55 protein-coding genes and 1 pseudogene (2 of these 56 only partly in view) are annotated in these 56445 nt (G+C 69.0%); 22 read left to right on the top strand and 34 right to left on the bottom strand.

Annotation, left to right across the window (positions count from 1 at the left end; genetic code table 11):
* Both EAS64_RS26465 and EAS64_RS26460 read left to right on the top strand, forming a co-directional pair.
* Window positions 1–1032: the 3' portion of a cytochrome P450 gene (locus tag EAS64_RS26465; RefSeq protein ID WP_145857273.1), read on the top strand. The gene continues 234 nt to the left of window position 1, outside the view; only the last 1032 of its 1266 coding nucleotides appear in the window; the start codon falls outside the window, past its left edge; its stop codon occupies window positions 1030–1032.
* Between the two features lie 135 nt (window positions 1033–1167).
* Window positions 1168–2469, top strand: coding sequence for an amidohydrolase family protein (locus tag EAS64_RS26460; RefSeq protein WP_145857271.1), 1302 nt, complete (start codon window positions 1168–1170; stop codon window positions 2467–2469).
* A 5-nt stretch (window positions 2470–2474) separates the two neighbouring features.
* Here EAS64_RS26460 and EAS64_RS26455 read toward each other — a convergent pair whose 3' ends face one another.
* The 6 genes from EAS64_RS26455 to EAS64_RS26430 all read right to left on the bottom strand — a co-directional run bounded on the left by EAS64_RS26455 (window position 2475) and on the right by EAS64_RS26430 (window position 8960).
* A complete protein-coding gene (locus EAS64_RS26455) occupies window positions 2475–3095 on the bottom strand; it encodes a TetR/AcrR family transcriptional regulator (protein WP_145857269.1) in 621 nt (206 codons plus the stop codon).
* A gap of 106 nt (window positions 3096–3201) precedes the next feature.
* On the bottom strand, window positions 3202–4038 hold the full coding sequence (locus tag EAS64_RS26450) for a mycofactocin-coupled SDR family oxidoreductase (protein ID WP_145857267.1): 837 nt from the start codon (window positions 4036–4038) through the stop codon (window positions 3202–3204).
* A 6-nt stretch (window positions 4039–4044) separates the two neighbouring features.
* Window positions 4045–4530, bottom strand: a complete 486-nt coding sequence (locus EAS64_RS26445; protein WP_145857265.1) for a (2Fe-2S)-binding protein — start codon at window positions 4528–4530, stop codon at window positions 4045–4047.
* Window positions 4523–5398 carry an FAD binding domain-containing protein gene (locus tag EAS64_RS26440; RefSeq protein WP_145857263.1) on the bottom strand — a complete coding sequence of 292 codons (876 nt, stop codon included), beginning with the start codon at window positions 5396–5398 and terminating at the stop codon, window positions 4523–4525. Before EAS64_RS26440 ends, EAS64_RS26445 begins: the two co-directional genes overlap by 8 nt.
* The gene (locus EAS64_RS26435) at window positions 5395–7773 is read right to left on the bottom strand and encodes a xanthine dehydrogenase family protein molybdopterin-binding subunit (RefSeq protein WP_145857261.1); all 2379 of its coding nucleotides are present in this window, start codon (window positions 7771–7773) and stop codon (window positions 5395–5397) included. The genes EAS64_RS26440 and EAS64_RS26435 overlap by 4 nt, the downstream gene beginning before the upstream one ends.
* Entirely contained in the window at window positions 7770–8960 is a 1191-nt protein-coding gene (locus EAS64_RS26430) for a cytochrome P450 (protein WP_222849621.1), read from the bottom strand. Before EAS64_RS26430 ends, EAS64_RS26435 begins: the two co-directional genes overlap by 4 nt.
* Before the next feature lie 139 nt (window positions 8961–9099).
* On the opposite strand from EAS64_RS26430, the gene EAS64_RS26425 reads away from it, so the two are divergent.
* A complete protein-coding gene (locus tag EAS64_RS26425; RefSeq protein WP_145857259.1) occupies window positions 9100–9741 on the top strand; it encodes a TetR family transcriptional regulator in 642 nt (213 codons plus the stop codon).
* Between the two features lie 36 nt (window positions 9742–9777).
* On the opposite strand, the gene EAS64_RS26420 is transcribed toward EAS64_RS26425, so the two are convergent.
* From EAS64_RS26420 to EAS64_RS26385, 7 genes are all read right to left on the bottom strand, one after another.
* Window positions 9778–10662, bottom strand: coding sequence for an aldehyde dehydrogenase family protein (locus EAS64_RS26420; protein WP_145857257.1), 885 nt, complete (start codon window positions 10660–10662; stop codon window positions 9778–9780).
* Window positions 10655–12085 carry an aldehyde dehydrogenase family protein gene (locus EAS64_RS26415; RefSeq protein WP_145858018.1) on the bottom strand — a complete coding sequence of 477 codons (1431 nt, stop codon included), beginning with the start codon at window positions 12083–12085 and terminating at the stop codon, window positions 10655–10657. Before EAS64_RS26415 ends, EAS64_RS26420 begins: the two co-directional genes overlap by 8 nt.
* Window positions 12085–13017: a deoxyribose-phosphate aldolase gene (gene deoC / locus EAS64_RS26410; protein ID WP_145857255.1), complete on the bottom strand. Its 933-nt coding sequence runs from the start codon at window positions 13015–13017 to the stop codon at window positions 12085–12087. The genes EAS64_RS26415 and deoC overlap by 1 nt, the downstream gene beginning before the upstream one ends.
* Window positions 13018–13263: 246 nt before the next feature.
* A complete protein-coding gene (locus EAS64_RS26405) occupies window positions 13264–14127 on the bottom strand; it encodes an SAM-dependent methyltransferase (protein WP_145857254.1) in 864 nt (287 codons plus the stop codon).
* 113 nt (window positions 14128–14240) lie between these two features.
* Window positions 14241–14882: an HAD family hydrolase gene (locus EAS64_RS26400; protein ID WP_145857252.1), complete on the bottom strand. Its 642-nt coding sequence runs from the start codon at window positions 14880–14882 to the stop codon at window positions 14241–14243.
* Between the two features lie 71 nt (window positions 14883–14953).
* The gene (locus EAS64_RS26395) at window positions 14954–16045 is read right to left on the bottom strand and encodes a glycoside hydrolase family 3 C-terminal domain-containing protein (RefSeq protein ID WP_246115896.1); all 1092 of its coding nucleotides are present in this window, start codon (window positions 16043–16045) and stop codon (window positions 14954–14956) included.
* A 297-nt stretch (window positions 16046–16342) separates the two neighbouring features.
* Window positions 16343–17221, bottom strand: coding sequence for a glycoside hydrolase family 3 N-terminal domain-containing protein (locus tag EAS64_RS26385; protein WP_222849619.1), 879 nt, complete (start codon window positions 17219–17221; stop codon window positions 16343–16345).
* Between the two features lie 289 nt (window positions 17222–17510).
* Between EAS64_RS26385 and EAS64_RS26380 the strand changes: the two genes are divergently transcribed.
* The 6 genes from EAS64_RS26380 (at window position 17511) to EAS64_RS26355 (ending at window position 27370) form a co-directional block, all read left to right on the top strand.
* Window positions 17511–18578 carry a helix-turn-helix transcriptional regulator gene (locus tag EAS64_RS26380; RefSeq protein ID WP_145857243.1) on the top strand — a complete coding sequence of 356 codons (1068 nt, stop codon included), beginning with the start codon at window positions 17511–17513 and terminating at the stop codon, window positions 18576–18578.
* 125 nt (window positions 18579–18703) lie between these two features.
* Window positions 18704–20107 carry an ABC transporter substrate-binding protein gene (locus EAS64_RS26375; RefSeq protein ID WP_145857241.1) on the top strand — a complete coding sequence of 468 codons (1404 nt, stop codon included), beginning with the start codon at window positions 18704–18706 and terminating at the stop codon, window positions 20105–20107.
* A 92-nt stretch (window positions 20108–20199) separates the two neighbouring features.
* Window positions 20200–21087 carry a carbohydrate ABC transporter permease gene (locus EAS64_RS26370; protein WP_145857239.1) on the top strand — a complete coding sequence of 296 codons (888 nt, stop codon included), beginning with the start codon at window positions 20200–20202 and terminating at the stop codon, window positions 21085–21087.
* 2 nt (window positions 21088–21089) lie between these two features.
* A complete protein-coding gene (locus EAS64_RS26365) occupies window positions 21090–21992 on the top strand; it encodes a carbohydrate ABC transporter permease (protein ID WP_145858016.1) in 903 nt (300 codons plus the stop codon).
* A gap of 47 nt (window positions 21993–22039) precedes the next feature.
* The gene (locus EAS64_RS26360; protein WP_145857237.1) at window positions 22040–24649 is read left to right on the top strand and encodes an alpha-L-rhamnosidase; all 2610 of its coding nucleotides are present in this window, start codon (window positions 22040–22042) and stop codon (window positions 24647–24649) included.
* Between the two features lie 66 nt (window positions 24650–24715).
* Window positions 24716–27370, top strand: coding sequence for a winged helix-turn-helix domain-containing protein (locus tag EAS64_RS26355; RefSeq protein WP_222849617.1), 2655 nt, complete (start codon window positions 24716–24718; stop codon window positions 27368–27370).
* Window positions 27371–27825: 455 nt separating this feature from the next.
* Here the strand turns inward: EAS64_RS26355 and EAS64_RS26345 are convergent, their stop codons facing one another.
* A complete protein-coding gene (locus EAS64_RS26345; RefSeq protein ID WP_145857233.1) occupies window positions 27826–28713 on the bottom strand; it encodes a S1C family serine protease in 888 nt (295 codons plus the stop codon).
* Window positions 28714–28789: 76 nt separating this feature from the next.
* On the opposite strand from EAS64_RS26345, the gene EAS64_RS26340 reads away from it, so the two are divergent.
* Window positions 28790–29224, top strand: a complete 435-nt coding sequence (locus EAS64_RS26340; RefSeq protein WP_145857231.1) for a winged helix-turn-helix transcriptional regulator — start codon at window positions 28790–28792, stop codon at window positions 29222–29224.
* Window positions 29225–29381: 157 nt separating this feature from the next.
* On the opposite strand, the gene EAS64_RS26335 is transcribed toward EAS64_RS26340, so the two are convergent.
* From EAS64_RS26335 to EAS64_RS26285, 11 genes are all read right to left on the bottom strand, one after another.
* Window positions 29382–30014 (bottom strand): Clp protease N-terminal domain-containing protein, encoded by a 633-nt coding sequence (locus tag EAS64_RS26335; protein ID WP_145857229.1) that lies wholly within the window; start codon window positions 30012–30014, stop codon window positions 29382–29384.
* On the bottom strand, window positions 30014–30235 hold the full coding sequence (locus EAS64_RS26330; RefSeq protein WP_145857227.1) for a helix-turn-helix domain-containing protein: 222 nt from the start codon (window positions 30233–30235) through the stop codon (window positions 30014–30016). Before EAS64_RS26330 ends, EAS64_RS26335 begins: the two co-directional genes overlap by 1 nt.
* 78 nt (window positions 30236–30313) lie before the next feature.
* Complete coding sequence (locus EAS64_RS26325; RefSeq protein ID WP_145857224.1) at window positions 30314–31147, bottom strand: enoyl-CoA hydratase; 834 nt, start codon at window positions 31145–31147, stop codon at window positions 30314–30316.
* Entirely contained in the window at window positions 31138–31326 is a 189-nt protein-coding gene (locus tag EAS64_RS26320) for a hypothetical protein (RefSeq protein WP_145857222.1), read from the bottom strand. Before EAS64_RS26320 ends, EAS64_RS26325 begins: the two co-directional genes overlap by 10 nt.
* 274 nt (window positions 31327–31600) lie before the next feature.
* A complete protein-coding gene (locus EAS64_RS26315; RefSeq protein WP_145857220.1) occupies window positions 31601–32383 on the bottom strand; it encodes a hypothetical protein in 783 nt (260 codons plus the stop codon).
* Window positions 32384–32461: 78 nt separating this feature from the next.
* Window positions 32462–33184: a hypothetical protein gene (locus tag EAS64_RS26310; RefSeq protein WP_145857218.1), complete on the bottom strand. Its 723-nt coding sequence runs from the start codon at window positions 33182–33184 to the stop codon at window positions 32462–32464.
* Window positions 33185–33242: 58 nt separating this feature from the next.
* A complete protein-coding gene (locus tag EAS64_RS26305) occupies window positions 33243–33746 on the bottom strand; it encodes an RNA polymerase sigma factor (RefSeq protein WP_246115869.1) in 504 nt (167 codons plus the stop codon).
* 160 nt (window positions 33747–33906) lie between these two features.
* Complete coding sequence (gene pepE / locus EAS64_RS26300; protein ID WP_145857214.1) at window positions 33907–34623, bottom strand: dipeptidase PepE; 717 nt, start codon at window positions 34621–34623, stop codon at window positions 33907–33909.
* Between the two features lie 113 nt (window positions 34624–34736).
* Window positions 34737–34898 carry a hypothetical protein gene (locus tag EAS64_RS45050; protein WP_222849615.1) on the bottom strand — a complete coding sequence of 54 codons (162 nt, stop codon included), beginning with the start codon at window positions 34896–34898 and terminating at the stop codon, window positions 34737–34739.
* Window positions 34899–35430: 532 nt separating this feature from the next.
* On the bottom strand, window positions 35431–36003 hold the full coding sequence (locus tag EAS64_RS26290; RefSeq protein ID WP_145857212.1) for an NADPH-dependent F420 reductase: 573 nt from the start codon (window positions 36001–36003) through the stop codon (window positions 35431–35433).
* A gap of 474 nt (window positions 36004–36477) precedes the next feature.
* Window positions 36478–37395, bottom strand: a complete 918-nt coding sequence (locus EAS64_RS26285; protein WP_145857210.1) for an NmrA family NAD(P)-binding protein — start codon at window positions 37393–37395, stop codon at window positions 36478–36480.
* 584 nt (window positions 37396–37979) lie between these two features.
* Between EAS64_RS26285 and EAS64_RS26280 the strand changes: the two genes are divergently transcribed.
* From EAS64_RS26280 to EAS64_RS26265, 5 genes are all read left to right on the top strand, one after another.
* The gene (locus EAS64_RS26280; protein WP_145857208.1) at window positions 37980–38270 is read left to right on the top strand and encodes a PspC domain-containing protein; all 291 of its coding nucleotides are present in this window, start codon (window positions 37980–37982) and stop codon (window positions 38268–38270) included.
* A gap of 40 nt (window positions 38271–38310) precedes the next feature.
* On the top strand, window positions 38311–38460 hold the full coding sequence (locus tag EAS64_RS43850; protein ID WP_187366194.1) for a hypothetical protein: 150 nt from the start codon (window positions 38311–38313) through the stop codon (window positions 38458–38460).
* Window positions 38461–39463: 1003 nt separating this feature from the next.
* On the top strand, window positions 39464–39796 hold the full coding sequence (locus EAS64_RS26275) for a YciI family protein (protein WP_187366193.1): 333 nt from the start codon (window positions 39464–39466) through the stop codon (window positions 39794–39796).
* A gap of 258 nt (window positions 39797–40054) precedes the next feature.
* Entirely contained in the window at window positions 40055–40579 is a 525-nt protein-coding gene (locus tag EAS64_RS26270; protein ID WP_145857204.1) for a pyridoxamine 5'-phosphate oxidase family protein, read from the top strand.
* 85 nt (window positions 40580–40664) lie between these two features.
* Window positions 40665–41219 (top strand): GNAT family N-acetyltransferase, encoded by a 555-nt coding sequence (locus EAS64_RS26265; protein ID WP_145857202.1) that lies wholly within the window; start codon window positions 40665–40667, stop codon window positions 41217–41219.
* A gap of 72 nt (window positions 41220–41291) precedes the next feature.
* Here EAS64_RS26265 and EAS64_RS26260 read toward each other — a convergent pair whose 3' ends face one another.
* From EAS64_RS26260 to EAS64_RS26250, 3 genes are all read right to left on the bottom strand, one after another.
* Window positions 41292–41810 (bottom strand): hypothetical protein, encoded by a 519-nt coding sequence (locus EAS64_RS26260; RefSeq protein WP_145857200.1) that lies wholly within the window; start codon window positions 41808–41810, stop codon window positions 41292–41294.
* A gap of 69 nt (window positions 41811–41879) precedes the next feature.
* Complete coding sequence (locus EAS64_RS26255; RefSeq protein WP_145857198.1) at window positions 41880–42113, bottom strand: hypothetical protein; 234 nt, start codon at window positions 42111–42113, stop codon at window positions 41880–41882.
* Window positions 42107–42355 (bottom strand): hypothetical protein, encoded by a 249-nt coding sequence (locus tag EAS64_RS26250; protein ID WP_145857195.1) that lies wholly within the window; start codon window positions 42353–42355, stop codon window positions 42107–42109. The genes EAS64_RS26255 and EAS64_RS26250 overlap by 7 nt, the downstream gene beginning before the upstream one ends.
* Window positions 42356–42662: 307 nt before the next feature.
* On the opposite strand from EAS64_RS26250, the gene EAS64_RS26245 reads away from it, so the two are divergent.
* Window positions 42663–43676 (top strand): RNA polymerase subunit sigma-70, encoded by a 1014-nt coding sequence (locus EAS64_RS26245; RefSeq protein ID WP_145857193.1) that lies wholly within the window; start codon window positions 42663–42665, stop codon window positions 43674–43676.
* A 321-nt stretch (window positions 43677–43997) separates the two neighbouring features.
* Here the strand turns inward: EAS64_RS26245 and EAS64_RS26240 are convergent, their stop codons facing one another.
* Together EAS64_RS26240 and EAS64_RS26230 are read right to left on the bottom strand one after the other, a co-directional pair.
* Complete coding sequence (locus EAS64_RS26240; RefSeq protein ID WP_145857191.1) at window positions 43998–44966, bottom strand: epimerase; 969 nt, start codon at window positions 44964–44966, stop codon at window positions 43998–44000.
* 103 nt (window positions 44967–45069) lie between these two features.
* Window positions 45070–46755 carry an ISAzo13 family transposase gene (locus tag EAS64_RS26230; protein ID WP_145857189.1) on the bottom strand — a complete coding sequence of 562 codons (1686 nt, stop codon included), beginning with the start codon at window positions 46753–46755 and terminating at the stop codon, window positions 45070–45072.
* Between the two features lie 291 nt (window positions 46756–47046).
* Here EAS64_RS26230 and EAS64_RS26225 point away from each other — a divergent pair, with 291 nt between their 5' ends.
* Complete coding sequence (locus EAS64_RS26225) at window positions 47047–47379, top strand: histone-like nucleoid-structuring protein Lsr2 (protein WP_145857187.1); 333 nt, start codon at window positions 47047–47049, stop codon at window positions 47377–47379.
* 457 nt (window positions 47380–47836) lie between these two features.
* Here EAS64_RS26225 and EAS64_RS26220 read toward each other — a convergent pair whose 3' ends face one another.
* On the bottom strand, window positions 47837–48661 hold the full coding sequence (locus EAS64_RS26220; protein ID WP_145857186.1) for an alpha/beta fold hydrolase: 825 nt from the start codon (window positions 48659–48661) through the stop codon (window positions 47837–47839).
* A 112-nt stretch (window positions 48662–48773) separates the two neighbouring features.
* Between EAS64_RS26220 and EAS64_RS26215 the strand changes: the two genes are divergently transcribed.
* The 3 genes from EAS64_RS26215 (at window position 48774) to EAS64_RS43845 (ending at window position 50538) form a co-directional block, all read left to right on the top strand.
* Window positions 48774–49421 (top strand): TetR/AcrR family transcriptional regulator, encoded by a 648-nt coding sequence (locus EAS64_RS26215; protein ID WP_145857184.1) that lies wholly within the window; start codon window positions 48774–48776, stop codon window positions 49419–49421.
* 473 nt (window positions 49422–49894) lie between these two features.
* Entirely contained in the window at window positions 49895–50230 is a 336-nt protein-coding gene (locus EAS64_RS26210; RefSeq protein WP_145857182.1) for an AbrB/MazE/SpoVT family DNA-binding domain-containing protein, read from the top strand.
* On the top strand, window positions 50230–50538 hold the full coding sequence (locus tag EAS64_RS43845; RefSeq protein ID WP_187366192.1) for a hypothetical protein: 309 nt from the start codon (window positions 50230–50232) through the stop codon (window positions 50536–50538). Before EAS64_RS26210 ends, EAS64_RS43845 begins: the two co-directional genes overlap by 1 nt.
* Window positions 50539–50763: 225 nt before the next feature.
* Here EAS64_RS43845 and EAS64_RS26200 read toward each other — a convergent pair.
* Together EAS64_RS26200 and EAS64_RS26195 are read right to left on the bottom strand one after the other, a co-directional pair.
* Window positions 50764–51728, bottom strand: a pseudogene (locus tag EAS64_RS26200) (DNA glycosylase AlkZ-like family protein).
* 107 nt (window positions 51729–51835) lie between these two features.
* Window positions 51836–52960 carry an epoxide hydrolase family protein gene (locus tag EAS64_RS26195; RefSeq protein WP_187366191.1) on the bottom strand — a complete coding sequence of 375 codons (1125 nt, stop codon included), beginning with the start codon at window positions 52958–52960 and terminating at the stop codon, window positions 51836–51838.
* Window positions 52961–53083: 123 nt separating this feature from the next.
* Here EAS64_RS26195 and EAS64_RS26190 point away from each other — a divergent pair, with 123 nt between their 5' ends.
* Entirely contained in the window at window positions 53084–54058 is a 975-nt protein-coding gene (locus EAS64_RS26190) for a helix-turn-helix transcriptional regulator (RefSeq protein ID WP_145857180.1), read from the top strand.
* 729 nt (window positions 54059–54787) lie between these two features.
* The gene (locus EAS64_RS46880; protein WP_281283324.1) at window positions 54788–54916 is read left to right on the top strand and encodes a hypothetical protein; all 129 of its coding nucleotides are present in this window, start codon (window positions 54788–54790) and stop codon (window positions 54914–54916) included.
* 330 nt (window positions 54917–55246) lie between these two features.
* On the opposite strand, the gene EAS64_RS26185 is transcribed toward EAS64_RS46880, so the two are convergent.
* Window positions 55247–56445 carry the 3' portion of a hypothetical protein gene (locus EAS64_RS26185; protein ID WP_145857178.1) on the bottom strand. The gene runs 298 nt beyond the window's last position, so only the last 1199 of its 1497 coding nucleotides appear in the window; its start codon lies off the right edge, out of view — the gene reads right to left on this strand; it ends in the stop codon at window positions 55247–55249.

The raw sequence follows: 56445 nt of genomic DNA, 5'->3' as shown, positions 1-56445 counted from the left end.
GACGACGTCACCGAGCAGGTCGAGCAGTGCCGCGACGCGGTGCCGATGGGCGACCAGATCATCAGCTTCGACCCGCCGAAGCACACCGCGCACCGCGGGCTGCTGATGGGGCTGATCACCCCCAAGCGCCTGAAGGAGAACGAGGAGTTCATGTGGCGGCTGGCCGACCGCCAGCTCGACGTCGTGCTCCCCGGCGGCCAGTGCGAGTTCATCGACGACTTCGCGCAGCCCTACACCCTGCTGGTCATCGCCGACCTGCTCGGCGTGCCCGAGTCGGATCACCCGTCGCTGCTGCGCCAGGCCGGCGTCGGCCGGCGGCTGCTCGGCGACACCGGCGAGGACGAGGGCCGGCCGCACCATCCGCTCGACTTCCTCTACGGCTACTTCACCGAGCGCATCGAGGAACTGCGGCGTGAACCGCGGGGCGACGTGCTGACCGGCATGGCGCGGGCGACGTTCCCTGACGGCTCGACGCCGGAACCGGTGGACGTGGCAAGGATCGCGGCCAACCTGTTCTCCGCCGGGCAGGAGACCACCGTCCGGCTGCTCAGCACGGCCCTACGGCTGATCTGCGACGAGCCGGGGCTGCAGCAGCGGCTGCGAGAGCACCGCGAGCTCATCCCCCGGTTCATCGAGGAGACGCTGCGGCTGGAGAGCCCGATCAAGGGCGCGTTCCGCCTGGCGCTGAAGACCACCACGCTGGCCGGGGTGGAGATCCCCGCGGGTAGCACCATCATGCTGCTGCACGGCGCGACCGGCCGTGACCCGCGCCAGTTCGAATGCCCGCACGAGATGCGCATCGACCGGCCCAACGTCCGGCAGCACATCTCGTTCGGCGCCGGTATCCACACCTGCCCGGGCGCGCCGCTGGCACGGGCGGAGGGACGCGTCGTCATCGAGCGCCTGTTCGACAGGACGAACGAGATCCGTGTTTCCGAGGCCGCGCACGGCCCTGCGGGCGCCCGCCGGTACGAATACCTGCCGACCTACATGATCCACGGGCTGCGGGCGCTCACCCTTGAGTTCAGCTGAGGGGCGTCCTGCCTAGCGGAACGTGTCGTTGACGTGCCCTGGGATGCGCCGTAGCGTCCGAACCCACAGGGTCATAAATGACATTGAAGTTTCAGAGCTATCAGCGCGGATGCCGAGCGTCTGGAGACCCCCGCCATGGCCAAGGAATTCATCGTTTCCGGCGACAGTCACGTCGTCGAGCCAGTCGACCTCTACAAGACCCGCCTGCCCAAGAACATGCGCGACCAGGCGCTGTGGGAAGAAGACACGATCCTCGAGGACCCGCTGGTGCCTGGGGGTCACACGCAGTTCCGCACCGTGCACACGGCCGGGTATGAGGGCTGGACCGTGTCCCGCTACCGCCAGTTCCCCGGGCCGACGCCCGACGGGCTGCCGTCCAGCATCCTGCGCGACATGGACCGCGACGGCGTCGACGCGACCATGCTGTTCCCCAACCTGTCGTTCTTCGCGCTGTACACCGATATCCACGAGCGGTCCATCGCGCACGCCCGGGTCTACAACGACTGGCTGGCCGAGACCTACCTGCCGTACGCCAACCGGATCCGGCCCGCCGCCGCCATCCCGACCACCGACGCGGCCGACGCGGTCAAGGAGATCGAGCGCGCGGTCAGGCTCGGCCTGACGGCCCTGATCCTGCCCGAGATCCCGCAGCCCTTCCCGTACTGGGCGCCGGAGTACGAGCCGATCTGGGAGGCCGCCGAGGCGAACGGCCTGCCCATCTTCATTCACGTGGCATCGGGCGGCGTCGACTCCAAGGCCGGCACCTCGGCCACTGGCAGCCAGGTCAAGGGCATCCTGACCGCGATGACCATGGGCACGCAGGAGCTCAGCGGCGCCCTGCTCGCCGGGCGCACCATGGGCGGCGGCAGCACCGCGGCCGCCAGCCCGATGCGGATCATCGCCGACCTGGTCAGCGCGGGCGTGTGCGAGCGGCACCCCAACCTGATGTTCAACGTGATCGAGTTCAACGCGGGCTGGCTGGCGAACTACATGGGCTCGATGGACAAGGCCTGGCGCACCGGCACCGGGCAGGACCCGCACTGGTGGCTTGGTTTCTGGGACGAGGGGGTCGACCCGCACGACCAGAAGCTCATGGGCCGTCTGTTCAAGATCAACGACCGCTGGCCGCTGCCGCTCAAGCCGAGCGAGTACGTCAAGCGCAACTTCCGCGTTCAGTTCGCCGACGATAAGATCGCCGTGCTGTCCCGGCACATCACCGGGGTCGACACCATCTACTGGGGCAGCGACTACCCGCACGCGGAGGGCACCTTCCTCGGCAGCCAGGCGGTGATCGAGGAGCAGTTCGCTGACGTCCCCGACGTCGACCGCGCCAAGATCCTCGGCGGCAACCTGGCCAAGATCGTCGGCTTCGACGACTCGAAGAAGCTGGCTCCGGTGACCCCGCCGCCTTCGCCGGTCGTTCCGCCGCCGGCGTAAGCCGCTCAGTCGTGCGCGGCGCGCATGCCGTCCAGGGCGGCGAAGGCCTCACGGAGCAGATCTACCAGGTCCGCCGCTCCATCGACGGCGACCCAGTGCGCCACGGCGAGAGACATGCAGTCGAGCGCCGCGGCCACCTTGACCGACAGGCCGATCGGAACCGGCCCGGCGATGCTGTGGCGCTCGGCCAGCGCGGCCGTCAGCGGCGTGCGCCAGTCCGCCCGCTCCAGGTGAGTGCCCGACAGCGTCCGGGTGAACATCGCGAGCCGGCTGATCGCTTGCGCGCCCGCTGGGTTCCTCGTGTAGATCGGCACGACGAACGACTCGATCGCGCTGCGCAGGGCCACCCAGTCGTCTTCCTCGCGGGGCCGGGACCGCAACGCGTCCGCCATGCGCTCGACGTAGGCCTTGAGCGCCACCAGGATCGCCTGGTCCTTGGTGCGGAAGTAGCGCAGGAAAGTGCTGCGGGAAACGCCGCCCGCCGCGGCCATGTCGTCGAGGGTGACGTTGTCGTACCCCTTCTCCACCGCGAGGTCGTAGGCGGCCAGGCTCAGCTCGGCCTGCACGGCCGCCCGGGCGATCTCCCGTGAGGCGGGGCGCACTACGGCGGCTCCATGTGACGACATGCACCAATCTTAGGGCGGTGCGATCCGCGTGGGATCCCGGGCGACCTCTCGCAGCGCCTGGAAGCCCCACGCGGAGCCACAACCCGTTCGGGATAAGGACAGACTGTTATTTGAGCAGCGCGCCGAGGTCGACGGCGAGCGGTACCCCGGTGATGTACCTGGATTCGTCGCTGACCAGGAAGAGTATCGCGTTGCTGATGTCCTCAGGCTCGACCCAGCCGTGCGGCAGCACGTGCATGAACTGCGCGATGATCGGCTCGGCGTCGGCCGCGGTCGGGCGCTCCAGGTCGGGACGGAACATCTTGAACGCGCCCTCGTTCATGAACATCGGAGTGTTCACGTTGGTCGGCAGGACCGAGTTGACCCGGATGTGGTGCTGGCCGAGTTCCACCGCGAGCGTCCGCATCAGACCGATGACGCCGTGCTTGGCCGAGATGTAGTGGCTCATTCCCGGCATCGCCTTCGCGCCGCCGACGGAGCTGGTGAGCACGATCGCGCCGCCGCGGCCGCCCGCGATCAAGTGCGGGATGGCCGCCCGGGCGGTGTTCCACGGGCCGGTCAGGTTGATGTCGATGGTGTTGTGCCAGTTGTCCACGCTCATGTCCTGCACCGTGCCGCCGATGCTGGCGATGCCCGCGTTGGCCACCACGATGTCCAGCCGGCCGAGCTCGGCGACGCCGGCATCCACCGCGGCCTTGACCGCGTCGAGGTCGCGCACGTCCGCCTGGGTCGCGACAATCCGGCGGTCCTGCGCCTCTACCAGCTTGACCGTCTCGGCGAGGTCGTCGGCCGTCGCCATCTCCAGGGCGCCCTCGACGTCATGGCAGATGTCGATCGCGATGATGTCGGCACCCTCGGCGGCCAGCTTCACCGCGTGGCTGCGGCCCTGGCCGCGGCCGGCGCCGGTGATGAAGGCGACCTTGCCCTCGACTCTTCCTGGCATGCTCTGTTACCTCGCTTCTTCGTTGATGGTGTCGGCCGCGGCGCGGACGGCGGCCAGAATGCCCTGGTAGCCGGTGCAGCGGCACAGGTTGCCGGACAGCCCCTCGCGAATCTCCTCGTCCGTGGGGCTGGGATTGTCGCGCAGGAAGGCGGTCACCGAGGTGACGAAGCCGGGGGTGCAGAAGCCGCACTGCAGCCCGTGGTGCTCACGGAACGCCTGCTGGACGGTTGACAGGGTGCCGTCAGGCGCGGCGATGCCCTCGACGGTGGTGATCTCGCCGCCGTCGGCCTGCACCGCGAAGACGAGGCAGCCGCGCACCGCCTGCCCGTCGAGCAGGACGGTGCACGCGCCGCAGACGCCGTGCTCGCAGCCCAGGTGCGTGCCAGTGAGGTGGCAGCGCTCGCGAAGGAAGTCGGCCAGGGTCAGCCGGGGCTCGACGGTCGCCCGCCTGAGCCGGCCGTTGACGGTGACCTCGATGCTGATGTCAGCCACTGACTGCCTCCTTGACGGCCTGTTCCCAGGCGCGGGCGACCATGGCCGCGCCCACCTTCTTCCGGTAGCTGGCGCTGCCGTGCAGGTCGGACGGGACCGCGTCCAGGTCCGCCACGGCGGCCCGCCCGACCTCCGCCGGATCGATATCGCTGACGGCGATGCCGGCGACCGCCGTCTCGGCGGCTGCGGCGCGCAGCGCGGTCGGGCCGAGCCCGAACAGGCCGATGCCGCTCGCGCTGACCCGGCCGCCAGGGTCAAGCCCCACCGCGACGGCCGCGCCCGCCACCGCGAAGTCGCCCGAGCGGCGAGCGAACTCCTCGATCGCGAAGCCCCGCCTCCCGGCTGCCACCGGGAAGCTAACCCCGGTGAGCAACTCGTCGGGCTCAAGCTCGGTGGTCCAGATGCCGGTGAAGAACTCGGCCGCCGGGATCTCCCGCTGGCCGCGGGGCGAGAGGGCCTCGACGGTCGCGTCCAGCGCCAGGGCCACCGCCGGGTACTCGGCCGCCGCGTCCGCGTGGGCCAGCGATCCGCCGATCGTGCCCCGGTTGCGGATCTGGAAGTGGCCGATCAGCGGCGTGGCGCGGGACAGCAGCGGCACGCGCCTGGTGGCAAGCGCCGAGCGGCCGATCTCCGCCTCGGTGGTGGCCGCCCCGATCCACACGGAGTCGCCACGCTCCTCGATACCGCGCAGCACCCTGATCCGGCGGATGTCGATGAGGTGATCGAACACCGCGAGCCGCAAGGCGAGCACCGGGACCAGGCTCTGCCCGCCGGCGATCAGCTTCGCGCCGTCGCCGAGCTCGGCCAGCAGGTCGACGGCCTCCTTGGTGCTCTCCGGCGCGTGGTACTCGAACGGGGCCGGCTTCACTGGCTGCCTCCTGTTTCCGGCTCCCGGCCCTGGTCGATCAGGCTGGCGTCGATCAGGCTGGCGATGGCCGCCGGGGTGAGCGGGAGCCTGGTGATCGTCACGCCGAACGGCGCCAGGGCGTCCGCCACCGCGTTGACGACGGCGGGCGGCGCGCCGATCGCGCCGCCCTCGCCGACGCCCTTGTAGCCGCCGGGGCCTGGCCCGGGTGCCGTCTCCACGTGCGCGTACTCGATCACCGGCACCTCAGCCGCGGTCGGCAGCAGGTAGTCCATGAAGGTGGTGGCGACCGGGTTGCCGTCGGCGTCGTAGGCGAGCTCCTCGAGCAGCGCGCCGCCGATGCCCTGCACGACGCCGCCCGCGATCTGGCCCTCGACGACGGCCGGGTTGATCATGTGCCCGCAGTCCTCGCCGACGACGTAGCGCAACAGCGTCACCTTGCCCGTCGTGACGTCGACCTCGCAGGTGCACACGTGGGTGGCGCATGCCCACAGGCCCATGCCGGTCGCCGCGTACCTGGCGGACGCCTCGAGCCCGGGTGACGTCCCCGGCGGCAGCGCGTACGGCTGGAAGTAGGCGATGTCGGCCAGTTCGGCGAAGCTGACCCCGGCCTCCGGGTCGCCCTTCACCGCCGCCCTGCTCTGGGCCAGTTCGATGTCGGCCTCGCTCGCCTCCAGCTTGTGCGCGGCCATCTTGGTGAGCTTGTCCCGCAGTTCCGCCGCCGTGACCCCGACAGCCCCGGCGATCATCGAGCCGCTGCGGCTGCCGCCGGTGCCCGCGCCGAACGGCGTGACCGCCGTGTCGCCCTGGATCGTGTGCACGTCGGCGATGTCGGCGCCGAGCGCGTCGGCGGCGAGCTGGACCGCCGTCGTCTCCAGGCTGTTGCCGGTCGAGCCGCCGGCTAGGTAGACGTTGACCTTCCCCGACGGCTCGATCCTGATGGTCGCGCCCTCGGTCGCATACACGCCGAACGCCGGCGCCGTCGGCTCGGCGTAGCAGGAGATCCCGACGCCCAGGTAGCGGCCCTGCGCGCGGGCCGCGGCCTGCTCATTGCGGAACGCGTCGTAGTCCAGGACCGCCAGGGCCTGCTCCAGCGTCTCCAGCGGGTCCATGTGGTCGTACGGCATGCCGGTCGGGCTCGAATACGGCATCTCATCGCGGCGCAGCAGGTTCCTGCGGCGCAGTTCCGCCGGGTCGATGGCCATCCGGCGGGCCGCGATGTCGAGGGTGACCTCGCGGGCCAGGGTCTCGAACGCCCACGGTCCACGGTAGGCGATCCGGCCGGGGGTGGAGGAGAACACCGAGGCGTGGCTGAACGTTCCCCTGGCGACCCGGTACGGGCCAGGGAAGATCATCCCGGTCGCCGCGCCGGTCATGACCGGCCACGGCGTCGGGTACGCGCCAACGTCCTGGACATGGTCGAGCGACGCGGCGAGTATCGTACCCGCGTCGTCGAAGGCGAGCCTCGCCTCACCGTGCTCGTGCCGCGCCGTGCCCGCGGACTGCAGGTTCTCTCTGCGGTCCTCGATCCACTTGACCGCGCCTGCCAGCCTCCGCGCCGCGAGCAGGACGCAGATGTCCTCGCGCAGCGGCACGACCTTCTGCCCGAAGCCGCCGCCGACATCGCGGGTGATCACCCGGACGCTGTGCTCGGGGATGCCGAGCAGCCGGGCGGCGAACATCCGCACCTCGTGCGGCGCCTGCGTGGCCGCCCAGACGGTCAGCTCGCCGCTGCCCCGCGACCACTCCGCGACCAGGCCGCGGGTCTCCATCGGCACGGCGCCCTGCGCCTGCTCCCAGATCGTCTCGCTGACCACGTGCGCGGCGCCGTCGTAGGCGTCGGCGATCGTCTCGGCAGGCGCGCCGGCGAGCTCCCCCGCTAGGTTGCCTGCGTAGCCGTCGTGCACGAGGGCCTCCGCCGTCCGGGCACGCGCGTAGTCGGGGACCGCCGGCAGCGGCTCATAGTCCACGTCGACCAGCTCGGCGGCGTCCTCCGCGAGGTAGCGGCTGTCCGCCACGACGAGGGCCACGATGTCGCCGGCGAACCTGGCCTCGCTGACCGCCAGCGGCGGCCGCGGCGTGTCGGGGACCTGGTTCCCCGTCCCGGTGTACCAGGCCTCGACCACGTCGCCGTTGAGGTCGCCGGCCGTGAAGACGGCGTGCACGCCGGGCAGGGCGAGCGCGGCCGAGTTATCGATGGAGACGATGCGCGCCCTCGGGTGCGGGCTGCGGACGAAGCAGGCGTGCAGCATGCCAGGCCGGGTGACGTCGTCGACGAAGGTGCCCGCACCGGTCAGCAGCCTGGCGTCCTCGACGCGCTGGACGCGGCTGCCGGCATAGCGGGCCGCACCGGTCTTGGGGAGCGGGGCGGCGGTCATCCGAGCTCCAGCGGAAGCTTCTCCCAGCCGCGCACCGATGAGGTGTTCTGCATCTTGGCCGCGCTCCAGTCGACCTCCCAGGACGGCCAGCGCTTGAGAATCTCCTCAAGCGCCACGCGGCCCTCTAGCCGGGCCAGGGCCGACCCGAGGCAGTAGTGCGGGCCGAGAATGAAGGTCAGGTGCATGCCCTTTTTGCGGTGGATGTCGAACCGGTCCGGGTCGTCGTAGCGGCGGGGATCACGGTTGGCCGCGCCCACCATGCACAGCATCGCGCTGCCCGCGGGCACCATCCGTCCATACCACTCGACATCCCGTGTCACGTACCTGGCGTTGAACGGGCCTGGAGGTTCGCACCGCAGCACCTCCTCGACCGCGCCGGGGACCAGCGACAGGTCGGCGGCGAGCTCCGCCCGCTGCTCGGGATGCCTGGCCAGGGTCGAGCCCATCCAGCCGATGAGCCTGCCCGTCGTCTCGTTGCCCGCGCCGGCGAGGACTGTGACGTACATCAGGACCTCGTCGCGGGTCAGCGTGCGGGTCACGCCGTTCTCGTCCTCGAACTCGGCTGTGATCAGCTCGGTCATCACGTCGTCGGACGGGTGGGCGTACCGCCAGTCGATGTAGTCGCCCATCGCCTCGTGCGTGAGGATGACCTCCTCGCTGAAGTCGATCTTGCCGCCGTCTTCGGTCAGGATCTTGGCGTTGGACTCGTCGCGGAAGGCGGCCTGCCCCTCCTCGGGGATGCCGAGGAGCATGCCGATGACCTTCATCGGCATCTCAAGGCCCAGCTTCTCGATGAGGTCGAACCGGGTCTCGCCGACCAGCGGGTCTAGGCAGGCGGTGCAGTACTCGCGCACCTGCGGCTCAAGCTCGGCTATCCGGCGCGGCGAAAACACCCGGGCGAGCAGCTGCCGGTGGATGTTGTGGATCGGCGGGTCCTCCATGATGAGGGTGCCCGGCGGGATCTCCATGTTCAACTTGATCAGCTCGAGCATCACCCCGCGGGCGGATGAGTACGCCACGGTGTCGGTCAGCACCTGCTCCACGTCGGCGTAGCGGCTGACGGCGTAGAAATCGTGTGGCTCGTTGTGGTAGAGCGGTGCTTCCTCGCGCATCCGGTTGAACAGCGGCCATGGGTCGGCCGCGAAGCGGGCGTCGTACGGGTCCCAGTAGAGGCCATCGGAGTCCACGCGGAAGCCCTCCCGTCGTTGGGTAAGCGATCAATGATCTATATAAATCAGATTCATCGTCGGCGCACAAGCCCCCGCTGGCATCTGTCACTGACAAATGTCAGTGACGGGCGCCAGTGACGTGTACTATGGGAACGCGATGGCAACTGGGGAAGACAAGCCCAACGGGCGTGAAGCACAGCGGCAGGAGACTCGCCAGCGGGTGTACACCGCGGCGGTGGCGGAGTTCAGGCGGGTCGGCATGGCCGCCGCCGACGTCAGCGTCATCGCCAGGGAGGCCCGCGTGGCCCGCGGCACCTTCTACTTCCATTTCCCGACCAAGGAGCACATCCTCGCCGAGTTCGAGCGGCATGAGGAGGCACGGCTGGCCGCCCAGCTGGAGAAGTTCCTCGCCCGGCCGCATGACCTTACTGGCGCGCTGACCGAGACAGTCCGGCTGATGGTCCAGATGGAACGGCGGACCGGCAAGACCCTCTTCCGTGAGATGCTCGCCCTGCACTTTTCACCGAACCGGCCCGAGGTACTGCCGGGCACCGACCAGTGGACGGACTATCCGCTGATGACTCTGGTGGTTCGGGCGATCGCGCTCGCCAGGGACCGCGGCGAGGCGTACCAGGAGGCCGATCCGCTGCGCACGGCCCAGTTCTTCATGCTCGGCCTGTACGCAGTGCTGATCACCAGCTATGACCTGTCAAGAGCCGAGCGGGCCGGGATCATCGACAACTTCGTCGCCACGGTGTTCAGGAGCGTGGAAGCCAGGCACGGCGCGCAGCCAGCGTGAGCTAGGACGCACCACCGGCCTGGGGCTCGCTGCCTGTCAGGTGCCGATGGGGTGCCAGACGGTCTTGGTTTCCAGGTAGGCGTGCAGGCGGTGCAGGCTGGGCCGGGCGGTCCAGTCGCCGTCGGAGTCGCGGGGGCGGATGACGCGCTTGAGGTTGTCCGCCGCGGCGGCCGCCAGGTCGTCGGCCAGGGCGTCATCGGCACCGGTCAGGTCGATGGCATTGACGTCCATGTGTGACGCGAGCCAGGGAGCGATCTCCACCGTTCGGCCGGTCAAGATGTTGATCACCCCGCCGGGGACATCGGAGGTGGCGAGCACTTCTGACAGCGTGACGGCCGGGAGCGGCCGGGACTCGCTGGCCAGCGCGACCACGGTGTTGCCGCTGACCACGGCGGGGGCGACGACGGAGACGAAGCCGAGCAGGCTTGAGTCCTGGGGGGCGAGCACCGCGGCGACGCCGGTGGGCTCGGGCAGCGAGAAGTTGTAGTAGGGCCCGGCGACCGGATTCGCGGCGCCGCGCACCTGGGTGATCTTGTCCGCCCAGCCGGCGTACCAGACCCAGCGGTCGATGGCCGCGTCCACGACGGCCTCGGCCGCGCGGGCGCCGAGGCCCTCCGCGGCGCGGACCTCGGCGGTGAACTGGGTACGGCGTCCCTCAAGCAGTTCGGCCACCCGGTAGAGGACCTGTCCCCTGTTGTACGCGGTCGCGGCGGACCACCCGGCGAGCGCCTTGCGGGCGGCCGTGACCGCGTCGCGCGCGTCCTTGCGCGAGGCAAGCGCGGCGTTGGCCAGGAATCCGTCCTTGTGATCGGTCACCGGGTAGGACCTTCCGCTTTCCGAACGGGGGAATGCTCCGCCGATGTACAGCTTGTAGGTCTTCCTTACGGCCAGCCGGGCGGCCGCTGCGGGTGCGTCAGACATCGAGGTAAGCCTCCAGGCCGTGGCGGCCGCCCTCGCGGCCGTACCCGGACTCCTTGTACCCGCCGAACGGCGAGGTCGGATCGAACTTGTTGAAGGTGTTCGCCCAGACCACGCCGGCCCGCAGCCGCGAAGCCATCCACAAGATCAGCGAGCCCTTGTCGGTCCAGACGCCGGCCGACAGCCCGTACGGGGTGTTGTTGGCCTTGTCGACCGCCTCGGACGGCGTGCGGAACGTCAGCACCGACAGCACCGGTCCGAAGATTTCCTCGCGGGCGATCCGGTGCGCCTGGGACACCCCGGTGAATACCGTGGGCGGGAACCAGAAGCCCTTCACCGGCAGGTCGCACGGCGGCGACCAGCGCTCCGCCCCCTCCGCCTCCCCTGCCTCGGACAGTTCACGGATCTTGGCCAGCTGGGCCGGCGAGTTGATCGCGCCGACGTCGGTGTTCTTGTCCAGCGGGTCGCCGAGCCGCAGGGTGGTCAGCCGCCTGCGCAGTGACGCGAGCACCTGGTCGTAGACCGACTCCTGGACCAGCAGCCGGGAGCCCGCGCAGCACACGTGGCCCTGGTTGAAGAAGATCCCGTTGACGATCCCCTCGACCGCCTGGTCGATGGGCGCGTCGGCGAAGACAATGTTGGCGGCCTTGCCGCCGAGTTCGAGTGTGACCTTCTTACGGACGGCCGCGCGGGCGATCTCCTTGCCGACCTCGGTCGAGCCGGTGAACGCCACTTTGTCGATGCCCGGGTGGCTCACCAGCGCGCGCCCGGTCTGGCCGGCGCCGGTGATGATGTTGACCACGCCCGGCGGCAGGTCCGCCTGCTGGCAGATCTCGGCGAACAGCAGCGCGGACAGCGGCGTCGTCTCGGCCGGCTTCAGCACCACCGTATTGCCGCAGGCCAGCGCGGGAGCTATCTTCCACGCCAGCATGAGCAGCGGGAAGTTCCACGGGATGACCTGGCCGGCCACGCCGACCGGGCGCGGGTCGGGGCCGAAGCCCGCGCAGTCCAGCTTGTCTGCCCAGCCGGCGTAGTAGAAGAAGTGCGCGGCCGCCAGGGGTATGTCCACGTCGCGCGACTCGCGGATGGGCTTGCCGTTGTCGAGCGACTCAAGGACGGCGAGTTCCCGCGCCCGTTCCTGGATGATCCGCGCGATGCGGAACAGGTACTTGGCCCGTTCCTTGCCCGGCATGACCGACCAGGTCTGCTCGTAGGCCTTGCGCGCCGCGGTCACCGCCCGGTCCACATCGGCCTGCCCGGCCTCTGTTACCTCGGCGAGCACCTCTTCGGTGGCCGGCGAGATGGTCTTGAACGTCTCGTCGCTCGCCCCGGGGACGAACTCGCCGCCGATGAACAGCCCGTAGGACTCCCGCAGGGATACGACGGCACGCGATTCCGGCGCCGGCGCGTACTCGAACTTTGCCATCACGCGTCCATGGTGAAGTAGTCGGGGCCTGAGTACCTGCCGGTGACCAGCTTGGTCCGCTGCATCAGCAGGTCGTTCAGCAGGCTGGACGCGCCGATCCTGAACCAGTCCGGGTCAAGCCAGTCCTCGCCCGCGGTCTCGTTCACCAGCACCAGGTACCTGATCGCGTCCTTGGCGGTGCGGATCCCGCCCGCAGCCTTGACCCCGACCTGCCGTCCGTGCGACTCGCGGAAGTCCCTGACCGCCTCAAGCATCACCAGGGTCACCGGCAGTGTGGCCGCCGGGCTGACCTTCCCCGTCGAGGTCTTGATGAAGTCCGCGCCCGCCAGCATCGCCAGCCACGACGCGCGGCGCACGTTGTCCAGCGTGGCCAGTTCCCCAGTCTCCAGGATCACCTTCAGGTGCGCGGCGTCACCGCAGGTGTCGCGGACGGCAACGATCTCGTCGAAGACCAGCTGGTAGTCCCCGGCGAGGAAGGCACCGCGGTCGATCACCATGTCCACCTCGTCCGCGCCCGCCGCGATCGCTTCCCGCACGTCGGCGAGCTTGATCTCCAGGCTGGACCGGCCGCTGGGAAAAGCGGTGGCGACGCTGGCCACGTGGATGCCGGTGCCCTGCAGTTCGGCCGCCGCGACGTGGACCAGGTCCGGGTAGACACAGATGGCCGCGACCGTTGGCGCGGTCGGGTCGGCGGGATCCGGGCGCTTCGCCTTCGCGCACAGCGCCCGTATCTTCCCCGGCGTGTCCTGGCCTTCGAGCGTGGTCAGGTCGACTACCGAGATCGCCAGGTCAAGTGCCCACTGCTTCGCCGTCGTCTTGATCGACCTGGTGGCGAGCATCCCCGCGCGCGCCTCTGCGCCCACCCGGTCCACCCCGGGCAGGCCGTCCAGAAAACTCCGCAGGTCAGAGCCTGTGAAAGTAACCGTGGTCACTGGCTCGCCCTCCGCTTCCGCTCATGCTGGCGGCCGCATACCGAGGCAACTGCGCCAGTCGTTGAGAAAAATCCTAATACGGCTGCCAGGTCAGCCCGGCGGTCCAGTCCAGGCTGCCGACGCCGTCGGCCGTCCTCAGGCTATGGCCATCCCGGACACGGCCACGACGGCACGCGCCATCTGGCCAGCGCCATGTCCTGGCCAGCATGACCGACGGTGGCTGATGAGCGGCGGCCGTCGCGCTACTTACGGTTTCCGGCCGACCCCGGCATAAATGGCCAGGTCGCGACCGCGGTCCGCGTTCTCTGTAGCTTGCCGCCAGCGGTGCACCTGTACGACGCCCGGCTCGACCAGGTCCAGGCCCGCGAAGAACTGGGTGACCTCGGCATGGGTGCGGGCCGCGACCGGGATGGCGACCTGTTCGTTGTACCGCTGCACGCCGCCGGCCACCTCCTCAGTCGCGACGTCGCCCGCGATCTGCGAGAGGGCCAGGTAACTGCCCGGCGGCACGGCATCCATGAGCCGGGCAATGATCGCGCCGGGCTCATCCTGGTCGGGTATGCCCTGCAGGATCCCTAGCAGCATGACCGCGACCGGCTGGCCGAAGTCCAGGACATCGGCCGCCCGCTCCAGGATCGCGCCGGTCGCGCGCAGGTCGGCGTCGATGTAGGCGGTCGCACCCTCCGGACTGCCGGCCAGCAGGGCCCGGGCGTGCGCGAGCACGATCGGGTCGTTGTCCACGTACACCACGCGCGACTGCGGCGCCGCCCGCTGGGCTACCTGGTGCGTGTTGTTCGCCGAGGGCAGCCCGGTCCCGATGTCAAGGAACTGCCTGATGCCCGCCTCCGTGACGAAGAAGTGCACCGCCCGGGCGAGGAACTCGCGCTGCGCACGGACCGCGGCCCGCACATCCGGGTACGCGGCGGCGACCTGTTCGGCGACGGCCCGGTCAGCCGCGTAGTTGTCTTTGCCGCCAAGCCAGAAATCGTAAACCCGTGCCATATGCGGCCGACTCGTGTCGAAAACAACACCCTGGCCCGATGGCTCACGGCCACTCGTCACTTGATGTGCCTTCCCGCCGGTACCCGCCCCTGGGCAATGCTTCCGCATCCCCGCGGGCCCGCGCAACTCAGCCCCGGGCGCCAGTCCCCAGACCGGCGCCGCCAGCTGCTTGCTGAGACCTTCACTAGCACGCCACCTGGGACACACTCGTAAATGCCCCTTCAGGCTAAATTGAAGATGATATCCTTCAGTTCAATCAGAGTTTTGATTCGATAGCGAGCCTGTGAAAAGTCATGTGTTCTTGTAAAGTCGTTGTAGACGATGGCACAGTCAATACCGGCCGCCGCGGCTGAGTTCAGCCCTCTGGATGAATCCTCGACAATCAGTGTCTCTTCTTTGGTGGCTCCGAAGCGCCTTAGGCCGGTCAGGTATGGTTCCGGGTGCGGCTTGGCGTGCCTGTAGTCTTCGCGAACAAGGACGAAATCCATGAATTGCCTAATTTGGCGCCTTTCATGGATAATTTCGAAATCCACACGTTTTGCAGTCGTCACGATTGCCATGCGGACGTATTTTGACAGTTCAGCGAGAGCTTCGACGACGCCTTCGATCTCAATGGCTTCTGTTCTCAGATATTCCTGATAGTAATCATTACGAACCTCACGCTGCCTGCTGATGGCCTGTTCATCGATGCCTGCCGCCCTGGCTTGGGCCCAAGTGCCCAGGCCCTGGTTCATGTCCCGGAGGTATTGATCCTCGTCCAGAGTCAAACCAATGTCCGCCAGGGCGCGTTCTCCAGCCTTGTAATACCAGAATTCGGTATCCACAAGAACACCATCATGATCGAAGAGTATGTACCTTTTCACGCTCTTGATCCTAGTACTCCAGCCGCCGTTTGGGCGGGGGCCGCAAGAGGGACCCCCGCCCAAGACGGGTGCTACTTGCCGTTGTTCGCGGAACCTGAGGGATGGACGGTGATCGTGTCGGTCTGGTCGATGTTGTCGACCGATGAGCCGAGGGACACCGCGTACGTGCCCGATGGCGTGACCCAGCTCTGCGATCCGGAGTCGTAATAGGAGAGCGGATGGTCGGCGGAGGTCGGGTCGATGACGACCTCGACGTTCTGCGACCGGCCGGGGTCAAGTGTGACTCGAGCCCAGCCCACCAGGCGCTTCGGCGGCTCGCCGCTAGACGCGGGAAGGGTCAGGTAGACCTGTTCCACCTGCGTTCCTGCCCGCTGGCCGGTGTTCGTCAGCTTGAAGCGGACGCGGATGGGCTTGGTGTCCTGGACGGTGGTGGGTGTCAGCTGCAGGTGGTCAGCGGTGAACGTTGTGTAGGACAGGCCGTAGCCGAACGGGAAGAGCGGCGCGATGCCCTGGGCGTCGTACCAGCTGTGTCCCGACTCGAGCCCCTCGGTGTAGTCGACCTGGCGGATGCTGGTCCGGTCGCCGGCCGGCCTGACCGTGCTGCCGTTGGCGAACACGCCCGGATTCTGGGCCGCCGAGCCCGCGGTGGGCAGGTCCGCGGTCGACTGCGGGAAGGTCACCGGCAGGTGCCCCGAGGGATCGGCGTCGCCGAACAGGAGCGCGGCGAGCGCGGGACCCTGCTGCACGCCCGGGTACCAGGCCTCGAGGACGCTCTTGACCTGGCTGAGCCACGGCATTAGCACGGCGCTGCCGGTCTCGAGCACCACGATGGTCTTGGGGTTCGCGGCTGCGACGGCGGAGATGAGCGCGTCACCGCGGTTATCAAGGTTGATTTTCGTGCGGTCGGTGCCCTCGCCCTCGGTGTAGTAGCCGAAGACGATCGAGACGTCGGCCGCGCTCGCGGTCGCGGCTGCCGACGTGAGACTGCTGCCGTTGTCGAACGTAACCGTGTCGTCGTCCGGCGCGGCGCGGCTCGTGATCGCGTCGAGCGGAGCGGCGAAGCCCGGGTTATTCGAGCAGGCCGCCGACGGTTCGCCGCTTGAGCTGCAGACGGTCTTCGCGCTGACTCCGCTGGTGGCCGTGGCGGACGCGGTCGGCCCGATGACCGATCTTCAAGCCCTTCCCGGTCAGCGGCAGCGCGCTGCCGTTGTTCTGCAGCAGAACGCTGCCTTCCTCCGCCATCTGCTTCGCCAGGGCGAGATGGGCCGCCGTCGAGGAGTTCGCGGCGGGCGTGGCGGGCATCGGGTGGTCGAAGAGGCCGACGGCGATCGCGGCGCGGGCGACGCGGAAGGCCGCTTCGTCGATTTGCGCCTCGGTGATGGTGCCCGCCGTCAGCGCCGCCTGAAGGTTCGTCGGAGAGTAGAAGTTGGGCCGGTTCAGTTCCTGGTCGAGGCCTGCGTTCAGCGACGGGCGGTCGAATGCACCGCGCCGAAGTCGGACACGACGAAGCCGCGGAACCCGAGCTGGTTCTTGAGGTAGTCCGTCAGGGTGTTCGGGTTCTGGCACGCATAGACCCCGTTGACCTGGTTGTAGGAGCACATGACGCCCGCCGGCTGCGACTGCGTGATCGCGATCTCGAAGGCGCGGCCTTCCTCCTCGTGGAGGGTGCGGTCGTCAACGTTTGAGGAGCTGAGCTGCCTGTCCAGCTCCTGATCGTTCTCGATGAAGTGCTTGAGCACCGCCTCGACCGGCTCGGTGGGATTTCCCTGCTGTATGCCCTTAATGTCTTGGGCGGCCATTGTCCCCGCGAGGAGCGGATCCTCGCCCATGAATTCGGCATTGCGGCCGCCGTACGGGGTCCTGGCCAGGTCGATGCCGGGCGCCAGAATGCCGGTGCGGTCTTCCTGGAAGGCTTCGTCCCCCATGGCCTGGCCCTTGAGATAGCTCTCCGCGGTATCCCAGCTGGCAGTCTCGTCGACGGGAACGGGGAAGCCCGTGGTGATGCCGCTGACGCCGGTGACCTCCCACGGCCCGTCGGCGTAGGCCATCGTCGGGGTACACGGAACCTGGGCCGGATAGGTGACGGTTCCGAACGTCGTCTGGCCGGGGTTGTTCGCCGCCTGCTCGTCAAGCCAGCGCATCTTCTGCTGCAGCGTCATGGCCGACATGAGCTCGTGCGCGCGCACGTCGGCGCTCTGCGACGTGTTCATCCACGGGCAGTCGCTCACGGTGGAGCCTGCCGCCGCGGCCGTCGCAGGGCTGGAACTAAGCGAGATCGCCGGGACGGTCAACGCCGCGAGCGCTGCCGCGATAGAGATGTATTTGAGCCGTTTTGACACAGATTGCCTTCCCACCCTTTGTGAGCTTGGTATATATGGCTCCAGCAATACTCACGTCGCGCCATGGCCTCGCCTAGCCGAATATGCACCTCCTTTAGCACAATGTTCACTCCGCGACCATTTCGATAAATGGAGCGAAGCATCGGTGACATTGGCTAGGCCGAAATGCACCATCATTAGCACGAAACTCACCTGGTGAGAGCAGAGCCGCAGGTCCTGGCATCGTCGCCCACCCGTTCGTCGCCACGTTCGCTAGGCAGAAACGGGACAGACGGGTAATGTGCCCCCAATGGAGGATGACCTGCCCATAGACGCCAACGACGACGTCGTGTCCCTGGACAACAGCGATGAGGACATGCCACTGGACACCAGTCGGGACGTCTTCTACTTCACCGAAGGGGCGCTTGCCTACGCCGGCCACTACCTGCATGCCGAGGACAACCCGGCGCACACGCACAGCTTCGTGGAGATCGCCTTCGCCGTCGGCGGAACGGGAACCCACCACTCCGTGGCCGGGCGGCGCGAGCTGAGCCCTGGCGATGTCGTCCTGCTGCGGCCCGGAGTCTGGCACGGGTACGAGGACTGCCGCAAGCTGGAGCTTTACAACTGCTGCTTCAGCAGCGAACTGCTGCGCAGGGAGCTCTCCTGGACGCGGGAGGACCCGATCCTCGGCTACCTGCTGTGGACCGGGCCCTATGCCACGCCGGGGCGGGGCGTCCTGTCCTTCAGCCTGCCGCAGGACGCCTACGAGTCGTGCATGTCCCACCTGGAGGCCCTTGCGGCGCTGCGCCACGCCCCGCTCGACCGCTACCGCGGCGACGTACTCGGGCGGCTGTCGCTGCTGCTGAGCGAACTCGGCCGGGTCGCGCAGCCCTGGGCGGTGTCGGATGCCGACGCGCCGGCCCTGGCCGTTCATCCCGGGGTCGGGCAGGCAATGCGCATGCTCGAGGGCAGCATCGCCAAGCGCTGGACGCTGAGCGATCTGGCCCTGGAACTGCACCTGGCTCCCGGTTACCTCGTCCGGGTCTTCAAGGCAGCCACCGGCCTGCCCCCCATGGCGTACCTGGCCCAGGTACGTGCGGAGCACGCGGCCGTTATGCTGCTGCATTCCGACGAACCCATCACGGGCATCGGGCGGGCGGTCGGCTGGCCCGACCAGAACTACTTCGCCCGCCGGTTCAAGGTGCATTACGGGCTGAGTCCGACCACCTACCGCAGGATGTTCGCTACCCAGGCCGCCCACATGCACACCACGCACGGTCCTGAGCAGGCGATTCTCGCGTTCGGAGCGACCGGCGGCAGCCGCCGAGGTGCAGATCGTGCTAACAGAGGTGCAGCGAAGGCTATCGAGCGGTAACCAGACCGCGCACCATGGCACGTATCGCTTAGTAACGGACATGCTTCCAGCGAATGTCCGGGTGTTGACGGCACCGGATGCTGGCCTGACTTCCACCGACAAAAATGCGAAGGGGAGATCTTGTGATGCCCAAAGTATCGCGAGACAGACGGATACGGCTCGGCGGGCTGGCGGGCGTTGCCGCCGCCGCGCTGCTCACGGTCACGGCGTGTGGCGGCAGCGGCAGCAGCACCACCGCGGGGCAGGCGACCACGCCGGCGGCCGGCGGCAGCAGCTCCGCCGCCGGCAGTAGCACCGCCACCGGGCAGACGTCCGCGCCGGCGGCCGCGGGGCAGGACGCCTCGGCGTTCACGGTGCTGAGCAACGCCGAGAACACTACGGTCCCCGGTGAGCTCAAGAAGCTCGCGGCGGGCGCGTGCTCGACGGAGGACGCGGCGCTCCCGCTCCAGATCCAGACGGTGCCGCAGGCCTCGCTCGATCAGAAGCTCCAGCTGCTGGCCGGCCAGGGCGCGCTCCCCGCGATGTTCGCCGCGGGCAACGCGCCGGCCACCACCAAGACCCTCGTCCAGGCCGGCGACATCGCCAACCTCCAGGAGGAGCTCACCAAGCTCGGCGTGATCAATGACGTCGAGCCGGCGGCGGTGTCCACCATCAAGAATCTGTACGGCGGCTTCTACGTCATTCCCGACGAGTTCAACATCGAAGGCATCTTCTACAACAAGAAGATCTTCTCCGCCAACGGGGTCTCCGTGCCGACGACCTGGGACGAGCTGACCGCGGACGCCGCCAAGCTGCAGGCCAAGGGGATCCAGCCGTTCTCCGCCTCCGGGCAGCAAGGCTGGCCGATCACCCGGCTCATCAGCGGCTACCTCTACCGCTCGCTTGGCCCTGACGCACTCAACGACATCGCGAGCGGCAAGGCCAAGCTGACCGACCCCACGTACGTGAAGGCGGCGCAGGCTGTCGCCGACCTCGGCGCCAAGGGCTACTTCGGCAAGGGCGTCGAGTCGATCGACTACAACACGGCCGTCAACACCTTCCTGACCGGGAAGGCCGCCATGCTCTACATGGGCACCTGGGTGCTCGCCAACATTTCCGACAAGACCGCCGACACGGTCGGCGCCGGCAACATCGGCTTCATGCCGTTCCCCAGCGTGGCCGGCGGCGCGGGCGACACCTCCCAGTACCCCGCCAACGTCGGCCTGCCCTTCACCTTCGGCGCCAAGACCCTCGGACCGAAGACGGAGGCCTGGCTGAAGTGCATCGTGCAGAACTACGGTGCTGGCGTTCTGAAGGACTACGGAACGTATTCCGGTTTCACCCTCAGCGCCCCTGTCTCCGGCCTGAGTGCGCTGCAGACCGACATCCAGCAGACCATGGCCAGCTCCAAGCAGAGCGTGCTGTGGTTTGAGGCGCAGTTCAGCACCCAGGCCACGACGGTGAGCCAGCAGGACGCTTCGCCGCTGGTGAACGGCAGCATGTCGCCGAGCGCCTTCATGAGCGCGGTGCAGGCGGCGCAGTCGTCGTAGCCAGGCAGAACTCGACAATCAACGAGCCCGGTTCCCGCCGCCGACGCGGCGGGGACCGGGCCAACTCCACTGACTGAGGGGACTGCCGCAAGGTGAACGAACTTCTGGGCAACAGGCGGGCGATCGCGATGCTCGTCGGGCCCGCCTTGGTGATCTACACGGCGGTGATGCTCGTTCCCGTCTTCTGGTCGGCCGGTTACTCGCTGACCACGGGCAACGCCATCACGGGCTATCACCTCACCGGGCTGGCCAACATCAGGCGCCTGTTCTCCGACCCGAATGTGCGGACTGCCCTGTGGTTCACGCTCCGGTACGCGGTGGTGCTGACCGTCGGCCAGGTGCTGTTCGGCTACCTCCTGGCGCTGTTCTACGTCTTCGTGCTCAAGCGGGCGTCCGCGGTGATCCGCACCCTCATCTTCTTCCCCGTCGTCCTGCCGACGGTGGCAGTCGCCCTCATGTTCCAGAACCTGTTCGCGGTGGCCCCGGTCAACGGTCCGGTCAACTCGTTCCTCAGCTTCATCGGGTACCACCCGGTCGACTGGTTCGGCACCGCGGGCCACGCGTTCTGGATCATCATCATCATGGACATCTGGCGGTCTATGGGGTTCTACGCGGTGCTCTTGTACGCCGGCCTTGTCGACATTCCCGACTCGACGATCGAGGCGGCCAGGATCGACGGCGCGAACGGGCTGCGACTGGTGCGGCACATCGTGGTGCCGCTGTCGTTCCCTGTTCTCCTGTCGTCCATCATCTTCAGCATCAACGGGACGCTGAAGGTATTCGACTCGATTCTCGCGCTGACCAACGGCGGTCCGGGAAACACCTCGACGCCGCTGACGCTCTACATGTTCAACACGTCGTTCTCCTACGGCGAGTACGGCTACGGCGCCGCGATCGCGCTGCTGCTCACGATCATCTGCCTGGTGGTCACGCTCGCCCTGTACCGGTGGTCGCGCACCGGCGGCCAGGAGGTGGCGTGAAGATGGCGACGGCAATCGCGGACCGCACCGGCAACACGGTGCGCAATACCGCGGCGCAGAAGTCCGGCCGTGGCCTGCGCCGTATGGTGCGGCGCCTGCCGGCGCGGCTGCTGACCCTCGTGCTCCTCGTCGTGGTCATCTACCCGCTGGTCTGGCTGTTCCTCGGCTCGGTGAAGTCGCAGTACGACTACCTGAACCGCCCGACGTTCAGCCTGCCCTCCCATTGGATGTGGGGAAACTACAAGGCCGCGTGGGTCACCGGCGAACTCGGCATCTATATAAGGAACAGCGTCACCGCCGTGCTGCCCGCGCTGGCCCTGGTGATCCTGCTCGGCGGCGCCGCCGGGTTCGCGCTGCAACTGATGCGCTGGCGGCTGAGCCGACCGACCATGCTGCTGTTCCTGGCCGGCATCATGGTGCCGTCCCAGATGATCCTGCTGCCGCTGTTCACCATCTACTACCAGGTCGGGCTGACCGGATCGCTGTGGCCGCTGATCATCACCTACACCGCGACCGGCCTGCCGCTGACTGTCTTCATGATGGCGACCTACTTCCGTGCGGTCCCCCACGAAGTCATCGAGGCGGCGGCGATCGACGGCGCGGGGATCGTCCGCATCTTTTTCACCGTCGCCTTCCCGATAGTCCGCAACGCCGTCCTGACGGTCGCCCTCGTCCAGTTCTTCTTCATGTGGAACGACCTGCTTGTCGCGCTCACCTTCACCAACAGCAACAACCTGCGCACCGTCCAGGTCGGACTGCTCAACTTCACCGGGGAATTCGGCTCCATTCAATACGGCCCGCTGTTCGCGGCGATCTGCATCACCGTCGGCGGCACGCTCGCCCTCTTCCTCGCGCTGAACCAGCGCGTCATGAAGGGGCTCACCGGGGGGGCAGTCAAGGGCTGACTGCCGAGAACACCAGCGACCACCGACGATTTCCCTTGAAAGGCCTGATGACCTTGCCCACCCCGGGTTCTGTCACGTTCGAGCGCTCACCCGACGGCCTTGGCCTCGGCACCGCTCGTCCCCGGATCTCCTGGCGGCTGCCCGAAGCCTCGGGATCGCAGCTCGCCTATGAACTCGAATTCCAGCGGGCCGGCCTGACCACCGTCACCGGCCGCGTGACTGCCGCCGAACGCCACCTCGTGCCCTGGCCGGCGGAGCCGCTCGCCTCGCGCGACCGCGTCCGGGTCCGGGTCCGTGTCTGGACCGATGACGAACCGGGCGTCTCCGGCTGGAGCGAGCCCGCGTGGGCGGAGGCGGCGCTGCTTGACCCTGGGCAGTGGTCCGCCGTGCCGGTGGGCGGCGCCTGGGACTCCGGCGCGGTCCCGTCCGCCGACCGCAGGCCTGCGCGGGTCCGCAGGGAATTCACCCTGGACAAGCGCGTCGTCTCGGCGCGCCTGTACGCGACGGCGCATGGCGTCTACGAGGCCGAGATCAACGGCCGGCGGGTGGGCGGCGACGCGCTCAGCCCCGGCTGGACGGTCTACGGGCGGCGGCTCCAGTACCTCACCTATGACGTCACGAGTTACCTGGCGGCCGGACGCAACGCGATCGGCGTGTGGCTCGGCGACGGCTGGTACCGGGGCCGGCTGGGCTTCGGCGGCGGCACGAGCAGTATTTACGGCACCGATCAGTCCTGGCTCGCGCAGCTGGAGATCACGCACGACGACGGCACGATGACCGTGATCGCGACCGACTCTTCCTGGCAAGCCGCAGCCGGACCCATCATCACCAGCAGCCTCTACGACGGCGAGGTCCACGACGGGCGACTAGGCAGCGCGGACTGGTCCCGGCCCCGCGGTGCGGACCGCGGTGCGGACGACGGGGAATGGGCGCCGGTTGCGCTGCACGAACGGGACATGTCAACGCTGGTCCCGGCGCAGGGCCCGCCGGTCCGCTGCACCGCCGTCATCGCGCCGGTGCGGAGCCAGCGCCGCGACGACGGCTCTTACCTCCTCGACTTCGGGCAGAACCTGGTCGGCCGGCTGGCGATCAGCGTGTCCGGGCCGCGCGGCACCCGGGTGGCGCTGCGCCATGCCGAGATCCTCGTCGACGGCGACCTGGCGATGGGGCCGCTGCGCCAGGCACGCGCCACCGACGAGTACATGCTGCGCGGAGAGGGCACCGAACAGTGGGAGCCCCGGTTCACCATCCACGGATTCCGGTACGCGACGGTCACCGGCTGGCCCGGCGAACTCACCGAAGGATCCATCGTCGCCCGGGTCTACCACACGGACATGGAGCCCGCCGGGACGTTCGAGTGCAGCGACCCGCTGGTGCAGCGGCTGCACGAGAACGTCCGCTGGAGCATGCGCGGGAACTTCGTCGGCATTCCCACCGACTGCCCGGCCAGAGACGAGCGCCTCGGCTGGACCGGCGACGTCCAGGTCTTCGCGCCCACGGCGCTGTTCCTTTACGACTGCGCCGCGATGCTCGACTCGTGGCTGACCGACGTCGGCCTCGAGCAGCTCCCCGACGGGACCGTGCCCTGGTTCGTCCCGGTGATCCCGAGCCCGCCTCCCTGGACCCCCATCCGGCCCGGCGCCGGCTGGGGCGACGTCGCCGCACTCACCCCCGTAGCGCTCTACCAGGCCACCGGCGATGCGGAACTGCTGCGACGGCACTACGCCGCCGGCCGGGCGTGGGTTGATCTCGTTAGTTCCCTGGCGGGTCCCGGCCGGGTCTGGGACACCGGATTCCAGCTCGGCGACTGGCTGGATCCCGCCGCGCCCGCGGACGATCCGGCGGCCAGCGAGACGGACCCGCACCTGATCGCCACCGCCTACTTCGCGTGGTCGGCGCGGCACGTCTCGATCGCCGCGGACGTCCTCGGCGACCGGGCAGGTGCGGAGAAATACCGCGAGCTCGCCGGCGAGGTGGCCAGGGCGTTCCGCAGCCGGTACCTGCTCAAATCCGGGCGGCTGACCAGCGACACGCAGGCGTCCTATGCGGTCGCCGTCGTTTTCGGCCTTCTTGACGGCGAGGATGCCGCCGGCCGGGCCGGCCGCCGGCTCGCGGAGCTTGTGGCGGATAACGGCTACCGCATCGGGACCGGGTTCATCGGCACCCCGATCGTCTGCGACGCGCTCACCGTCACCGGTCACCTGGACGCCGCATACCGGCTGCTCATGCAGACCGAGTGCCCGTCATGGCTGTACCCGGTCACCCAGGGCGCCACGACGATCTGGGAGCGCTGGGACAGCCTGCGCCCGAACGGCACGCTCAACCCGGCGGGGATGACCTCCTTCAACCATTTCGCCCTTGGCTCGGTCGCGGACTGGATGCACCGCGTCGTCGCGGGCCTGGCACCTGCTGCCCCCGGCTACCGGAAGATCGAGTTCCGCCCGCGGCCCGGCGGCGGGCTCACCTCCGCCGCCGCCAGCCACCAGACACCCTATGGCCGTGCCGCCATCTCCTGGGAGATCGCCGGCGAGGAGATGAGCGTGACGATGACCGTCCCACCGAACTGCACGGCCACGGCGCACCTCCCTGGCGTCCCGCCGGTCGAGATGGGCCCGGGAACGCTCCGGATGCGGGTCAAGACCGATCACGACCGCTGAGCGATGTTGGCCGGATGTGACAGGATTGGAGGTGTCCGGCACAGATACCAAGGCAGGCCTTTGAGAGTGGCTCACGCGACTCCCCGGCTCATCCACCGGGGCGACCTGATTGCTGCCCTGGACCGCGCCGCGACGCGGAAGGTGACGATCATCTCGGCCCCGGCCGGCAGCGGGAAGACGTCGCTGCTGCGCGCCTGGGCCGACCGTCCTGGGCAGCAGCGCCGGCTCGCCGTGCTGCAGGTACAGCGCGACCAGCAAGACGCCCAGCAGTTCTGGCTTGCGCTGCTCGACGCGGTCCGTCAGGCTTCGGCCACGATCGGCCGTGCGGAGCCGTCGGCAGCGACCCCCGACTTCAACGCGCCGGCCATGGTCGACCGGGTACTCGCGGAGCTCGCCGATGCTCGCGGCGGCGTCACGCTGGTTATCGATGATCTCCACGAGCTGACCTCGCCTCAAGCATTCACCCAGCTCACCCGGCTGCTGATGAATCTTCCGGCGGACGTGCACGCGATACTGACCGCGCGTCACGATGTGCTGCCGCGGCTGCATCAGCTGCGGCTGGCCGGTGAGCTGGCCGAGATCCGCGCGGCCGACCTGCGCTTTTCCGAGCGCGAAGCCCGTGAGCTGCTCGACGCCTCGGGTATCGCACTGTCCGCGGCCGGGGCCGCGCTGCTGTACCAGCGCACCGAGGGGTGGGCCGCGGGCCTGCGGCTCGCGGTGGTCTCCCTTGCCGGTCACCCCGACCCGGACCGGTTCGTCACGGAGTTCTCCGGCAGCGACCGCACGGTCGCCGAGTACCTGCTCGCCGAGATGCTCGAACGCCAGCCGCCCGACGTGCAGGATCTGCTGCTGCGCACCAGCCTGCTCGACCGCGTCAACGGCGAGCTGGCAGATCTGCTAACGGGCCGCCCCGGCTCGGAACGGATCCTGCTGAGCCTCGAAGACGCGAACGCATTCGTCGAATCGCTGGACCCCGAGCGCGCGTGGTTCCGCTATCACCGCCTGCTGGCGGATTTCCTTCGGCTGGAGCTGCGCCGCACGCTGCCGGAAGAAGTACCCGCGCTACACCGGCGCGCCGCCGCCTGGTTCATCGTGCATGGCCAGGTCGTCACTGCCATCCGGCACACGCAGGAGGCGCGCGACTGGGCTGATGCGGCCCGGCTGCTCGCCGACCGTTCGTTCAGCCTGACGCTCGACGGGCAAGCGCAGACCATGCAGGCGCTGGTACAGGCCTTCCCGCCGGGCGCGGATCACCCCGAGCTGGCCCTGGTGCGCGCGATGGGTGACCTCGCCCAGGGACGCCTGGACGACGCGGGCGCCCACCTCGCGGTCGCCGAGGCGCACGTCCGGACGACGACGCCGGATCGCCGGCGCCGCCTTGGGGTGGCGATCGCGTCGCTGCAGCTGGCGCTGGCCCGGCGACGCGGTCACCTGGCCGGCGTCGTCGAGCACGTCAGGTTCCTCGACTCCCCGGTATCCGGGCAGTCAGATGCGGACATCGCCCTCGGCAGTGATCTGCGCGCGGTGGCGCTGATGAACCTGGGAACCGCCGAGGCGTGGACGCTCGGGGTGCCAGACGCCGTACGCCACCTCCAGGAGGGCGCGGTCCTGGCCCGGGAGATCGGCCGCCCCTACCTCGAAGTCGGCTGCCTGGCGCAGCTCGCCTTCGCGTATATCTACCACAGTGCCGACAAGCCGAACAGCGATGCGTTCGCCACGACCCAGCGGCGCTGCCGCGAGGCGATCGCGCTCGCCGAACAGCACGGCTGGGGCGCCGAACCAGCGATCGCGCCCGCGCTCATGACGCTCGCAGGCACGATGATGTTCGTGGGCGAGTTCGACGAGGCCGAGCACTGGCTGCGGCGCACCGAGCGGGCGCTGCAAACAGACACCGGGCCGGACATCAGGCTATTGCTGCACCAGACGGCCGGGATGCTGAACGCCAGTCGCGGCCGCCACCACGAGGCACTCGAGGAGTTCGGTGCGGCCCAGGACCTGGCATCTCAGCTGGAGGGATCGCAGGCGCTGGCGAGCCAGCTGACCGGCTGGCTGCTCGCCACGCAGGCCCGCCTCGGGCTGCCCGGCGAAGCCCGCGCCCGCCTCGCGGCCCTCGATGACGAAATGGCTGGCTCCGGTGAGACACGCAATGCGCGCGCGGTGATCTGCCTCGCGGAAGGCGATCCGGCCGCAGCCCTTGACGCGCTGCGTGATGTTCTCAACGGCACGGCACCTGTCCTCGGTTACGTCACGGTCGTTGAAGCGCAGCTGCTCGCCGGGCTTGCCCATCGCGAACTCGGTGACCAGCGCGCGGCGAACCAGGCGGCCGAACGCGCGCTTGCCCTGGCGGAGTCCGACCGGCTGGTCCTGCCGTTCGCGATGACCGGCGCAGCAGAACTGCTCAGGGCGCTCCCCCGGCACCAGACCGCGCACGCCGCGCTGCTCGCCGACATCCTCGACGTTCTGGACGGCTCATCGCCGGGGGCCGAAGAGCCGTCGTCGCTGCCGCCGGCGGAAGAGCTCACCCCGGCCGAGCTCAGGGTGCTGCGGTATCTGCCGACGAACCTGTCCCGGCCTGAGATCGCCGGCGAGCTGTCCGTCTCGGTGAACACCGTCAACGCGCAGGTCCGCAGCATCTACGCCAAGCTCCAGGTCGGTGACCGGTCCGCGGCCGTGCAGCGGGCCAGGGAGCTGCGGCTGCTGTTCGCCGGCCGCACGCACTAGCCCGCTGCCCAGCTTCGCTTGCCGAGGATGGCCTGGCCGCCATCGCCGAGGCTAAGCAGGCTTGCCCGCCGTCAATCCACTGCTGGAGCTTCTCCACCTGAGAGGCGGGCCACGCGCCATCGCAAGGCATCTTGCCGCTGCGCAGGGCGCCGGCGATGGCGTCGGCATGCTGGGCGACGGACGCGTAGTCGAAAAGATCAAAAGCCGCCAGCATGGAATCCCTGTCCTTCGAACGGAACAGGGGCTTAATGTCCTGCTCGAAGCTGAGGTTGCCTTCGCCAGGTGACGTCATGCCGTGCCCTCCTTGTCAGTGGAACCTGGGAACCATCCGCTCCGAGGCTTGCCGACAGGCAGGTGAAAGGTCGTCACCCAAGCACGGTGATTTGGCTGACGGCGACGGCCTGAACCGCCCCGGGTTTCGTGCGGACTCCACGAAACCCGGGGCTTTCGCGTGCTTACGCGAAGGTGACCTGAATGGTCCGTTCGCCGGTGCCGCGGATGACGTTGAGCTCGACGGTGCCGGCCGGTGTGGCGGCCTGGAGTGCATCGAACAGGTCATCGGAGGTGCGGATCGGGCGGCCCGCGGTAGCCACGATCAGGTCGCCCTGGGCGAGACCCGCGCGGGCGGCCGGGCTGTCCTCCTCCACGTCCCGGATGAGCAGGCCATCGGTTTCTGCCAGGCCGACGGCGCGGCGGAGCCGCCTGGCCACGTGGTTCGGCGCGATTGCCACACCGAGCCTGGGCGATTGTGCTGATTCACCGCGGGCCAACGCATCGGCCCGGCCCCGTAGTGTCTCGTCGGCGGGTATGGCCAGGTAGAAGCCATCGCCGAGGCGGTTGGTATTGATCCCGAGCAGCTGCCCCGCGGCAGTGAGAACCGGACCGCCCGACGAGCCGGGCAGCAGCGGGGCGGTGTGCTCGAGGCTGCCGGTGATGCGCTGGCCCCGGGGACCCCGGAAGGTCCGCTCGACGCCGGAGACGAACCCGAACGTCACCCGCAGGCCGCGCCCGCCCGGGTTGGCCAGGGCGAAGACCGGCATCCCGATCTCCGCGACTGCCCCATCGGCCCACGGCAGTGCGGGGATCGCCCCGGTGTCGACGCTGATGACGGCCAGGTCGCCGTCGATGTCGTGCCCGGCCACATCGCCGTCCGCCGCGCGACCGTCGGCGAAGGTGACCGTCACGCGGTCACCGCGCACGTTGTGCGCGTTGGTCAGGACCTTGCCCTCGCCGAGCACGACACCCGAGCCGGCGCCCCAACGCTGCCCGACGCCCACGACCGAGGTCCCGGCCCCTTGTGCCAGTTGCCTGATGCTTGCCCCGATCTCATCGAGGATCGCCATGATCGCCACCTCCAGTAAGTAGTAACTTGCAAATTACTATTAACTGGCTAGAAGTCAACGGGACTACGATCAGCCCATGGCTGAATCCGAGTTGGAACTCTCACCGCTCGCCGAGGCGCTCGCCCGGGTCGGCGACCGGTGGACACTGCTGGTGGTGGAGGCGCTGCTGCCCGGCCCTCAGCGGTTCAACGAACTTCTCAGCCTGATCCCCGGCATCGCCGCGAACATCTTGTCCGACCGCCTCAAGCGGCTCGAACGCGACGGACTGCTGATAGCCCGGCCCTACTCCCAGCGCCCGCCTCGGGCCACCTACCAGCTGACCGCCGAGGGCATCGAGCTCACCGGTGCGCTCCGGCTGCTCGCGCACTGGGGAACCCGGCATACGGATACGGTGGATGCCCCGCGTCACCTCAGCTGCGGTACCCCCATCGAGGCCCGCTGGTACTGCCCGACCTGCGACCAACTCGTTGACCACCAGCCGCATGACACCCACCAGGCGCACTACCTGTAAGTAGCTCCCGGCCCGGTATGATCCCTCAGCAGCTGCCGGTGGGTATCGACGCGAAGCCACGCAACCGTTCGGGATGATCTTTCAGTCACTCCTGCTCGGGGAAGATGTCGAGCCTTGTCGCTGGCGGGAAAGGCAGTAGGAGTGGGGACTCAGGCGTCTACCGCGTCACGGACTGTGGAGCGCCGCCGTCCCGGTAGCGGTCGCGGATCTCGGCACCCAACCGCGACGCCGAGGCGCCGATGGCCGACAAGATGCGGTGCGGAACGCCGTCATCCATTGCCAGGAGTGCGAGGGCGATGTGCTCTGCGCGGAGATGACCGCCGGAGTGCGCTTGTGCCTCGCGGAGCGAACTGTCCAGGCATTTCTTCGCCCGGCGGGTGAGCGGGAGGTCTCCGGTGGGGTGAGCGGGCCGCCGGATGCGGCGCGATCGTCGCCCCAGCCGGCGGGGCGCCGGGGCGTCCGGGGCGAGGGCGGCCGGCCCGAATGCCGCCTCGATCCGCTCCCGCACCGTGTCGAGGTCGATGCCGATCGTGGTCAGCGCGTCGCGATCGAGGGTGTCGAACAAGCTGCCGTTCGCTGTGTTCCCCGGACCGATCAGGCGAACGAACTCCGCCTCGACGCGCTCGGGCGTGACGCCCCGCTCGCGCAGCACCGTACCGGCCTCTCCGTCGGCGGAGGCAAGGCCGTAGAGCAGGTGCTCGCCGCCGATGAAGCCGTGACCGAGGCGGCGCGCCTGCTCGGACGCGCGAACAACAACCTGCCGGGCGTCGCCGGTGAATTGCTCGGTCATTATCGTCTCCCCGTCCGGTGGCCGTGCTTGCGGTGCACAGTCTGCTTGGTGACGCCGAGCCGGGTCGCGATGTCCTGCCACGACCAGCCCAGTTCCCGCGCGCTGTCGACCTGGAGGATCTCCAGCCGTTCCGTCAGTGCCCGCAGGGCGGCCACCGCCCGCAACCCGATGTCCGGGTCATTGCTGGCCGCGCCCTCGGCGATCTCGAGTGTGCTCTGCATGTCCGTCAGCATATGCTGACGGACGTCTCGCGTCAACATATGCTGACGCGGAACGAGTGCGCGGACCCCCGGCGGAAATCACGGCTGTTTTCTGCGGGCGGCCTGCCGTTCGGTGAACCGCGCCATGTACTGCTGCGGCTCCCCGGTGAGGTAGGCCCGTCCGAACTGCGCGATGCTGTCCTCGATCGCCCGTGCGGGGCTCATGTCGATCCACTCGTTGAGTAGGCGCTTTTGCCGCCGGACGGCCTGGGGGCCCAGGGCTGCCATCCGGGCCGCCAGTCGCGTGATGCGCGCGTCTAGTTCGTCACCCGGGACCACGTCGTGGACCAGCCCCCAGCTCGCCGCCGTGCCGGCGTCGATCGTCTCGCCGGTCAGCAGCAGCCACGCGGCTCGCGAGGCGCCGATCATCGCAGGAATAAGGGCAGCGTGGATCACCGACGGAAGGCCTATGGCGACCTCGGGCATGCCGAATGTGGCACCGGCGCCCGCTATGCGCAGGTCGCACGACACCGCTACCTCCAGCCCGGCACCCAGGCACCAGCCGGAAAGGCGGGCGATCACCGGCGCCGGGCAGGCCCTGACCGCTTCGCACAGTGCGGCCAGCCTGCTGATGAAGGCCTCGGCGGCGGCCTGGTCCAGTCCTGCCATCTCGCCGATGTCCGCGCCGCCGATGAATGCCTTGTCGCCGGCACCGCGCAGCACGATGACCCCGCAGTCGTCCTCGGCGGAGAGCCGCTGAAACTCAGCGGTCAGCTCTTCAATAGCCTCGCTGCCGAGGATGTTCATCGACTTCGCGTTGACGAGCTCGACCGTGACCACGCCGTCAGCCTCACGGCGGCGGACAAATCGCTGGGCGGGGATACTCAGGGGCTCCTCCTCGGGTGTGCGGCTATGGTGCGCGGCTAAGGGCATTCGAAGCTCTGGCCTTCAGCCTGCTTCCACGGGGAGGCGTACCCGAGGCGCCCCGCCGCCAGCCGCGGCGCGAACACCTCGGCGAACAGCGTGACAATCGAGCGCAGCGCAGCCGCACGCAGGGCGAACGGCACCCGGCCATCTCCGAGCACTGCGATGTCCCCGCCGGCGGAGAACACGAGCGAAGGTGCTCAAGCCAGGCCTCAAACGCATCCATCAGACATCCAAGCTGAACGACCAGTTAGATGCCGCCCCGACAGTGGCGCGGATGCGCAGATCGTAACCTCTCGCAGCCCCGATGAGAATGCCGAGCGGCATCGCGGCAAGGACCGCGCGATCTGGCATCCAGGCCAACGACGGAGGCGCGCGCAGGCCTGCAGAGTTGGGTAAGCGTGCTGCCGTTACTCGCGGGTGCACCACCTGCTCTGTGATCGATGTCGATTGACACATTCTTCATTCCGAACGGACCGTTGGTTCCCGCCGCGGCTCGCCGCTCGTCTCCTCGGCGGCCAGCCTGTCCGGCACAGGCCGATCAATCGCGGGCCGGGAGCGCCGGCGTAGCCACAGGGCGGTGCCGGCGATCGCGATCGCGACGGCGAACACGGTCGTGGCGATCAGCAAGGCCGTGGCTGTCGTGTCGTCGGGCTTTGGCGCGGCGGCCGGGGCAGTGGCGGCCGGGACGGAGGCCGCGGAGCCGGGGGCGGTCGGGAGCGAGGCGCCGGCAGGCACGCCGAGCCGGGTCAGGGTGGCGGTCAGCTGCGTGGTGCCGCGTAGCCATCCGGTGGCTTGCAGCGGCTGGCCGAAGCCCTGCTGTCCGGGCAGCGTGTAGACCACCGGGCCGCCGGCCGCGCGCGGGTACAGGTCCTGGCGGATCTGCCCGTCCGCCTGGCCTGGTCCTGGGGTGACGCCGGGCACCGTGTAGGTAACGGTGTACTTCGGCCCGAGGGAGGCCGCTGCTGGCGGGGTGCGCAGCGCGAACGGCCCGCCCGGCGTGCCGTTGCCGGGGCCGAAGAGCAGCACGAACAGGCCGGTTTGCCCGGCGAGGCTGGAGAGCGTGTCCGCCTCTCCCGGCAGGGCCTCGCCCTGTGCGGAAATGGTGACCGGGCGGGCCAGCCCCGGGCCGGTGATGCTCGCCTGGGTTGCTCCCTTCGCGAGTGCCGGGGTGGCGACCGCCGCGGTGACGGCGATGGCCGTGCCCGCGGCGAGGGAGGTGAGAATGATGAACCTGCGCAGCATTCCGGTGGCTCCTTCCGTAGCGCCTCGCTTGGGTGTACACCGCAGCCCGGCGGCAGGTTCCCGGCAGGCCGCGCCCGGCTAGCCAGCGGAGGCGGCGACGGCGAGCGCGGCTGTCTTGCTGAAGCCGCCCTCCAGGCGCAGGGCGACCCGCCGCGTGCCCCAGATCAGCGTGTTGCCGGTGGTGAGCCGGGCCGAGGCCTGCACGATCATGCCGTCGCTGCGCACGTACACGATCTCCTGCGGCCCGGTTACCCACAGCCCTTTCGTGCCGTTCACCGAGACCTCAGTGACGCTGCCGACCCGGACGAACTTCTCGAAGTAGACCGGGTCCAGGTGGCCGTCGAATTCGTCCAGCCGCACCTCGCCGTACGGCGCGCGGTCGTAGATCAGCGTCGCGACCCGTCCGCTGTCGCTGACCGTGACCGCGGTCGGCTGGCCAAGCGTTGTCGGCACGAGGATGGGGAAGGCGACACGCTGCCGCGCCTGACCGAGCGACATCCGCTGCTCGCCGGGCAGGGACGGGTGCGGCGCGGGTGAGGGGCCAGGTGCCTGGTGGAGCTCCACGCCGTCGAGCCGGAGCACGTGGGCGATGGCCGCCCGGCTCTGCGGGATCGCCACGGCCAGGGCGACGACGGTCAGCGCTACGATCAAGGCAGCGCGCCACCGGGGGTACAGGATCCGCGCGCGCCACCGCGCGATCGGCTGCGTGCGTGCCTGCAGGCGCTGCTGTGCTTCCAGGCGCTGGCGGACGGTGGCGGCCTGCTCTGCGGCGGGCGGCACGTCGAGCTGGGGACTCAGCACGCGAAGCTCAGACGCAAGCGCGTCCCGCCATTGCGGTGCGCGACGGGACCCGGAAGACTCAGCCATGGAACACCCGGCCCTGGTCCTCGGGCACGACGAGCCCGCGCAGCCGCCCCAGGGCGCGGGACGTACGGGACTTCACCGAGCCGAGCGGCCATTGCAGCACCCGTGCCGTCTCGGCCTCCGACAAATCCAGGAAATAACGGCACACCAGCACCTGCCGCTCCCGGTCCGGCAGTGCGTTCACCGCCGCCAGCAGCCGGGCGCGCCGCTCGCCGGCCACCGCCTCGTCGAACGGAGCGTCGGGGACGGAGGCATCCGGCTCCAGGGCCGATAGCCGCAGGGCCAGCGCACCGCGGCGGTGCCGGGAGCGCAAGAGGTTCTTCGTCTCGTTGGCCACGATGCTCAGCAGCCAGGGCGCGAACGGCTCACCCGCCCGGAACTTCGGCAGGCTCCGGAACGCCTTCACGAACGCCTCCTGCACCACATCGTCGGCATCCTCGCCAGCCCCTAGCAGCCAGGCAGCCCGGTGCGCGCGCAGCGTGTACCGGGCGACCAGCACCGCATAGGCGTCAAGGTCGCCGTCCCGGGACCGGGCTACCGCGTCCGCGTCGTCGATGGCACCCCCTGCACGAGCCGGTACTCACCCCTCAATACACCGCCCGCGGCCACCAGGTTCCCGTTGCCAGCCGCGGGCTTTCTTCGACGGCTGGATGCCACGGCTAGCGTGCTGGTGAATCGTAGCGGGGACGGCTGCGGAGCAGGGCGGAGAGGTCATCGCCGGGCTGGACATCGCCGGGAGGGCACCCGCGGGTGAGGACCCGGCCGCCGGCGGTGCCGCCCGCCGTCGCCCGGGCAGCGGACACGTGCAGCCAGGATCCCTCGCACAGGCCGAGCACGGGAACGTCGTTTTCTTCCAGGAACTCCCCCAGCCGCCGGTCGCGTGCCGTGCGCAGCGGGCCGGCGGCCGGGTAGTGCGGGTTCACCTGAAAGGGAATCACTCCCAGCGCCGACAGCGAGGCCGGCTGCACAATCGGCATGTCGTTGGTGGTGCGGATGGTCGGGCAGGCCAGATTCGCCCCTGCGCTGACTCCCAGGTAGGGCATCCCGGTGCGGGACCGGCTGCCTATCGCGGCCAGCAGCCCGTTGCGCCGCACCGCCTGCAGCAGGCGGAAGGCATTGCCCCCGCCGACGAACACCGCGTCGGCCTGGTCCAGGGCCGCTAGCGGGCTTGCGGCCCGGTGAGCGCTGGATACCTGCACGCCTAGCCTGCCGAGGATCTCCCGCGTCGCCTCGGCATAGCCGTCGGGGTCGCTGGCCGCGTACGGGATGAACAGCACCCGGCGGGTGCCGGCGAAGAAGGCGGCGATCGCGTCCATCGCGTGCTCCAGCGCGCCGTGCCCCGGGCTGAAGGAGTTAGACAGCTTGACCTCAGGCAATCCTGTCCTCCTTTGCCTGACACGGGGCAGCCCTGCGGTGACGGCCGACTGAGACTGCCACGGGCACGCTGAGGGCGTACCGCTGCCGTACGCTACCGGTGGCCGACCTGGTTCTACAGATCCGGGCGCGCCTGGTGATCGATTTGCACGAGTTCGACTGGTGCGCCGCTGACCTCAATGAAGGCCATGGTCACGCCATGGCTGGGTGAATTGGGCTCGATGATGACGTGCTGGCCTTCAAGGGCGGCCGCGAGGTTATCGGTTTCGAATGCCACCGTGTGCCACCGTCTTGACCAGGGTGGGATAAGGGGCGTCTTTCCAGTACCGCTGCCACTGGATGCCGAACGGGTTGTTAAGGTGATCACTGACAGTCATCTTCAGGTGCGGCAACGGGATCTCGCCGGCAAATGAGCTGACCGTGGGAATCCCAACATGATTGAACTTCATCGCCCCGCCTTATCGCCTCGCCCGTCACAGTAGGCGGAGGGGCCGTTGAACTCAACTGAGTTACCCCTCATGCCGCGGTCAGGTCACGCCAGGGACACTGGCGAGACGCTGGTCCTGCCGTGATGTCCGGCGGCGGCCGCGCAACTGGGCGCCTACCAGGGACGGAGGATGAGGGCGGAGGCCTGTCACGGCAAGCAACCCGAGCCTGCGCACGCCCTCGCAACAGGCCGCGCCGGAGGTGCGGATCCGACTGTTCTGCGCGACACAACTTGACGAGTGGTCGGGCCGCCACACAAGCGAATATTCGGTGATCCGGCATGCTCCTTTAGGAGGCGCTGTGCCGGCTGGTGTCTCTGGGGGTTAGCGGACCATGCCCAGCGCGACCTTGCGATTGCCGCCGTTTTGTCTGACCAGTGCGAACCACAGTGGCAGCAGGGCGTCGACGGTTGCCGTCGCGGTGGCGTCGCCGACAAAGGCCGGCTCGAGGCCGACGGCGCTGATGAGTTCCTCGGCAGCCGCCCGCGCCTCGGGATCGGCGGCGAAGAACAGGTTCGCGCCGGCCACCGGGTCAGCGAAGTTCTCCCAGCCGAGGGAGTTGAACGCGCGTACGTACCGGGCCGACGGGGCGGCGGCCGCGATTAGCGCCCGGCTGTCGGGCTCCGGCGCGCCCATCCTGTTCACCGCGTCGATCACCACCTTGCCCGCGAGTGCTGCCCCCTGCTCGTTCACGACATCCGGCACGGCTTGGCCGGGGACGGCCAGCAGCACCACCTCGGCGTCTTTCAGCGCCTCACCGATGCTGCGCACCGGAGCGCCGCCTGGGCCCTGGCCGGACCCGTCCCGTGCTCCGTAGACCACCTCGTGCCCGGCCGCGCGCCACTTGCTCCCGAGCGTTCCGCCGATGTTGCCCTTGCCGATCACCGCGATCCTCATGCTCCGGCAACCAGTGTGACGGCGGTCTCATTCTCTGCCGTGCCGTCGCAGCCGGGCCACGAATACGACAGCTCATGCTGCGCTGCGTAATCAACCTTTGCCTGGCGTGACGCGCAATGCCGCCGCTATGCGTGGCATCCGTTGCAATGACTGGCTTGCCCGAAGCCAGTGCAGAGCTGGTTGATCTGGGCGCTCACTCGGTCACCCAAACGTCCGTCCATGCCGGCGAGCGGAAGCGTCGATGCCGTAAGACCGGCCAATGTTCACAGAATGCAGCCCAGCGCAGCCGCCTTCTCGTGGCTGGCTGCGCTGGTGATGACCGCCGTAGGAATGGCCGCCCGGCACGACCGGGCCGGGCGGTTCGTCGATGATCTGGGATTGCGGCGACGTCGGCTTCAGCCGCCAGCAAGGGATTGTGCACGACACGGACGTCGGGTTTCGGCGTGGCTGCTTGCTGTACTTCGCTGCTGCACGTTACTCGGCGAACAGGTCGCGTTGCCGTGTGACGAACTCCTCGACGGATTCCGCGGGCCGGCCGGTGATTTCCTCGACCGTGGTGGTCATGCGGTCATACCGATTCTCGCGATGCAGCCGGGCCACGGTGAGGAGATGCTCGTCGACGTACGGTCCGAGCCGGGCGGCTGCGAGCACTTGCTCGGACCACGTCTCCGGCGGGATGTCGACGTAGGTAACCGGCCTGCCCAGCGCCCGGGCGTACTCTTCGGCGACGCCATTCATGTCTTGCGATCGGGGGCCGGTCAGCTCCAGGACCCGGCCGATGTACGGGCCGGGGTCGGCCAGGACAGCAGCGACGACCCGCGCGACGTCGTCGGTCGCGATCGGCGAGGTGCGGCCGGCCCCGAAGGGGAGCCGGATTGTGCCGCTGCCGGCAATGGTGCGCGCGGCCACGGTCGTGAACAGCGGATTGTCCAGGAAGAGAGTCGGGCGGACGTGCACGACCGGCAGCCCGGACCAGTTGAGTACCTGCTCCGACAGCCAGTGCAGCCGCTGATGGTGTGACTCGCTCATGCTGAGCGCGTCCATCTGGGACACGGTCAGCTGGGAGATGGCGACAAGTGCATCCAACTCGCCGACAGCGCGTGCCACCGTGGCAACTGTGGTGGCAGCCTCGAGGTAGGACGGCGCCAGGCTCATGCTGAAGAACATCCGCTTGGCCGACTCGAGGGCCGTCGCGACATCTGCTGGCCGCGTGAGGTCACCGACGACGACGCTGGCGCCCAGCGCGCGCAACGCATCGGCGCGGTCGCCGTCGTGGTGCGCCATCGCTCGTACGGCCTCGCCGCGTTGGCACAGCAACGAGACAACCTTGCCACCGACGCCGCCGATTGCGCCGCCGGCGCCTGTCACCAGGATGACGCCGGACTCAGCCATGGCAGCCGTCGCTGGTCAGGCTGTGATACGCCCCGTGCGAGCCGGGTCGGCCCGCCCAGCCACCACGAACCAGGACCACGATCTTCACTGTGCTCATAACGTCCTTCGCTTCCGGAGAGCCCTCAAGCCAGGGCATCCCGGTGCAGTAAGCATGAGACGGTTAGCGCCTCTATAACCGATCCAGCACCTTTGACCCGCCTGTGGCAGTCTTGCGCGCCCCGAAGGACAGGACAGTAGCCATCTGGCGGCCGCTGACATGACCTTCGTACCCACGTCCGCCGGCAAGTAGCGGCGATGAGAGCGCAATGTGCCGACAGTGCGAGCCAGAACTGGACGTTCTGTAGGCGGCGCACGATCCACCGGCGCAGCGGGTTGGTAGCGACAGAGCCGGCGCTCTGGTGTGTGTCCGGGGTAGCCGCGACGCCGCCGGTTCCGTGAAGGCCTCCCTCTGGCGCGGCGTCGGCCGCGCCGGGATCACCGGGGGCGGTCAGGGATGCCCCTGATGGCCGTCGGGGTGCGCACCAGGGCGTGAACCGGGGCTGATCCCTATCGACGGCGGCCACCGCGGACGGCAGCCTTGAAGCATGAGCACAACAACCGCAAGCGCCTGGTCCGCCACCGTTAATGACCAGCCCGAAGTCCGCCAGCTGCGCCGGTCCGGCGACGACAAGATGCTGGCCGGCGTGGCCGGCGGCATCGCCCGCTACCTGGACGTCGACGTCACGCTGGTTCGCGTCATCATCGCGGCGCTGGCCCTGTTTACCGGCGCGGGCGCACCGCTGTACGCCGCTGCCTGGCTGCTGCTCCCAGCAGACGGCGAAGACCAGCCGGTCGCTGCGGCGTGGCTTGCCGCCCGCCGCAACCGCTACCGCTAACCCCTGACCGCACCGCCCGGCCTGAACGGAAATCATCATCATGCCCGCCATCCTCGCCCTTGCCCTCACCGCCCTCGCGGCCGTGGCCGTCCTCACCGCCGCTGTGCACATCGTGTTCTCCCCCTGGCTGCTGGTGGTTATCGCCATCCTGGCCTGGATCAAGTTCCGGCCGCGCCGCTCCCATCAGTAACCCCGCCGCTCACCTACAACCGCCCGGCCCGCGCTGAGCCCGCCTGCGGGCAGCGCCGGCCGGACAGAGCGCAAGCCCGGATAACGCGGATCGTGACGTGAAAACCGCACCCGGACCGCCGTTAGGCGCGACAGTCGGTTAACAGGACAGCCGTCCGTGATCCGCGCAGAGTTGGCCGATCTGAACGCAGGACCTGGAACACCGAAGCGTTCCGGCATCCGAACGGAGGGAGGATTCTGGGCGCCCGGCTGCTTGCCACTCCCGGACCCGGTAATCGGCCGAGTCTCGGCTGACGCTCAACACCTTGCAGATACCCGACGCGCCGCCGATGATGCTCGATTCAGCCGCTTGACCTGGGTTAATATCTAAGGTGACACTAACGCGGGCCGCCGCCCACAACCGGGCGGAGGAACGATTTCCCCGGACGGTCGCTGCCCGGCACAGACCCGGCAGTCGTTCTGCGCGACTACCCTCACCGCACCGCGCACCGGATCGGCCAAAGCACGGGCGACCGAAGGGGTGATTCTGATCAGCCTGGAGCACTCCACCGGCGAACCAACCGACTGGACCGCCCGAAGGGCGCACTAGCCAAGCGCACCGCACCGACTGGGGGCATGTCCCGGACTCGATCGCCCAAGGATGTGCCGCCGATCGCGCCGCCCGCAGACTGGGTGGATGCCACCTGACTTGCGCACGTATTTGGGACAGCCACCCGCACGGGCCCGTCGTCCCGCTCGTCGTCAGGCTCGGGCTGGGCGTCTTGGGTGCCGAGGGACGTGACGCATGACTGGGCGGCTTCAGCGCGCACTCGGGTTCAGATGGCCAATTCCGGCACGGCCGGCACACGGCGCGCGCAGCTGCCGTCGATACGAATACCGGCTATCCGGCCTACCTCATCCGCCGGTCCGCTCAGCTGCGATAGTCCTGGCAGCTTAGACGCCTGTCCAAGAAGCCTCGCCCTGGCCGACATGCCGCGCCTGCCAATTGATCTAGCATCGCTGCCGTGGAGCTCTATGCTGTGCGCCAGAGGCGGGGCGGCCCATGGAACTGGGCCCGGGACTTGCACGGGCAGGCCGGCTTTGACGATCACGCCCGCTTCGTAGAAGACCTCGTCAACTCCGGATTCATCGTGCTCGGCGGGCCGCTCCAGGGCGAGCGCGAGGTCTTGATCATCGTCAGCGCACTGGACGAGGACACCGTCCGGCGGCGCTTCGCAGACGATCCCTGGATACAAAACGGGATGCTCACTCTCACCACCGTAGAGCGGTGGACCATCTTGCTAGACGGCCTGCCGGGACGCCTCCCCAACCCGACGGACGACCTTCCCGCAACGTAACGTCGCCCTCATGCTCCGACGCGAGATCCGCCGCTATGCGCGGCATCTGGTGCACGAGCTGAGCCGCCTGTCGGCGGCGCAGAGCTGGCCGATCTGCGCGTGCCCGCTTTGGATTGCGAACACCCGCTCATGCCGATGTGAGCGCGTGCTCCGACGGCTCGTGACTCCTGCGCGCGATGACTTTCGCGGTCCTCGGGCGTCTTACCTGCGACACGCCGCTAACCAGGGCGCGGGCCGGACAGCGAAAGGGGATCCCTCATGGAGATCACCAACCTGGGTGAGGCTGAGGGGCTGCCGCCAGTGGACTGGGCCGCGGTTGCCGAGAAGCTCGATGCCGGGTCGGCGCCGGGTCCGGACGCGCTGAACTCACGCACGACCTGGCTGGCCACGGTCAACGGGGACGGTAGCCCGCATGTGACTGCGGTCGGTGCCCTGTGGCTGGATGGCACGTTCTGGTTCCAGACGGGCGCAGGTACGCGGAAGGGACGCAATGTCGCGCGCGATCCGCGGTGCTCGATCGCGCTGTCGGTCCGAGACGCGGACGTCGTGATCGAGGGTGACGCCGCCCGAGTGACCGAGCCGGGCACCCTGGCGCGCCTTGCGAAGGCGTGGGCGGACAACGGCTGGCCGGCCGAACCCGACGCCCTTGGGGCGGGCATCACTGCCCCGTTCAACGCACCGTCGCAAGGACCACCGCCGTGGAACGTTTACCGCATTGAGCCACACTCGGCGATCGTGACCTTGACGACGGAGCCGGGAGGCCTGACGCGCTTCCGGTTCTGACGCCAGCCGGGGCACGGCTAGTCATCCGCTCATGCCGCGAGTTGGGCCTTGAGGCGGATGGCTGACCGGCGGCTATCGTCAATGGGTGATCGACCTTGACCACGGCTGGCGTACTGACCGGCTCAGCTTGGAACCGCTGACCGCGGCTCATGCCACCGAACTAGCACCGCTGCTGGATGACCGCTGTCTGCATGAGTTCACCGGAGGCGCGCCGCTGTCCGCGGCTGCTTTGGCCGCTCGCTATGCCCGGCTTGCGGCACGCCGCTCACCGGGCGGCGACCAGCTATGGGGCAACTGGGTGCTGCGTGTACGCGTCACCGGTGAGGCGGCGGGAACGGTGCAGGCGACATTGCCCGCCGGCGATCCGGCTGCTGGCCCGGCCGAGGTCGCGTGGGTGATCGTGCGGGCCGCGCAGGGCCGCGGCTACGCCAAGGAAGCGGCGCGCAGCCTCGTCGCCGTGCTGCAGGCGGCCGGCTGGACCGTCGTGGCCTATATCCACCCCGGCCACCTGGCCTCCCAGCGAGTCGCCCAGGCCGCTGGGCTGTCCCTTACCACCGGCATTCGCGACGGCGAGATGCGCTGGGCCAGCCCGGCTGCCGGACCTGACGCACGCCGCGGTGCCCATCCACGTGCTAACTGACGCTGACTGGGCACACCCTCATGCCGTTGAGTGCGCGTCCGCTGAGGAGGGACTGCGGCAGCGGCCGCTGGGTCAACTCTGCGAGGCAGGCTCGGCGGTCTTGCCGAGCAGGGAGGTGAGTGCCTCGCCAAGCGTTTGGTCGTCGCTGACGTCCCGCCACATGACGATTCTTCCCCGCTCTCCCAAAGCATCTTTGACGACGGCATACGCGCGAGGCATGTGCGGGGCGTTCACCACGACCAGCAACCTGGCTCCGGGCGGCAGGTGCTGCACAAGCGCCAGCAAGGTGCTCCCGCCGAATTGCTGCGCAGGATCGGACCGCCACTTCGTCTCGACAAACAGCTCGCTGCTCTTGTACCGGACCACGAAATCCGCGACTTCCCGAGAGCGCCGTTGCTGACGGATGATGTCGGCGCCTGGCAGCAGGCGGCTGATGGCGGCTTGCACGGCCCGGTCGTAGGCCTGGGCGGGGTGCTCGGGGACAGTCCCGGTCCGCTGCAGTACATTGAGCCGCTTCCTGAGCTCCTCCAGCTCAGCCAGAACGCTCTCGCTTTCCCCGTTTTGCTCAGCGGCCTGGATCTGCGAGTTCACCGTTCTGCCGGAGATGCTGATCTGAGCGTTCTGCGTGTGCGCCGCAGGGGCGTCCCGGGGGGCTTCTCCTTAGTTTTGCCCGGTCCCTTTGCGTGTCGGCGCGGACTTGGGTGACCGCCCGCCGCCTTTGCCGGTCTGGAGCTCCCGGCTGGTTTTCTTCAGTTGCCGCATTGTCCGCAGGACGTAGCAGTACACGGCCGCGCCGAGGATGATCATCACGAAGCAGGCTGGCCATTGCAGTGGCTTGGGCAGGTACAGCGGGAGGAACCAGATGCGCCCGCGTGCGTGGGCCAGCTTCAGCACAGCGGGGAGGATTCCCTGGGGGAACAGCATGATGGCGCCAGCGGAATGGCGAGTCCGATGGTCGCCCCGTGCTTGGTGGGCATCGGGGCTGCGCCCCTGGCCGTGGTTCGGGTTCTGGTCGCGGCCGGATGGTCACGGCCGGCCGTGCGGGCGCTGCGCGCCTCGGCGGCCAGGTGGCCTCGTGCGGCCGCCCGCAGCCGTTCGTCTTGCAGGGTCTTCATGAGCTGGTACCGGGGGTACATGGCCGGTTCCCTTCGTGTCTGCGGGTCACGGGCTGGCGGTGTTCCGCCTGTCGGGTGCGGGGCCCCTCAGGCTGGGGTGCCCGGTGCCGGCCGCGATTTCGCTGACCCGGCAGCTGCCTGGGCGGGCGGCGCCCAGGGTCGTTTCCGGCTGCCGCGGCACGATCGGGCGCTGGGTTCGTCCGGGCGGTCGGTGATACATACACCGCGGCACCGGGAAACTGGCCGTCCGCGAGCCGCCCAGTTCGCCCCCCGGGCGGTGTATATACCGGGTGGAAGTGCCAGGTGACGCGGGAGGAAGGTGCGCACGATGGTGACAGCCGAGCTGCTCTCACGGGCGCGGGCCGGGGATGGCGAGGCGTTCCGGGAGCTGACCGGGCCGCACCGGCGGGAGCTGCAGGTGCACTGCTACCGGATGCTCGGCTCCTTCGCCGACGCCGAGGACGCCGTCCAGGAGACGATGCTGGCCGCCTGGCAAGGCATCGGCGGGTTCGCTGAGGAACGCGCCTCGCTGCGCACCTGGCTGTACAAGATCGCCACCAGCCGGTGCCTCAACGCGCGCCGCGCGGCGCGCCGGCGCCCGGCCAGGCAGTGGGATATGTCGCAGTCCGAACCGCCCGTGCCGACCCCGCGCGACGAGCCCGTCTGGCTGCAGCCGTTCCCTGACGCCCTCCTCGAGGGTGCCGCCGGCGTGCCGCCCGGGCCGGAGGCCCGCTACGAGCAGGCCGAAGCCATCTCGCTGGCCTTCGTGACCGCCCTGCAGCTGCTGCCGCCACGCCAGGTCGCCGTCCTCATCTTGCGCGACGTCCTCGGATTTCACGCCAGCGAGGTGGCCGGCATGCTGGAGGTGACCCTCGAATCGGCCAACAGCGCCCTCAAGCGAGCCCGCGCCAGCCTCCAGCGCCGGCAGCAGACGGCCGCCGGCCGCCAGCCGCCGCCCGCCGCCGGCTCACCCGCCGAAGACGCGATCGTGGCCAGGTTCGCCCGCGCGTGGGAGTCCGCCGACCTCGACGCGCTGGTGGCCCTGCTGACCGACGACGTCTTCATCGCGATGCCGCCGGAGCCCTTCGGATACGAGGGCCGAGACCTCGTGACCCGCTACTGCACCCGCCAGTTCGCCGCCGGCCGCAGGTACGGCCTCGTCCCGGTCCGAGCCAACGGCCAGCCCGCGTTCGGAACCTACCAGCGCGGCCCGGACGGCAGCCGCCACGCGACCGCCTTCTGGGTGCTCACCCTGGCCGGCGACCAGATCTGCGGCATAACCCGCTTCGAGGCCAGCGTGCTCCCCTGCTTCGGGCTACCCCGATCGCTCCCCAGCCGGTAGCCAGCGCGGCCGGCCCCTGCCACGGGCCGGCACCCAGGCGCTCACCACCCGGTTCCTGCCCGGCCAGGCCGCGATCGTGAAGGGCCAACCGTACGGCAGCCGTCAGACGGTGACCGCCTCAGCCAGCGGGCCGCGGGCCACAGCGGCCGATCGCCGCCGGATCACCCAGCGCACCCGGGACGTCTCCAAAACCGGCAAAGCGGGCGAGGCTTCCTCCGTCACGGACCCTCATAACTGGGCGTTCCATGTCACCCAAAAGCGGCAACCCGACCATCTACAAGCCGCGCAAAATCGGCGATATCGGACGCCTGTCTTTGCTGGTTACCGGCTGCTTCGTGATCTTGCCTCGTCCCGGCCTCTCGCGCGCCGGACCAGGTCACGGGCGGCCTCCGGCCAGGTGCGGTGCCGGAACTCGAATCCCGCCGTGGGCAGCAGACCGGGGACGACTCGCCGGCTCTTGAGCAGGAGCTCGGTGTCGGAGCGCATCGCGAGCGCGCCGAGCTCCGCCATCCACCGGGTGGCCGGAAGCCCGACGGGGACGCCCCAGGCAGCCCGCAGCTCCCGCATGAAGTCACGCTGCGGCACTGGCCCGGGGGAGGCGAGGTTGACTGGCCCGGCCAGGATGTCGTGGTCAATGATGAAACTGACCGCAGCGGTGAAGTCGTCCTCGTGGATCCACGACACGTACTGCGCGCCGCCGGCGACCGGGCCGCCCAGTCCCAGGCGCGCCATGCGCGACAGCACGTCGAACACCCCGCCCCTGTCCGGGGTCATCACCATGGCGGCGCGCAGCGCGACCTTGCGGGTCAGCGGCACCGGCGCCGCATCCAGCTCCCGCTCCCACGCCTGGGCGATGTCAACGCTGAACGCCCAGTAACCGGGGACGCCTTCCTCCTGGCCGCCGATCACGCCCGTGACGTCGTCGTTGGGCGGCCCGCTGGTGTGCGCGTAAATGGTCGCGGTGCTCATCTGCAGCCAGGCGCGCGGCGGGCGGCCCGCGGCCGCGATGGCCTGGCCCACCACACGCGCAGAGCGCACCCGCGAGCGCATCATCGCGGTCAGGTTCTCCTTGGTGTAACGGCAGCTGACGCTGCGCCCGGCGAGGTTGATGACGACGTCGCTGCCGTCCACCTCGCGTGCCCACGGCCCCAGCCGCTCCCCGTCCCAGCAGACCTGCCCCTGCCCGGCGGCCCGCCGCGTGAGCACCACGACCTCGTGCCCGCCGCTCCGCAGCGCCCGCCCCAGCGCGCTGCCCACCTGCCCCGTCCCGCCCGCAATCACGACCTTCACCAGTGCACCCTAACCGGCGGCCTGGTAAAACTCGAGTGACCGCTGCAGGTCGCTGACCCGCAGGCCGACGTGCAAGGTGCGCATGTTAAGGGCTTGCAGATCATTAACACGCCGTCTTGATCTCTGGCTGGGTAGTGATGCCTATCGATATTGCGAGCTGGTGGAGATCGTCGAGGCTGGCGAGGCGGTGCGGGCCGGGCTGGATGGTGTGTCCGGCCTGGTCCAGGAGCTGGCGGATGTCGCGGATACGCTTGTTGACCGTCTCGGGCCGGACTCCGAACAGGGCTGCGATGGCGACCTGGGGCAGGGCCAGGCGGTAGTGCAGGATGGTGGCCAGGAGCCGGTCGGCCAGGGTGAGGACGGGGCGGCGGCCGGTTCCCTGGCCTGCCTTGATGCGGGGGCGGTGGCCGCGGCGCTTGTCCAGGCTGGCCTCCCGCTGCTGGTCGTGCAGCGTCATCAGCGTGGCGGTCAGGGCGCCCCACTCGGCGGCCGGCAGCCCGGTCAGCGCCGGGTGGCAGAGCCAGGCCAGGTCGGGGCTGGGCTGGTCGAACGGGTCGGGGGCGCCGGCGTCCTGGTCGTAGGGCTCGGCGCGGAGGGTGTAGTTCCAGTCGCCGTGCCAGTCGTGGCGGGTCAGGGGCAGGGCGTCCATCTGCCGGCCGCTGACCGTGACGCCGGTTTCGTAGGTGCTGTCGTCCAGTTCGGCGCGGACCCGCAGCCCGGTGCGGGTGGTGGTCGCGGCGATGGCCTGCACGATGACCTCGTGGCTGGTCAGCGGCCGTCCCCGCCAGTTCATGGTGATGTGGGAGAACAGGCGGTGCTCGATCTTGTTCCACTTCGACGTCCCTGGCGGGAAGTGGCAGACGGTGATCTCCAGCCCGGTCTCGGCGGCCAGGGCGGCGAGCTCTGCTTTCCAGGCGCGGGTGCGGTAGCCGTTGGAGCCGCCCGCGTCGGCGGTGACCAGCAGCCGCCGGGCCTGCGGGTACTCGTCCCGGCCGGCGGCGTTCCACCAGCGGCGGACCGACTCCACGGCGAACGCGGCGGTGTCGTGGTCGGTGCCGACGCTGACCCAGCCGGAGTTGCCGGCGATGTCGTAGATCCCGTAGGGCACGGCCTTGCCCGAGCTGTCCTGGGGGAAGTCGTGGCTGTTCACCAGGACTGGCTGCCCGCCGGGGCGCCACTCCCTGCCCGCGTTGGCGAACTGGCCGACCAGTTCCTTCTTCTTGGTGTCCACGCTGATCACCGGGTCGGCGGCGTCCTGGTGCGCCTTGACCTGCTCGTTTATATACCGGAACTGCGCGTCCCGGTCCGGGTGCCGCTGGCCCTCGAGGGCCTTGGCGTTGCCCTGCAGGCTGAACCCCTCGGCCCGCAGCAGGTCCCCGACGGTGTCGGCGCCGACCCGGTGGCCCTGGCGGGTCAGCTCGCCCGCCAGGTTGCGGGTGGACTTCGTCGTCCACCGCAGCGGCGACATCGGGTCGCCGCGTTCGTCCGGCTCTACCAGGGCCAGCAGCGCCGGGAGCAGGCCCGGGTCCAGGTCGGCGGCCCGCTTGCGGCCCCCGCCCGGCCGCCGGACCCGGCCCAGCGGCTCCGCGCCGGCATCCATCTCGTCAACGCCCAGCGACACCGTGGCGTCGCGGACCCCGGCGGCCCGTGCCACCAGCCGGATACCGCCGTGGCCCAGCGAACGCGCCTCGGCGCCCATCACCAGCCGCCGCTGCCGCTCGTCCAGGTGCGGGAAGACCGCCTGGAACTTCGCCGCCAGCACCTGCCGGGTTCCCTCCGCATCGCCCATACCACGCCAATGTGCCAGATCCTGGGAAGCTACGGGTTATTTCTCTGCAAGCCCTAAGCACCTGCCCAGATCAAGTCATTGCGCTCGGCGCGAATCACGACCCGGACGGACTCGCCGCCCACCCCGCGAGAACCGCCGGGCGCAATCAGGTGCTTCATTATCTGGCCCGGGCGGCGGAGACGCCGCAAACCGCGGGAATCGCTGACGCGGGCTGGCTGAATGGCCGGCATCTGGTTAGGCACAGCGCGGCTGCGTACTTTCCCTCATGAGAGGGGATTAGGATGTCTTTTCATGGCTCACAGAATTCAGACGCTGCTGATTGATGACCTCGACGGCGGCGAGGCGGCCGGCACCGTCCGCTTCGGCCTGGACGGCACGGAATACGAGATCGACCTCAGCGCGGCGCACAGCGACGAGCTGCGCAAGACACTGGGGCTGTACCTCGCGCACGCCCGGCGGGCCGGCGGCACGGCCAAGACCGCAGCCCGCACCCGGCGCGGCGGCGCCGCCGTCGACACCGCCAAGGTCCGCGAGTGGGCCAAGGGGCAGGGCATCGAGGTCAAGGACCGCGGCCGTGTCCCGGCCGACGTCGTCGAGCAGTACAAGTCGGCCATCGGGGCGTAGGCGCCTTAACGGTGCCCCGCGGAATTGCTGCCGGGGCTCCTTTACATGACAGGGCACGACGCCCTCAGCGCCTTACCCCCAAGCAGTTCCAGCGTATACAGACACATGGCGGCTATGCGTCGCTGACGACACGACAGTGCTGTTTGATGACGGCGCGCTATCCGCCGTTCTGGTCGGCGGTCGGGAGATAACGAACTCCCCGGAAGCTCGCGCAGAACAGTCATTATGAAGCACGTGGCAAACGCACCGGTTGACATTCTTGCGCGGCCGAGAGCGCCGGCCGTCAGCGGCCAGGTCACCGGGGGGCTCGCCGAAGTGCGGCGGGCGTGCTCGGCGTTGAGGACGCCCGCCCGGGGCGGGTGCGCGGTCGCAGCGCGGGGGCACTTTCAGGTCGGTCACGGACATCCGTTAACGCTGACTGGTGCCACCGGGGTCCCGCTTTCCCGCATCAGAATGCTCAGGACCGGATAAAGGCCAGCATGTCCGGGTTGAGTACGTCGGCGTGCGTGGTCAGCATCCCGTGCGGGAAGCCGGGATAGGTCCTCAGCGTGCCGTTCTGCACCAGTTTGACGGCCCGGGGACCTGAAGTGTCGTGGGGGACGACCTGGTCGCCGTCACCGTTCATGGCGAGGACGGGCACGGTGATCTTCTTCAGGTCCTCGCTGTAGTCCTCGCGGATGAACTCGGAGACGCAGTCGTACTGACCCTTCGCGCCGCCCATCATGCCCTGGCGCCACCAGTTCGCGATGACCGGCTCTCGCGGCGTCACGCCCGGCTGGTCGAAGTTGTAGAACGGGCCGGAAGGCACGGCCCGGTAGAACTCCGAGCGGTTCGCCGCCAGCGCCGCTTGCAGGCCCTCGAAGGCGGCCTGGGGCACGCCGGCCGGATTGGCGTCGGTTTGCAGGACCGACGGGGTCACCGCGCTGACCAGGATCACCTTCGCCACCCGGGACTCGCCGTGGCGGCCGAGGTAGCGCGCCACCTCCCCGCCGCCGGCGGAGTGCCCGATGTGGATGGCGTCGTGCAGGTCAAGGTGCTGGACCAGGTCGGCGAGGTCGTCGGCGTAGTGGTCCATGTCGTTGCCCTCGCTGACCTGTGCGGAGCGGCCGTGCCCGCGCCGGTCGTGAGCGATCACCCGGTAGCCGTGGTGCAGGAAGAAAAGCATCTGGGCGTCCCAGTCGTCAGCCGACAGGGGCCACCCGTGGCTGAAGACGATCGGCTGACCGGAGCCCCAGTCTTTGAAGTAGATCTGAGTTCCGTCTCGGGTCGTGAAGTAGGCCATGGCTTGCCTCTCTGCTCCTCTGGATAGTGGCTCTTCTGACTGGAGTTCAACTCTAGCGGTCAGGGTTTTCGCCTGACAAGCCGAGGGTGACTCGACTGGCTAGGATGTCGGCATGGACGTACCAGCCGACCGGCCGCGTCGCGAGGAGTATGCCGACCAGACCCGCGCCGCGGTGATTGCCGCGGCGCGCCAGCTGTTCGCCGAGAACGGCTTCTTCCAGACGAAGGTCGAGCAGATCGCCAAGCTGAGCCGGGTATCCCCGGCGACGGTGTACGCGCAGTGCGGCGGCAAGCAAGGCCTGCTGCGATTGCTTATGGACAGCTGGACACAGACTCCGGCAGTCGCCGAGTCCTACCAGGAGTCAATCGCCGCCGACGACGCTGTACTAGTGATGCAGACCCTGAGCGCCGCCTACCTCCAGATCACCAAGCAGTGGGGCGACGTCATCCGGGTGGTGATCGACGTAGCGCCGCACGACGGCGAGTCCGCCGCGGTGCTCGCGACCGCCCAAAAGCGGCACAACCACAATCTCACCGAGATCTGCCGCCATCTCGAAGACATCGGCGCCTTGCGGGACGGCGTCGACGCACAGCTGGCAACCCGGATCATTACCTACTACTACGGCATCGATGGCCTGCTCCGTACCCGCGACGTATTCGGCTGGTCGCTGGAGGATTCGAACCAGTGGCTGCTGGCTCATGCCTCCGCCGCGGTCCTGCGCTGTCCGGCCAAGCCTCTGAGCCGGACTGACCGGCAATGAGCCCTGCCGTCAACGGGATGATGAGTACTTCGGTGCTGGCAGTCCGTGTCTGTCCTGACTCCGGACGAAGAGACCACAGCCTCCTGCCCTCGTTGAGGCGCGGTCGGCGAAGACGGAAGTAGCCGCGCTCCGCCATCGCCGCTACCAGACGGATAACGGACACGCGACTTCCCTGCTCAGGGTGCGGTAGCTCGATTCCCTGAAAAGCGAATGGATCCACTACGGCCTGGCCGACCCGATCATGAACCAGCTGGCTAGCGAGGTGATGCCAGAACTGGAACATCTGCGCTCAGCTGCTAAGCCTGGGTCCCGTGTTGAACGTCCCACCAGAATCTCAGACCTAGTTGGGCTGCCGTGGTGAGCACCCGGGAAAGCGCGGGCACCTGTCGTGCCCACGTCCGATGGGCTGACCCCCGCCGCTTGACTCGTGTAAAGTAAGAAAGTAGGAGAGTCTCACTGTAAGGACGGCTGTTATGGGAGTGCCTGCCGCTAAGGTCGAACCGCAGCCCCGCGTCAGCGCCAGGGCGAGGGTCCGCGCCAAGGCGCAACTGACGCTGCCTGAAGACATCAGGCGTGCGCTGCACATCGGCGAGGGGGATGAGGTCGAGTTCTCCCTGCATGATGACGGCACGGTCACCGTCCGCGGCTTCGTGTCCATCCCGACCGACCAGGCCTGGTTCTTCACTCCGGAATGGCAGGCCGGAGAGCAGGAAGCGGACAACGAGATCGCTGCCGGCCGAGGAACGGTGCACGAGTCCGCCGACGCCATGTTCGCGCACCTTGACGGCCTCGGCGCGGCGGATGAGTGATGCCGACATTTGAGACGCTTCCCCGCTTCGAGCGGGACTGGAAGAACCTCACAACGCAGCAGCGGGCCACCTTCCGCAAGGTAATCAAGGAAGCCTTCGTCCCAGACCTCATCATCCCGGACCGCCCCTTCCGGTCAGGCCTGCGTGTGAAAGGCGTGACCGCGCACCCTGGCGTATTCGAGATGACATGGGACAGCGACGGGCGGGCGACCTTCAGCTACGGAACTGAACGCGTCCCGGGCCAGGCGCACATCATTTGGCGGCGCATAGGGACCCACGCTATCTTCACCCCGCCGCCCGGGCCCTGAGCCACGACTTCGGCACGTCCGCCGTCGTACACCCCACGGGCACCGATCCCCCATACGGACCATGACATACCGTAACCAGGCCGCTCTGCGGTCAGCTCGCGTAGCCGCCGATCGGCGTGGCTAGCAGGCGGTAGACCAGGGCGCTCGAGCTGCGCAGATGAGCCGTTCGGGCCCGGCCGGAAGGTGGCCCGGCGAGGGGTCGCGGAAGCCGGGGAAGCGGCGTGACTATGGTTCGCTGAGGACTATGTCGTACTTGACTTGGGGAGCTATGAAGGCGCACAACTGTGCGGCCTCGGTCAGCAGCGCGTCCCGGTCCGCGCTCCGAAGGTTGGTAAACGGCTGGATGCGTAGTGTCCGGTCGCGAATCTGCCAGGTGCCTTGCCACATGCCGTCGACCAGGAAGGTGCCAGACGTTGCGCCGTTGCCCGGCGGGAGCGGCACAGGCCGGTTGTGGGGGAACACTCGGGTGCGGTCTTTGTGCGACAGCAGCAGGTTGTCGTATTCGGGCAGGACCGCGGCGGGGCGGGGATGTCCTCGGCAGGCCGGGGCGCGTCGGGCAGGTCGTGCAGCGCCTGCCCGGCCTCTCCGCGGAATGTTCGCAGTGGCAGGCGCTCGACCACCTCGCGCAGCCGGGTCAGCCCGGACCATACCTGAATGTCCGCGACAGTCGCCGGGCCGAACGCTCCCAGGTAGCGCACCACCAGCGCTTCCACTGGCACCGGACGAAGCGGCGCGTTGAGCCAGCTCTCCACCAGCGCCCATACGGCGGGGCCGTTCTTCCCCCAGATACCCCGTGGTGGCACCTGGCAAAGCGCGACGTGATGCGTCACCGCGTACGCCAGCACACCTGGATCGGCCTCTGGCCAGCGTTCCGCGAGCAGCTTGGCGAGCTCGCCGCGGGTACGTGGCTGCTCCTCCAGCAGCTGCTTCGCCTGCCTGACCAGCGCGTCGCGGTCCACGCCCTCAGTGCCGCTGCGGTAGTGCGCCTGGAACTCCGCGGCGTGCAGCGGGTAGAACAGCGGGCGCCAGCCCAGGCAGTCGCGGGCGCTGACCAGGTGCTCGGTGTTGCGCATCAGGGACAGCCGCACCACCTGACGTTCCTCGGTCAGCGCCGACAGCTCGTCTGGCGCGAAGTCCTGGAGTCGGGTCCACAGTCCCACGTACGGGGCGAGCGGCGCCTGGGACTGCATCCCGCCCAGGTGCTCGATCATGTCAATCGCGGGTGCGGGCGCGCGTTCGAGCAGGTTCTGGCGGGCCAGCGTGGCCCGGTTGAGAGCACGCTGGCTCAGTACGTCGGTCACTGCAGCGGCCCGAAGAAGGCCTGCAGGTCCGTCGCCAGCTGGGCCGGGGCCTCCATCGCCGGGAAGTGCCTGCCGCGCGAGAACTCGGTCCAGTGCGCGCCGTCCGGCGCGGGGACCAGCTTGCGTACCGTCTCGTCGGCGCCGAAGACCGCGAAGCCCTGCGGGACGGCCGGCGGCACGCCCCAGTCGGAGGAGTGCGCCTGCTCGTAGAGGGTGTGCGCGGCGCTGGCGCCGGTGCCGGTGAACCAGTACAGGCTCACCGTGGTGAGCATTTGGTCGCGGTCGACTGGCAGGTCGGTCCACTCGTGGACCTTCTCCGCGATCCAGGCGAGCTGCAGCAGCGGAGAGTCGGCCAGGCCGTAGCCGATGGTCTGCGGCCGGCTGCTCTGGATCGCCAGGTAGCCGGAACCTTCCTTCGTGAACGCATCCATCCTGTCCAGGATCAGCTTGTCGACCGGGTCGCTGCCGTCGAGCCGGCCGGCCATCCCGGGGAGGAAGGTGGCGGTCGCCGCGGCGGTCAGCGGATCGGTCACCACATGCACGCCGATCACATGCTCGCCGTCGAGCCCGGCGACCATCCCAGACACGCCCGCGCCGATATCGCCGCCGTGCACGCCATACCGCTGGTAGCCGAGCCGGCGCATCAGCTCGGCCCAGGCGAGCGCGGTGCGGCCCAAAGCCCAGCCGGTCGCGCTCAGCGGGCTCGAGAAGGCGTATCCGGGCAGGGACGGCGCGACGACGTGGAAGGCCTGGCCGTCGGCCGGGTTGACCAGCGGCTCGATCAGGTGCAGGAACTCGGCGACGGAACTCGGGAAGCCATGCGTGATCAGCAGCGGCTTCGCGCCGGGCTGGCCGGATTTGACGTGCAGGAAGTGGATGCGCTGCCCGTCGATCTCGCTAATGAACTGGGGGTGCTGGTTGAGCTGCGCCTCGGCGGCGCGCCAGTCGTAGCGCGTGCGCCAGTACCCGGCGAGGTCTTTCAGGTAGCCCAGCGGCACACCGCGGGCCCATTCGACGCAGGGCAGCTCGCCGGGCCAGCGGGCGCTGGCGAGCCGGTCATGCAGGTATTCGACGTCGGCCTGGGGGATCTCGATACGGAAGGGCTGCATGTCGTCGCTCATCGCTTCTCCTTGTTGCCGGGACCGGTACGCCCAGGGCTTGGCCAGGAACTCTTGCGCCCACATGGAGAAGGCTAGGGATAATAGCGGAAAGAACCGTTCCTAGATTGTCGTCAGGATCGAAGCATGCTGGAAACCTCGGCGCGGCTGCTGCGCCTGCTGTCCCTGTTGCAGGCCCGGCGCGACTGGACCAGCACCGAGCTAGCCACCCGGCTCGGCGTCACCACCCGCACCATCCGCAATGACGTGGAACGGCTGCGCGGGCTCGGCTATCCGGTCGACGCGCGGCCCGGCGTGGCCGGCGGGTACCGGCTCGGCACCGCTGGTGCCCTGCCGCCGCTACTGCTCGACGACGAGGAGGCGGTAGCGGTCGCGATCGGATTGCGTACCGCCGCGAGCGGCTCGATCGCGGGGATCGAGGAGACCTCCGTGCGCGCACTGGCCAAGCTGCAGCAAATGCTTCCCCCGCGGCTGCGACGCCAGGTCAGCGCTTTCCAGTCATACGCGATGCCGATGCCATCGCGCGGCCCGCAGGTGGATCCAGACGTACTGACCGTGATCGCGAGCGCGTGCCGAGACCATGAGCGGCTCCGGTTTGACTACCGGGCACATTCCGGGGCAGCCAGCCGGCGCTCGGTGGAGCCGTACCGCCTGATTAACGACCGGCGCCGCTGGTACCTGCTGGCCTGGGACACCGACCGGGGCGACTGGCGTACATTCCGGGCCGACCGGATCGAGCCGCGGACGCCGGCCGGGCCGCGCTTCACGCCCCGCGAACTGCCGCCCGACCAAGAGATCGCAGCGCAGGTGGCACGAGGAATCGGAGAGGCGACCTGGCGGTACCGGGCACGGGTAATCGTGCACGCGCCCGCGGCATACGTACGAGGCCGGCTTCCGATCCCCGTGGAAGTGGAGTCCCTAGCGGAAGACCAGTGCGCGTTCGAGCCGGGCTCGGACCATCCGGAGATGCTCGCCCTCTACCTAGGCATGCTGGACGCGGACTTCACCATCGTGGACTCGCCGGAACTGGTGGACGCGCTGCGCAAGCTGACCAGGCGCTACCAGCGCGCGATCGACGCCAGCCAGCAAGCACCCAGCTAGCCCTGCGGCGTAGCCGATGCCACTCAACCGATCCTCCTGCACAAGACCCATGCGAGTCGATCGCGTGCAACTGAGCGTACATAATGACGCGAGACGAGCCGGGCGAGGGGAGCGAACCCCTGCCCCTATTCGGCGTGTCGGCGTGTCTGGCCCAGCGGCGCTCGCCTAACGCTGTGTGATCGATCCCGCTCCAGGAGCGAGCGCGCAGTTCCGCCGTTATGGCGCTCCCAGGAGAGCACGCAGATGAACCCGCTGGTCATCCATAACCGGCACATCTGAGAGGAAGCAGACTTCGTCGTGAAACTGCAGCGCCGGTCGGTTCGGGTCGCGGAGTCATAGTGTTGACGGACGGCTGTGGCAAATGTGCGGTCAAGTTCACTCCGAAGGCGCTTGGGAATCCCGTCCGAGGAGCTCCGGCGTCTTATCGTCCATTTGATCGGCGGACTCATGATCCGCTGCGCTTGGCAGTCGAGTGTGCCTTCGACCGTGAGCGGGGCAACCTCGGCCTGACCATGGAAGGGCTCGCCCAGTACACGCCCAAATCAGCCTTGGGGGCGACTGAAACCGAAGCCAGCCTGATCGGTTCAGGTCATGGGCATCCGCCAGCGACTCCCACTGCGGCGTTGGTGCAGTTTCGCGCCGACATGACCTGCATGGCGGGCGTACTGTAGACATGACGTTCTGAATCGGGCATGTTACTGGTGGGTTATCCGGGCAAGGGGCAGGCTGGTGGACAGCGAACTGACGGTGCTGTTCGGCCAGGTGTCGCCCTACGTGTCGGCGGCGGTAGCCGGCGCCATCGGCAGGGAAGCGGACGCAGAGGCTCTGGAACGACGCGCCCACCGGGACCTGCTTTGAGCCGCCGCGGAAATCAGTCCTCAGCTCGGTTAGGGTTCCGAGCGCCGTGAACGACTGATACGCGTCCAGGCAAGCGATCGTCGCAGCATCTTTCCTGCTCACGGAGCGGTTAGAGTACTCCATGGTAGGAGAAGCTCCACGGTGGCCGAATGGCTCAGGTGGCGCCGGAATGGATGATCTGTTCGCGTACGGGTGGGGAGCGGCGACTCAGCCAAGGCGCCCGGAATCGGCGATCTTCTGCTGGTGCCTCATCGCGCTGCGGCTGCATTTCGTGATTGGCCTTGCTCCTGGGTTCGCGAGGATTGGCGGCTGTTCGGTGCCGGGATCGGCTCAGTGGCGGGTTGCGGCGTAGCCGAGCAGGGCGGCGAGCCCCAGGGCGCTGCGGGGTGCGTAGGCGATGCGCCAGAGCCCGCCGTGTGCAGCGGCATAGGCCTCGTCCTGCCACGGGTGCGCGTGTGCCGGCCTGGTGGCCTGCAGGTCGTGCACGAGCAGTGCTGCCATGAGCGTTCTGGTGGTGGCGGGCTCGAACACCTCGGCCCCGAACCGGTGCGCGCCGGCGTAGGCGGCCGCCAGCGTGCGGTTCTTGGTGACCGACCGGGTGCGGGTCGGCGGGGCGACGTTGAGCGACACGGTTGTCCCGGCTTCGCGCGCGAGGGTGGCCCGCCACCGCTGCAGCCGTTTCGCCATGGCATAGTTCGGGCCTTGCTGGGGGACCAGGGTGTCGCTGATGCCAGGGCTGGCACCGGGCACGTAGGCGCGGCGGAGCAACCTCCCGCGCGACACCGCGCGCAGCGGCCGGCCGGCCAGCTTCGCGGTGCGCGACCGGGCCGCGTAAGCGCGGGCGGAGTGGGCGACCGCGTCGGAAGGGACGGCGAACACGTCGGTCGGCGTGGCGAGAAACGCCAGCGCCACATCACCGCGGGCGGCCTGCAAGCGCACGGTGAGCGCGTCCGCCGCGGCGCACACGGCGACGTTCGCTCCGCCATCGGCGTAGACGTAGTTGCCGAGCACGAGGGGACCGTCCAGGCCGGCCAGCCACTGGGCGGCGCCGGGGATCTCACTGACCAGGTTGAGGCCTGCCCATCGCGCGATGGCCTCGTCGCTGGCATCTGGGTGCGGCGCCGCCGGCGCCTCCCGGTTCACGGGCACGAGCAGCTCGCCGGCGCCCTGCCTGGCCATGCGCAGCAGCCGCTCCCACACCGGCGGGCTGGGCAGATCAACAGCCGCCACCCGCACACCCCAGCGCAGCAGCACCTCCAGCGGGCCCACCTCCGCGCCTGCCCCGAGCGCGATCACTGTCTGGCCAGGCAGCCGCAGCCACTCCGGATGCGCCGCAACCTCCCTGACGGCTTCGGCGCACGACGGCTCGATAACCCCGCCGCTGACCCAGGTCTCCAGCAGGCGTACCAGGGCATCGCCGCGCAGCTGCTCGCCACGATAGGGCAGCGACAGCTCGGCCTCCCGCTGCCCCGAGCCCGGCACGCTGAGCGTGGCGAATGAGGCCAGCGCGGGCGCCGAGAGCACGCCAT

It is taken from the genome of Trebonia kvetii, assembly GCF_007827045.1.
Taxonomy (GTDB): Bacteria; Actinomycetota; Actinomycetes; order Streptosporangiales; family Streptosporangiaceae; genus Trebonia; species Trebonia kvetii.
This window is presented reverse-complemented; position numbering and strand designations above follow the sequence as displayed.

Excerpts from the sequence above, each read along its gene's own strand:
- EAS64_RS26460 (WP_145857271.1), top strand. The coding sequence starts at position 1,168 with ATGGCCAAGGAATTCATCGTTTCCGGCGACAGTCACGTCGTCGAGCCA.
- EAS64_RS26455 (WP_145857269.1), bottom strand. The coding sequence starts at position 3,095 with ATGTCGTCACATGGAGCCGCCGTAGTGCGCCCCGCCTCACGGGAGATC.
- EAS64_RS26450 (WP_145857267.1), bottom strand. The coding sequence starts at position 4,038 with ATGCCAGGAAGAGTCGAGGGCAAGGTCGCCTTCATCACCGGCGCCGGC.
- EAS64_RS26435 (WP_145857261.1), bottom strand. The coding sequence starts at position 7,773 with ATGACCGCCGCCCCGCTCCCCAAGACCGGTGCGGCCCGCTATGCCGGC.
- EAS64_RS26425 (WP_145857259.1), top strand. The coding sequence starts at position 9,100 with ATGGCAACTGGGGAAGACAAGCCCAACGGGCGTGAAGCACAGCGGCAG.
- EAS64_RS26420 (WP_145857257.1), bottom strand. The coding sequence starts at position 10,662 with ATGTCTGACGCACCCGCAGCGGCCGCCCGGCTGGCCGTAAGGAAGACC.
- EAS64_RS26415 (WP_145858018.1), bottom strand. The coding sequence starts at position 12,085 with ATGGCAAAGTTCGAGTACGCGCCGGCGCCGGAATCGCGTGCCGTCGTA.
- EAS64_RS26405 (WP_145857254.1), bottom strand. The coding sequence starts at position 14,127 with ATGCGGAAGCATTGCCCAGGGGCGGGTACCGGCGGGAAGGCACATCAA.
- EAS64_RS26380 (WP_145857243.1), top strand. The coding sequence starts at position 17,511 with ATGGAGGATGACCTGCCCATAGACGCCAACGACGACGTCGTGTCCCTG.
- EAS64_RS26375 (WP_145857241.1), top strand. The coding sequence starts at position 18,704 with ATGCCCAAAGTATCGCGAGACAGACGGATACGGCTCGGCGGGCTGGCG.
- EAS64_RS26365 (WP_145858016.1), top strand. The coding sequence starts at position 21,090 with ATGGCGACGGCAATCGCGGACCGCACCGGCAACACGGTGCGCAATACC.
- EAS64_RS26360 (WP_145857237.1), top strand. The coding sequence starts at position 22,040 with ATGACCTTGCCCACCCCGGGTTCTGTCACGTTCGAGCGCTCACCCGAC.
- EAS64_RS26345 (WP_145857233.1), bottom strand. The coding sequence starts at position 28,713 with ATGGCGATCCTCGATGAGATCGGGGCAAGCATCAGGCAACTGGCACAA.
- EAS64_RS26340 (WP_145857231.1), top strand. The coding sequence starts at position 28,790 with ATGGCTGAATCCGAGTTGGAACTCTCACCGCTCGCCGAGGCGCTCGCC.
- EAS64_RS26335 (WP_145857229.1), bottom strand. The coding sequence starts at position 30,014 with ATGACCGAGCAATTCACCGGCGACGCCCGGCAGGTTGTTGTTCGCGCG.
- EAS64_RS26330 (WP_145857227.1), bottom strand. The coding sequence starts at position 30,235 with ATGCAGAGCACACTCGAGATCGCCGAGGGCGCGGCCAGCAATGACCCG.
- EAS64_RS26325 (WP_145857224.1), bottom strand. The coding sequence starts at position 31,147 with ATGCCCTTAGCCGCGCACCATAGCCGCACACCCGAGGAGGAGCCCCTG.
- EAS64_RS26315 (WP_145857220.1), bottom strand. The coding sequence starts at position 32,383 with ATGCTGCGCAGGTTCATCATTCTCACCTCCCTCGCCGCGGGCACGGCC.
- EAS64_RS26290 (WP_145857212.1), bottom strand. The coding sequence starts at position 36,003 with ATGAGGATCGCGGTGATCGGCAAGGGCAACATCGGCGGAACGCTCGGG.
- EAS64_RS26285 (WP_145857210.1), bottom strand. The coding sequence starts at position 37,395 with ATGGCTGAGTCCGGCGTCATCCTGGTGACAGGCGCCGGCGGCGCAATC.
- EAS64_RS26280 (WP_145857208.1), top strand. The coding sequence starts at position 37,980 with ATGAGCACAACAACCGCAAGCGCCTGGTCCGCCACCGTTAATGACCAG.
- EAS64_RS43850 (WP_187366194.1), top strand. The coding sequence starts at position 38,311 with ATGCCCGCCATCCTCGCCCTTGCCCTCACCGCCCTCGCGGCCGTGGCC.
- EAS64_RS26270 (WP_145857204.1), top strand. The coding sequence starts at position 40,055 with ATGGAGATCACCAACCTGGGTGAGGCTGAGGGGCTGCCGCCAGTGGAC.
- EAS64_RS26250 (WP_145857195.1), bottom strand. The coding sequence starts at position 42,355 with ATGTACCCCCGGTACCAGCTCATGAAGACCCTGCAAGACGAACGGCTG.
- EAS64_RS26245 (WP_145857193.1), top strand. The coding sequence starts at position 42,663 with ATGGTGACAGCCGAGCTGCTCTCACGGGCGCGGGCCGGGGATGGCGAG.
- EAS64_RS26230 (WP_145857189.1), bottom strand. The coding sequence starts at position 46,755 with ATGGGCGATGCGGAGGGAACCCGGCAGGTGCTGGCGGCGAAGTTCCAG.
- EAS64_RS26225 (WP_145857187.1), top strand. The coding sequence starts at position 47,047 with ATGGCTCACAGAATTCAGACGCTGCTGATTGATGACCTCGACGGCGGC.
- EAS64_RS26220 (WP_145857186.1), bottom strand. The coding sequence starts at position 48,661 with ATGGCCTACTTCACGACCCGAGACGGAACTCAGATCTACTTCAAAGAC.
- EAS64_RS26215 (WP_145857184.1), top strand. The coding sequence starts at position 48,774 with ATGGACGTACCAGCCGACCGGCCGCGTCGCGAGGAGTATGCCGACCAG.
- EAS64_RS26210 (WP_145857182.1), top strand. The coding sequence starts at position 49,895 with ATGGGAGTGCCTGCCGCTAAGGTCGAACCGCAGCCCCGCGTCAGCGCC.
- EAS64_RS43845 (WP_187366192.1), top strand. The coding sequence starts at position 50,230 with ATGCCGACATTTGAGACGCTTCCCCGCTTCGAGCGGGACTGGAAGAAC.
- EAS64_RS26195 (WP_187366191.1), bottom strand. The coding sequence starts at position 52,960 with ATGAGCGACGACATGCAGCCCTTCCGTATCGAGATCCCCCAGGCCGAC.
- EAS64_RS26190 (WP_145857180.1), top strand. The coding sequence starts at position 53,084 with ATGCTGGAAACCTCGGCGCGGCTGCTGCGCCTGCTGTCCCTGTTGCAG.